56 protein-coding genes (1 of these 56 running past the window's edge) are annotated in these 57,671 nt (G+C 54.5%); 22 read left to right on the forward strand and 34 right to left on the reverse strand.

The features are described from left to right. Positions 1-578: 578 nt before the first annotated feature. From K0B01_03050 to K0B01_03075, 6 genes are all read left to right on the forward strand, one after another. Positions 579-977 carry a helix-turn-helix domain-containing protein gene (locus tag K0B01_03050; GenBank protein MBW6485115.1) on the forward strand — a complete coding sequence of 133 codons (399 nt, stop codon included), beginning with the start codon at positions 579-581 and terminating at the stop codon, positions 975-977. A 3-nt stretch (positions 978-980) separates the two neighbouring features. Next, entirely contained in the window at positions 981-2,282 is a 1,302-nt protein-coding gene (locus K0B01_03055; GenBank protein ID MBW6485116.1) for a type II toxin-antitoxin system HipA family toxin, read from the forward strand. 252 nt (positions 2,283-2,534) lie between these two features. After that, entirely contained in the window at positions 2,535-5,342 is a 2,808-nt protein-coding gene (ileS, locus tag K0B01_03060; GenBank protein ID MBW6485117.1) for an isoleucine--tRNA ligase, read from the forward strand. A 232-nt stretch (positions 5,343-5,574) separates the two neighbouring features. Beyond that, the gene (gene lspA, locus K0B01_03065) at positions 5,575-6,069 is read left to right on the forward strand and encodes a signal peptidase II (protein MBW6485118.1); all 495 of its coding nucleotides are present in this window, start codon (positions 5,575-5,577) and stop codon (positions 6,067-6,069) included. A 15-nt stretch (positions 6,070-6,084) separates the two neighbouring features. After that, the gene (locus K0B01_03070) at positions 6,085-7,458 is read left to right on the forward strand and encodes a TrkH family potassium uptake protein (protein MBW6485119.1); all 1,374 of its coding nucleotides are present in this window, start codon (positions 6,085-6,087) and stop codon (positions 7,456-7,458) included. Positions 7,459-7,485: 27 nt separating this feature from the next. Then, the gene (locus tag K0B01_03075) at positions 7,486-8,136 is read left to right on the forward strand and encodes a TrkA family potassium uptake protein (protein MBW6485120.1); all 651 of its coding nucleotides are present in this window, start codon (positions 7,486-7,488) and stop codon (positions 8,134-8,136) included. Positions 8,137-8,281: 145 nt separating this feature from the next. On the opposite strand, the gene K0B01_03080 is transcribed toward K0B01_03075, so the two are convergent. From K0B01_03080 to K0B01_03090, 3 genes are all read right to left on the reverse strand, one after another. Next, entirely contained in the window at positions 8,282-9,913 is a 1,632-nt protein-coding gene (locus K0B01_03080) for a D-aminoacylase (protein MBW6485121.1), read from the reverse strand. A 196-nt stretch (positions 9,914-10,109) separates the two neighbouring features. Further along, the gene (locus K0B01_03085; protein MBW6485122.1) at positions 10,110-11,117 is read right to left on the reverse strand and encodes a hypothetical protein; all 1,008 of its coding nucleotides are present in this window, start codon (positions 11,115-11,117) and stop codon (positions 10,110-10,112) included. A gap of 36 nt (positions 11,118-11,153) precedes the next feature. Then, positions 11,154-13,232, reverse strand: a complete 2,079-nt coding sequence (locus tag K0B01_03090; GenBank protein ID MBW6485123.1) for an acetate--CoA ligase family protein — start codon at positions 13,230-13,232, stop codon at positions 11,154-11,156. Positions 13,233-13,592: 360 nt separating this feature from the next. On the opposite strand from K0B01_03090, the gene K0B01_03095 reads away from it, so the two are divergent. Genes K0B01_03095 through K0B01_03110 form a run of 4 tightly spaced genes read left to right on the forward strand, consistent with a single transcriptional unit; the run spans position 13,593 to position 17,196 of the window. Then, positions 13,593-14,096 carry a hypothetical protein gene (locus K0B01_03095; protein ID MBW6485124.1) on the forward strand — a complete coding sequence of 168 codons (504 nt, stop codon included), beginning with the start codon at positions 13,593-13,595 and terminating at the stop codon, positions 14,094-14,096. 18 nt (positions 14,097-14,114) lie between these two features. Next, a complete protein-coding gene (locus K0B01_03100) occupies positions 14,115-14,471 on the forward strand; it encodes a hypothetical protein (GenBank protein ID MBW6485125.1) in 357 nt (118 codons plus the stop codon). A 14-nt stretch (positions 14,472-14,485) separates the two neighbouring features. Beyond that, positions 14,486-15,925, forward strand: a complete 1,440-nt coding sequence (locus K0B01_03105; GenBank protein MBW6485126.1) for an AAA family ATPase — start codon at positions 14,486-14,488, stop codon at positions 15,923-15,925. A 53-nt stretch (positions 15,926-15,978) separates the two neighbouring features. Further along, positions 15,979-17,196, forward strand: a complete 1,218-nt coding sequence (locus K0B01_03110) for an MFS transporter (protein MBW6485127.1) — start codon at positions 15,979-15,981, stop codon at positions 17,194-17,196. An 11-nt stretch (positions 17,197-17,207) separates the two neighbouring features. Here K0B01_03110 and K0B01_03115 read toward each other — a convergent pair whose 3' ends face one another. From K0B01_03115 to K0B01_03130, 4 genes are all read right to left on the reverse strand, one after another. Further along, entirely contained in the window at positions 17,208-18,512 is a 1,305-nt protein-coding gene (locus K0B01_03115) for a glycerate kinase (protein MBW6485128.1), read from the reverse strand. A 161-nt stretch (positions 18,513-18,673) separates the two neighbouring features. After that, complete coding sequence (locus tag K0B01_03120; protein MBW6485129.1) at positions 18,674-20,122, reverse strand: 4-hydroxyphenylacetate 3-hydroxylase family protein; 1,449 nt, start codon at positions 20,120-20,122, stop codon at positions 18,674-18,676. A gap of 33 nt (positions 20,123-20,155) precedes the next feature. Further along, on the reverse strand, positions 20,156-20,824 hold the full coding sequence (locus K0B01_03125) for a hypothetical protein (protein ID MBW6485130.1): 669 nt from the start codon (positions 20,822-20,824) through the stop codon (positions 20,156-20,158). A 94-nt stretch (positions 20,825-20,918) separates the two neighbouring features. After that, positions 20,919-21,257 carry a hypothetical protein gene (locus K0B01_03130; GenBank protein ID MBW6485131.1) on the reverse strand — a complete coding sequence of 113 codons (339 nt, stop codon included), beginning with the start codon at positions 21,255-21,257 and terminating at the stop codon, positions 20,919-20,921. 289 nt (positions 21,258-21,546) lie between these two features. Here K0B01_03130 and K0B01_03135 point away from each other — a divergent pair, with 289 nt between their 5' ends. Together K0B01_03135 and K0B01_03140 are read left to right on the forward strand one after the other, a co-directional pair. Beyond that, on the forward strand, positions 21,547-21,882 hold the full coding sequence (locus tag K0B01_03135; protein MBW6485132.1) for a type II toxin-antitoxin system RelB/DinJ family antitoxin: 336 nt from the start codon (positions 21,547-21,549) through the stop codon (positions 21,880-21,882). Further along, entirely contained in the window at positions 21,879-22,169 is a 291-nt protein-coding gene (locus K0B01_03140) for a type II toxin-antitoxin system RelE/ParE family toxin (GenBank protein ID MBW6485133.1), read from the forward strand. Before K0B01_03135 ends, K0B01_03140 begins: the two co-directional genes overlap by 4 nt. Before the next feature lie 357 nt (positions 22,170-22,526). Here K0B01_03140 and K0B01_03145 read toward each other — a convergent pair whose 3' ends face one another. The 22 genes from K0B01_03145 to K0B01_03250 form a co-directional block, all read right to left on the reverse strand. Then, complete coding sequence (locus K0B01_03145) at positions 22,527-23,513, reverse strand: inorganic phosphate transporter (protein MBW6485134.1); 987 nt, start codon at positions 23,511-23,513, stop codon at positions 22,527-22,529. Between the two features lie 2 nt (positions 23,514-23,515). Further along, positions 23,516-24,145 (reverse strand): DUF47 family protein, encoded by a 630-nt coding sequence (locus K0B01_03150; protein ID MBW6485135.1) that lies wholly within the window; start codon positions 24,143-24,145, stop codon positions 23,516-23,518. A gap of 123 nt (positions 24,146-24,268) precedes the next feature. Continuing rightward, complete coding sequence (ade, locus tag K0B01_03155; protein ID MBW6485136.1) at positions 24,269-26,008, reverse strand: adenine deaminase; 1,740 nt, start codon at positions 26,006-26,008, stop codon at positions 24,269-24,271. Between the two features lie 160 nt (positions 26,009-26,168). Further along, positions 26,169-27,863, reverse strand: coding sequence for a DEAD/DEAH box helicase (locus tag K0B01_03160; protein ID MBW6485137.1), 1,695 nt, complete (start codon positions 27,861-27,863; stop codon positions 26,169-26,171). A gap of 323 nt (positions 27,864-28,186) precedes the next feature. Then, a complete protein-coding gene (locus tag K0B01_03165; GenBank protein MBW6485138.1) occupies positions 28,187-28,891 on the reverse strand; it encodes a DEAD/DEAH box helicase in 705 nt (234 codons plus the stop codon). 279 nt (positions 28,892-29,170) lie between these two features. Further along, positions 29,171-30,079, reverse strand: coding sequence for a DUF1016 domain-containing protein (locus tag K0B01_03170; protein MBW6485139.1), 909 nt, complete (start codon positions 30,077-30,079; stop codon positions 29,171-29,173). Beyond that, complete coding sequence (locus K0B01_03175; protein MBW6485140.1) at positions 30,076-30,549, reverse strand: DUF1016 family protein; 474 nt, start codon at positions 30,547-30,549, stop codon at positions 30,076-30,078. Before K0B01_03175 ends, K0B01_03170 begins: the two co-directional genes overlap by 4 nt. Positions 30,550-30,627: 78 nt before the next feature. Further along, complete coding sequence (locus tag K0B01_03180; protein MBW6485141.1) at positions 30,628-31,425, reverse strand: iron-sulfur cluster assembly scaffold protein; 798 nt, start codon at positions 31,423-31,425, stop codon at positions 30,628-30,630. Next, complete coding sequence (locus K0B01_03185; protein ID MBW6485142.1) at positions 31,426-32,700, reverse strand: cysteine desulfurase; 1,275 nt, start codon at positions 32,698-32,700, stop codon at positions 31,426-31,428. Then, the gene (locus K0B01_03190) at positions 32,691-33,053 is read right to left on the reverse strand and encodes a DsrE family protein (GenBank protein MBW6485143.1); all 363 of its coding nucleotides are present in this window, start codon (positions 33,051-33,053) and stop codon (positions 32,691-32,693) included. The genes K0B01_03185 and K0B01_03190 overlap by 10 nt, the downstream gene beginning before the upstream one ends. A gap of 42 nt (positions 33,054-33,095) precedes the next feature. Next, entirely contained in the window at positions 33,096-33,338 is a 243-nt protein-coding gene (locus tag K0B01_03195; GenBank protein MBW6485144.1) for a sulfurtransferase TusA family protein, read from the reverse strand. Positions 33,339-33,430: 92 nt separating this feature from the next. Continuing rightward, positions 33,431-34,501 (reverse strand): lipid A deacylase LpxR family protein, encoded by a 1,071-nt coding sequence (locus K0B01_03200; GenBank protein MBW6485145.1) that lies wholly within the window; start codon positions 34,499-34,501, stop codon positions 33,431-33,433. Then, on the reverse strand, positions 34,498-35,742 hold the full coding sequence (dinB, locus tag K0B01_03205; protein ID MBW6485146.1) for a DNA polymerase IV: 1,245 nt from the start codon (positions 35,740-35,742) through the stop codon (positions 34,498-34,500). The genes K0B01_03200 and dinB overlap by 4 nt, the downstream gene beginning before the upstream one ends. Positions 35,743-35,790: 48 nt before the next feature. Next, positions 35,791-36,702, reverse strand: a complete 912-nt coding sequence (locus K0B01_03210) for a cysteine synthase family protein (protein MBW6485147.1) — start codon at positions 36,700-36,702, stop codon at positions 35,791-35,793. 489 nt (positions 36,703-37,191) lie between these two features. Then, entirely contained in the window at positions 37,192-38,835 is a 1,644-nt protein-coding gene (locus K0B01_03215; protein ID MBW6485148.1) for a hypothetical protein, read from the reverse strand. Between the two features lie 64 nt (positions 38,836-38,899). After that, positions 38,900-39,361 carry a MaoC family dehydratase N-terminal domain-containing protein gene (locus K0B01_03220; protein ID MBW6485149.1) on the reverse strand — a complete coding sequence of 154 codons (462 nt, stop codon included), beginning with the start codon at positions 39,359-39,361 and terminating at the stop codon, positions 38,900-38,902. A 105-nt stretch (positions 39,362-39,466) separates the two neighbouring features. After that, positions 39,467-41,083: an AMP-binding protein gene (locus K0B01_03225; protein ID MBW6485150.1), complete on the reverse strand. Its 1,617-nt coding sequence runs from the start codon at positions 41,081-41,083 to the stop codon at positions 39,467-39,469. A 25-nt stretch (positions 41,084-41,108) separates the two neighbouring features. Further along, a complete protein-coding gene (locus tag K0B01_03230; protein MBW6485151.1) occupies positions 41,109-41,885 on the reverse strand; it encodes an enoyl-CoA hydratase/isomerase family protein in 777 nt (258 codons plus the stop codon). A 24-nt stretch (positions 41,886-41,909) separates the two neighbouring features. After that, on the reverse strand, positions 41,910-43,211 hold the full coding sequence (locus tag K0B01_03235; GenBank protein ID MBW6485152.1) for a TRAP transporter large permease: 1,302 nt from the start codon (positions 43,209-43,211) through the stop codon (positions 41,910-41,912). Beyond that, complete coding sequence (locus K0B01_03240) at positions 43,208-43,744, reverse strand: TRAP transporter small permease subunit (protein MBW6485153.1); 537 nt, start codon at positions 43,742-43,744, stop codon at positions 43,208-43,210. Before K0B01_03240 ends, K0B01_03235 begins: the two co-directional genes overlap by 4 nt. A gap of 98 nt (positions 43,745-43,842) precedes the next feature. Beyond that, complete coding sequence (gene dctP, locus K0B01_03245) at positions 43,843-44,880, reverse strand: TRAP transporter substrate-binding protein DctP (protein ID MBW6485154.1); 1,038 nt, start codon at positions 44,878-44,880, stop codon at positions 43,843-43,845. A gap of 96 nt (positions 44,881-44,976) precedes the next feature. Continuing rightward, the gene (locus K0B01_03250) at positions 44,977-45,537 is read right to left on the reverse strand and encodes a TetR/AcrR family transcriptional regulator (GenBank protein MBW6485155.1); all 561 of its coding nucleotides are present in this window, start codon (positions 45,535-45,537) and stop codon (positions 44,977-44,979) included. A gap of 444 nt (positions 45,538-45,981) precedes the next feature. Between K0B01_03250 and K0B01_03255 the strand changes: the two genes are divergently transcribed. The 8 genes from K0B01_03255 to K0B01_03290 all read left to right on the forward strand — a co-directional run bounded on the left by K0B01_03255 (position 45,982) and on the right by K0B01_03290 (position 52,799). Continuing rightward, positions 45,982-46,482, forward strand: coding sequence for an Hsp20/alpha crystallin family protein (locus tag K0B01_03255; protein ID MBW6485156.1), 501 nt, complete (start codon positions 45,982-45,984; stop codon positions 46,480-46,482). An 86-nt stretch (positions 46,483-46,568) separates the two neighbouring features. After that, entirely contained in the window at positions 46,569-48,926 is a 2,358-nt protein-coding gene (gene lon, locus K0B01_03260; GenBank protein MBW6485157.1) for an endopeptidase La, read from the forward strand. Positions 48,927-48,994: 68 nt separating this feature from the next. After that, a complete protein-coding gene (locus tag K0B01_03265) occupies positions 48,995-49,294 on the forward strand; it encodes a Maf family protein (GenBank protein MBW6485158.1) in 300 nt (99 codons plus the stop codon). Then, positions 49,282-49,596: a Maf family protein gene (locus K0B01_03270; protein ID MBW6485159.1), complete on the forward strand. Its 315-nt coding sequence runs from the start codon at positions 49,282-49,284 to the stop codon at positions 49,594-49,596. The genes K0B01_03265 and K0B01_03270 overlap by 13 nt, the downstream gene beginning before the upstream one ends. 32 nt (positions 49,597-49,628) lie before the next feature. After that, positions 49,629-50,330: a YggS family pyridoxal phosphate-dependent enzyme gene (locus K0B01_03275; GenBank protein ID MBW6485160.1), complete on the forward strand. Its 702-nt coding sequence runs from the start codon at positions 49,629-49,631 to the stop codon at positions 50,328-50,330. 12 nt (positions 50,331-50,342) lie between these two features. Beyond that, positions 50,343-50,849, forward strand: a complete 507-nt coding sequence (locus tag K0B01_03280) for a flavin reductase family protein (GenBank protein ID MBW6485161.1) — start codon at positions 50,343-50,345, stop codon at positions 50,847-50,849. A gap of 244 nt (positions 50,850-51,093) precedes the next feature. Continuing rightward, a complete protein-coding gene (locus tag K0B01_03285; GenBank protein MBW6485162.1) occupies positions 51,094-51,954 on the forward strand; it encodes an MBL fold metallo-hydrolase in 861 nt (286 codons plus the stop codon). Positions 51,955-51,977: 23 nt separating this feature from the next. Next, positions 51,978-52,799: an amidohydrolase family protein gene (locus K0B01_03290; GenBank protein ID MBW6485163.1), complete on the forward strand. Its 822-nt coding sequence runs from the start codon at positions 51,978-51,980 to the stop codon at positions 52,797-52,799. Between the two features lie 50 nt (positions 52,800-52,849). Here the strand turns inward: K0B01_03290 and mutM are convergent, their stop codons facing one another. From mutM to K0B01_03305, 3 genes are all read right to left on the reverse strand, one after another. Beyond that, a complete protein-coding gene (gene mutM / locus K0B01_03295; GenBank protein ID MBW6485164.1) occupies positions 52,850-53,635 on the reverse strand; it encodes a bifunctional DNA-formamidopyrimidine glycosylase/DNA-(apurinic or apyrimidinic site) lyase in 786 nt (261 codons plus the stop codon). A gap of 126 nt (positions 53,636-53,761) precedes the next feature. Then, positions 53,762-54,568 carry a hydroxyethylthiazole kinase gene (thiM, locus tag K0B01_03300; GenBank protein ID MBW6485165.1) on the reverse strand — a complete coding sequence of 269 codons (807 nt, stop codon included), beginning with the start codon at positions 54,566-54,568 and terminating at the stop codon, positions 53,762-53,764. A gap of 26 nt (positions 54,569-54,594) precedes the next feature. Then, positions 54,595-54,846 carry a hypothetical protein gene (locus tag K0B01_03305; GenBank protein MBW6485166.1) on the reverse strand — a complete coding sequence of 84 codons (252 nt, stop codon included), beginning with the start codon at positions 54,844-54,846 and terminating at the stop codon, positions 54,595-54,597. 432 nt (positions 54,847-55,278) lie between these two features. On the opposite strand from K0B01_03305, the gene K0B01_03310 reads away from it, so the two are divergent. After that, the gene (locus tag K0B01_03310; GenBank protein ID MBW6485167.1) at positions 55,279-55,638 is read left to right on the forward strand and encodes a helix-turn-helix domain-containing protein; all 360 of its coding nucleotides are present in this window, start codon (positions 55,279-55,281) and stop codon (positions 55,636-55,638) included. A 151-nt stretch (positions 55,639-55,789) separates the two neighbouring features. After that, positions 55,790-56,053, forward strand: coding sequence for a hypothetical protein (locus K0B01_03315; GenBank protein MBW6485168.1), 264 nt, complete (start codon positions 55,790-55,792; stop codon positions 56,051-56,053). 205 nt (positions 56,054-56,258) lie between these two features. Here the strand turns inward: K0B01_03315 and K0B01_03320 are convergent, their stop codons facing one another. Both K0B01_03320 and K0B01_03325 read right to left on the reverse strand, forming a co-directional pair. Then, positions 56,259-57,107, reverse strand: a complete 849-nt coding sequence (locus tag K0B01_03320) for a nucleotidyl transferase AbiEii/AbiGii toxin family protein (protein MBW6485169.1) — start codon at positions 57,105-57,107, stop codon at positions 56,259-56,261. Further along, a protein-coding gene (locus tag K0B01_03325) for a hypothetical protein (GenBank protein ID MBW6485170.1) crosses the window boundary here: on the reverse strand, positions 57,079-57,671 show its 3' portion. 49 nt of this gene lie beyond the right edge of the window; the window shows 593 of its 642 coding nt (coding positions 50-642); its start codon lies beyond the right edge, outside the window; it ends in the stop codon at positions 57,079-57,081. Before K0B01_03325 ends, K0B01_03320 begins: the two co-directional genes overlap by 29 nt.

Below are 57,671 nucleotides of genomic sequence, written 5' to 3' on the forward strand. Positions count from 1 at the left end.
CCAGCAGGTCGGTCGCGCTTTCCAGCCCGTCGGCAAACACCGCCTCGGAATGGCCGAAATGGCCGGACAGCAGCTTTACGACCATCAGAACTACATTGATCCAGAGACCGATAGTGATGGCCCTGCCGGCTATGCTGAAAGCCATCTGTCTTTTTACATTTTCTGATTCCATATCCCGTTGCCTGAATTTTTTCCCCCTTTACCATGTTTCCCGGCAGGCGGCCACATTATTCCATGCTCGGCGCCTGTAAAACGTTGAGGATGCAGGCAATGAGGGGAATTTTTTACTCTGACCCCAAAATTTACATCATCGAGGAAATTGCAAAACTCTCACATTCTGTCATTCCCGCAATGATTTTAAGCGGGAAAACGAAGTTTAATGTTCATAATCTGGTTCTAACTGCTTGAAAAACCGTATTCCCGATAGAGACATTCGGGAATGACAAATGGTTTTGCAATTGGCTCTGTAGGAAAAAAGGGGAAAATAAATCTATGCCCTCTTTCACTTTTCCACTGCATTATTTATAGTGCTCAAAATATATTTATCGCTATTTGAGACTTATTTATAATGCGCTCTATTGACTTTTCCCAGATTTTGCGTTAGGTCGTTTCTCTATGAAGACAGGGCAATCCACAGTAGGGGGTTTACCATGCAGTTTGCAGCGATGCACGACAAGGCCATATTGGCCGAAATCGGCGAACGGGTCAGCCGGCAGAGGCTCAACCGCAACATTACACAGACGGACCTGGCGGCACAGGCAGGCGTGGCGCGAATCGTCGTCCAGCGCCTGGAGGGCGGTCGCGGCTGCACCCTCGAAAATCTGGTCCGCATCATGCGGGCGCTGGGCCAACTGGAGCAGTTGGATGCCTTTTTCCAAGCCCCGGAACTGAGTCCCCTGCAACTGGCCAAAATGCAGGGCCGCCGGCGCCAGCGCGCGGCAGTGAGGCGCGTGAAGCCTGTTGCAAAGGAGCCGTAGCCCATGGCCCAAGGGGTAAGAAAAGTCGATGTGGTCGAAGTTCGCCTCTGGGGGCAGTTGGTGGGCGCCTGTGCCTGGGACCATGACCGGGGCTATGGGACATTTGAATATCAACCGGCATTCGTGCGCCGCGGCCTGGAGATTGCGCCGCTGATGCTCCCCCTGCGCAGCGGGGTCTTTTCGTTTCCCGCGCTGAACAGAACGACCTTTTATGGTTTGCCGGGCTTGCTGGCCGACGCCCTGCCGGACAGATTCGGCAACCGCTTCATCGACCTCTGGCTGGCCCGCAAGGGACGGAGGGCCGACGACTTTACGCCGGTGGAGCGGCTCTGCTACATGGGCGCCCGGGGTATGGGCGCGCTGGAATTCAAACCGGCGCTGGGCGAGCGGGCGAGAAAGAGCGAACCGATCGAGGTCGCCGAGCTGACGCAGCTTGCCGCTGATATTCTCCGCCACCGCACGGACTGGGCCGTGCAACTGAAGGGGGAAAAGGCGCGCGCCCTGGGGACGATCGTCCGCGTCGGCACGTCCGCCGGAGGGCAGCGGGCCAAGGCGGTGATCGCCTGGCATCCCGCCACTCTGGAAGTCCGCTCCGGCCAGGTCCCGCCGCCCCCGGGTTTCGAGCCCTGGATCTTAAAGTTCGACGGCATGAACGATCAATCGCTGTGCGATCCCCAGGGTTTCTGCCGCGTTGAATATGCCTACCATCTGATGGCAACGGCCGCAGGCATCCGGATGATGCCCTGCCGTCTCCTGGAAGAGAACGGACGGGCGCATTTCATGACCCGGCGCTTTGACCGGACCCTTGATGGCGGGAAAATTCACATGCAGTCCCTTTGCGCCCTGGCCCATTACGACTTTAATGCCGCCGGCGAATACGGCTATGAACAGGCCCTGGCGGTCATACAAAGGTTGAACCTGGGTCACCCGGCTATGCAGGAGATGTTTCGGCGCATGGCCTTCAACGTGGCGGCACGCAATCAGGACGACCATACGCGCAATATCGCCTTTTTATTGGATCAAAACGGTGTTTGGTCGCTTGCGCCCGCCTTCGATATCGTCTGGGCCTACAATCCGGCCGGTGCATGGACAAACCGCCATCAGATGAGCGTCAACGGGAAAAGGGACCATTTTACGAAGGCGGATGTTATGAGCGTTGCCCAGCAGTTCGGCATCAGGGGGGCCGAAGCCATCGTTGCGCAGGTTGAAGAAGCAGTCGCCCGCTGGCCCGAATATGCAAGAGAAGCAGGCGTGCCGGACAAGCTTGCGCGGCAGATCACGCCGACACACCGGCTGCTGCACTAATATGCGGGAAAGCAAAGCTTGATGTTCACAAAACGTATCTAATGTTCATAATCCAGTTTTTAACTATTTGAAATCATGGATGCCCGACAAAAGTATTCGAGCATGACACGGAGTTATGCAATTGTCTCGCCTCATAACCAAACTGCAGCGTACTACCAAAGTCCGTTTTAAAACCACCTTGAAAGGATACGGGATATATGGTAGCCTGCCGCACTTTTAAGAAAGAATACTTGTGTTAAGGAGCGCTTTTAGATGGATTACAAGGATACACTGAATCTGCCGCACACCGATTTCCCGATGAAGGCCAATCTCGCCAAACGTGAGCCGGAAATGCTTGCCCGCTGGGACAAGATGCATATCTATGACCTGATCCGCCAGACATCCAAAGGTAGAAAGCCTTACATACTTCACGACGGGCCGCCCTACGCCAACGGCAGCATCCATCTCGGAACGGCGCTCAACAAGATCATCAAGGACGTGCTGGTGAAATCGAAAAATATGGCCGGATACGACAGCATTTATGTCCCCGGCTGGGATTGCCACGGCCTGCCCATTGAACACCAGGTTGACAAGGAATTGGGCGAAAAGAAAGGAACCCTCTCCCAGACGGAAAAGCGGCGTTTCTGCCGCCAGTACGCCGAACGTTACGTTGATATTCAGCGGGAACAGTTCAAGCGGCTGGGGGTTTTCGGGGAGTGGGACAATCCCTACCTGACGATGACCTACGATTACGAGGCGGCGACCGTAGCCGAGCTGGGGAAACTCTATCTGGGCGGCGGCGTTTATAAAGGCAAAAAGCCCGTTTACTGGTGCGCCTCCTGCAAGACGGCCCTGGCCGAGGCCGAGGTCGAGTATCAGGATCACAGCACTCCGTCGATCTACGTGAAATTCCCCGCTGTTTCCGATGTTTCCCTGCGCCGGCCGCAGCTCGCCGGCGAGCAGACGTCGGTCGTCATCTGGACGACGACCCCGTGGACAATCCCCGCCAACCTCGCGATTGCGCTCCATCCCGATTTTATCTACATTGCCCTCAAGATCAGGGGGGAGGTGCTGATTTTTGCCAGAGAACTCCTCGACAACTGTCTGAGCGCCTTCGGTCTTGGCGGTGAGCCGTATGAAATTCTCGATGAGTTTCCCGGTTCTGCTCTGGAGGGACTGAAGTTCCGCCATCCGATTATCGACAGGGAGAGCCTTCTGATCCTCGCCCCGTTTGTCACCCTCGATACCGGCACCGGTTGCGTACATATCGCCCCCGGCCACGGCCAGGAGGATTATGAGATCGGGATGAAATACGGTCTGGAGAACTACGCCCCCGTGGACGACGACGGAAAATTCACCAAGGATGTCAAGGATTTTGCCGGTCAGTTCGTCTTTTCCGCGAACGACGCGGTGATCGAAAAGCTCAAGGGCGCGGGCGCGCTCCTGGGCCGGGTGGAGATCAAGCATACCTATCCCCACTGCTGGCGCTGCAAGAACCCGATCATCTTCCGTTCCACGGAACAGTGGTTTGTCTCGATGGAGAAAAACGACCTGCGGAAAAAGACGCTGCAGGCGATCGACAACGTCAAATGGATTCCTGCGTGGGGACGGGACCGCATTTATGGAATGATCGAAAACCGTCCCGACTGGTGCATCTCCCGTCAGCGCCTCTGGGGCGTGCCGATTACAGTGTTTACCTGCAAGACGTGCGGGGAGCAGATGCTGAATCAGCCGATCGTTGACAACCTGGTGGCGCTTGTCCGCCAATACGGGGCGGATGTCTGGTTTGAACGCGAAGCTAAGGAGCTGCTGCCGGCGGGATGCGTCTGCCCCAAATGCGGCGGCGACGACTTCAAAAAGGAAACCGACATCCTCGATGTCTGGTTCGATTCCGGCGTCAGCCATGCCGCCGTCCTCGAAGGGCGGGACTATCTCAGCTCGCCTGCGGATATGTACCTTGAAGGCAACGATCAGCACCGGGGCTGGTTTCACTCCTCGCTTTTGGAGTCGGTGGCCTCCCGGGGACGCGCCCCGTACCGCAATGTCCTGACGCACGGTTTTGTCGTGGACGGCGACGGAAAGAAGATGTCGAAATCGGTGGGGAACGTGACCGACCCGCAAAAGATCATCGACAGCTACGGGGCCGAGATCCTCCGGCTCTGGGTTGCCTCGGCGGACTACACCGAAGACATCAGGGTTTCCGAGGAGATTCTGAAGCGTTTGGTCGAGGCCTACCGGCGCATCCGCAACACGGGCCGCTTCATCCTCGGCAATATCTCGGATTTCCAGCCGGAGACGGACGCCGTCCCTTATGAAGACCTGGAGGAGATGGACCGCTGGATTCTGCACCGGCTGCAGGAGGTGATAAGCCGGGTGCGCGAAGCGTACGAACTCTACCAGTACCATCAGGTCTATACGACTTTGTACAATTTCTGCACCGTTGATCTCTCCTCTTTGTATCTGGACGTGCTGAAGGACCGTCTTTATACGTCGAAGACGGCATCCCGTCCGCGCCGCTCCGGACAGACGGCGATGCAGGAAATTCTGGGGGCGATGGCCCGGCTTCTGGCGCCGATTCTGACCTTTACGGCGGAAGAAATCTGGTTGGCCCTGCCGGAGCAGGCTGGCAAGCCGGAGAGCATCCATCTGACCGTTTTTCCGGAAGTGGACAGCGTGAAATTTCAACCGGAACTGGGCGAAAAATGGAAGAAACTCATCGCCGTAAAAAGCGAGGTTGCCCGGGCCATTGAGACGGCGCGTCAGAACAAGGTTGTCGGCCACTCTTTGGACGTCGCGGTCCTGATTGCCGCGCCGGATGACATTCGCCCGCTGCTTCAGGAAAATACCGAGAATTTGCGTGCATTTTTGATTGTCTCGGCGGTTGCCGTCGTTGAAGCCGCGGCAATTGAAAATGGCTATCAGAGTCCGGAAATTCCCGGGCTGGTCGTAGGCGTGAGTCGGGCGAAAGGAGTCAAGTGCGAACGCTGCTGGAACTACAGCGAGACGGTGGGCGAAAGCGCCGACCATCCGACGCTCTGTGTGCGGTGCGTAGGTAACGTCGGGCCTGGTGACGATAAATAAGCGTTATCCGGTTAAGGAATTGCAAGGCCCGTGCCCTCACCCCGACCCTCTCCCGGTGGGAGAGGGAGGATTTTTATGCCCTCCCCCACCGGGAGTATTTTATATCCCTCTTTCGGAGGGAGGATTTTTATGCCCTCCCCCGGAGGGAGAGGTTGGTCGAAGGCCGGGCGGGGGTTTAAGAGGGAAAAGCTGGCAAGGTCTTTTTCCCTAACTCGGGCAGGAGGGGTTATCTTTGAACAAAAAAAATGGAATTTTTCTGACGATAGCGCTTCTGGTGGTTCTCCTCGATCAGGCGACAAAGGCATGGATTGTGTCGGCGATGCGCCTCCATGACTCTTATGCCGTAATAAACGGTTTCTTTAACATCACATCAGTAAGAAATCCCGGGGCCGCGTTTGGGTTTCTGGCCGGCGCCCCGCCGTTTTTCCGCACGGTGTTTTTTATTGCCATCACCATCGGGGCGATTCTGCTGATTCTCTACTATCTGCGGGTCAGCCTGATTGACGATTATCCCCTGATCATTTCTCTGGCGCTGATTTTTGCCGGGGCTGCCGGCAATCTGATCGACCGGGTTCGCTTTGGGGAGGTGGTTGATTTTCTTGATTTTTACCTGGGAAACTACCACTGGCCGGCATTCAATGTCGCCGATTCGGCGATTACCGTCGGCGCGTTTGCCATGATTATCGCCATGCTCCGGAGACGAAAAGGGCGAAATGATGCGCAATGAACGAACGGGGCAGGCATGAAGGTTTTTTTGCAGATCAAAAGAGCCGTTTCCCGGCGGATGACGCCTCCCCGGATCTTTCTGCTCGGATTTGCCGCCGTGATTCTGATCGGGGCGGTTCTTCTCTGGCTGCCCTTTGCGGCGGGAAAAGAACGTCTGAGTTTTTTGGACGCGCTCTTTTCTTCGGCCTCCGCAGTCTGCGTAACCGGTCTTGCCGTTATCGATATCGGCAGCGATCTTTCCTTTGCCGGTCAGCTCGTGACACTGTTTCTTTTTCAAATCGGCGGCTTGGGAATAATAACCTTTTCCGTGGTCATCTTCGGGCTGTTGGGACGGGGCGTTTCTTTCCGGGAAAGGGAACTGATTCAGAGCGCCTTTCTCTATGCCCCCCGGCGTGATTTTGTCCCTGTAATCAAAAAAGTCCTGAAATTTACCTTTATTGCCGAGGCTGCCGGGGCGGTTATTTTGTTTATCCGCTTCCTTTTTGATTTCCCCCCCGCGACCGCCTTGTACCATGCCATCTACAATGCCGTTTCCGCCTTCAACAATTGCGGTTATTCGCTTTTTTCCGACAGCCTCGCCCGGTATCAGGGAGACTGGATTGTCAATTTCACGGTCATGGGGCTCATCATTCTCGGCGGCATAGGGTTCATGGTGCAGCAGGAGATCATCTTATACTACCGGGGCAAACTCAAAAGGCTTTCGCTGCATACCAAGCTTGTTCTCTTGACAACGACGATGCTTATTTTTGCGGGCGCCTTCTTTTTTTATCTGTTTGAGGCACACAACGCCCTCAATGGCGTTTCCGGGCCGGCTGCTTTTCTTATTTCCCTTTTCCAATCCGTAACCTCGCGTACCGCGGGGTTCAGCACTGTGGCGATCGACCGTTTGACTAACGAAACGGTTCTGTTAATGATAATTTTGATGTTCATTGGCGCCTCTCCCGGTTCGACCGGCGGCGGCATCAAGACAACCAGTTTCACGCTGATGGTGCTGATGATCTGGAACCGCATGCGGGGGCGTTTCAATGTCAGCGTTTTCAACCGGCAGATTCCCCGGGAGATTCTGGGGCGCGCCATTTCGATCGTTTTTGCCGCATTTTTGCTGATCGGGATTGTTGTCTCGATCATGCTGTTCTTCGGGGGAGAAAATGCCCTGCCGCCCGAGGCGACCCGCCACCTTTTTATCGAGTACATATTTGAGACAGTTTCCGCATTCGGCACAGCCGGCCTTTCCATGGGAATAACGCCGGAAATGAGCAATATTCAGAAGGCAGCCATTATTGTAATAATGTTTGCAGGCCGGGTGGGGCCGCTGACGCTGGCCTTTTCCTGGTATTCCGAGGGAAAAAACGAAATCGAGTATGCTGAAGAGTCCGTTATGGTCGGTTAGACCGGTGAAAGAGGGGAGGGATTAGCGATGCAGCAGCGGGTGGTTGTGATCGGTCTTGGTATCTTCGGTTTCAATATCGTGAAGGAGTTGTATGAAGGCGGTTTAGAGGTCATCGCCATCGACAAGGACAAGCAGGCCGTGCAGGCGGCAAGGGACTGCTCCACAAAGGCGATGGTCGCCGACGGCACAAACCGGGAGGTGATGGAGCAGATCGGCATCCAGGAGGACGACGTCGTCATCGTTTCGTTCGGCGAGGATCTCGCGGCCTCGACGCTGACCACCCTGCACCTCCGGCAGATGAAAATCCGGACGATCATCGTCAAGGCCCCGAACGAGGAACACAAGCTGATTCTGGAAAAGGTCGGGGCGACGGAGGTGATGATTCCGGAGCGGGAGGTTGCCCACAAGGTCGCCAGAAGTATCATCTCGCCAAATGTCCTTGAATATTTGCCCCTTTCCGACGATTATGTAATCTCCGAGGTGGCCCCTCCCAATGAATTCTTTGGGAAAAGCATTGCCCAACTGCAATTGCGCTCACGTTACCATGTCGAGGTTATCGCTATCAAGGATGTGCTTTCCGACAAACTGACCATGATCCCGAAGGCGGACTTCATCTTCAAGGACGGCGATGTGCTGGTTGTCGTCGGCAAGGAGGAAGAGATCAGGAAGATAAAGTAACTGATCAGTTTTTGCTTTCCCGGATTCAATATCCAAACTCGGTCAACCGCCGCGCCCGCCGTTTTCCGCAAACGGAGAGGCATCCTCCTTGCAAAGTGCAAGGATGCTGCGGAGTGATTAAAAATCCTTGAATTCGTCATGATTATCAAGCGGGATCGTCTGCTCGGGGGTGACGATCCGGCCTTGGGACCCCCTGCTTTTTCAATATCAGGCCTGCCAAAACGCCGGTTAATCTGCCGTCGCGCACGGCAATCTGTCCGTTTACCGTTACCATCCGGATGCCTGTCGGGTACTGATGAGGATTGGCGAAGGTTGACCGGGCGGCGATTTTCGCCGGATCAAACAGCGCCAGATCGGCGATATATCCGGAGCGGATGACGCCCCGGTCGGTCAGGCCAAGACGGCGCGCGGGCAGGCCGGTCATCTTGTAAACGGCCTTTTCCAGTGAAAGCAGTCCTCTTTCCCGAACGTAGTTTTCCAGAACCAGGGGGAAGGTTCCATACGAGCGGGGGTGGGTCATTCCCTCGGCCTTGGCGGCGGCAAGCGCCAGGCCGTCCGAACCGACGGCAACGAAGTCGCTTTGCATGATGGACTCGACGTCGGTGGGAGAAAGCGAGAAAAAAGCGGCGTGGATGGAGCTGTCCTCCTGGAGGATGCGCAGCGCCGTCGCCTCGGGCGCCAGATTCCAAAAAGCGGCCGCATCGGCAAGGGTTTTCCCCGACAAAAAACGGAGTTTCTCGGAAGCGATTCCGGTAAACATGATTGTTGCGGCGTCGCCGCGCTCGGCGATCAGCTTTTTTATTGCCTCTGTAAGCTTCGGAATCAGCTTCGCGTCAGCAAGGCGTTTGCCGGTTTCCTGAGCGCCGCCGGCGAGTGCCCAGCCGGGAAGCAGTACGGAGAGGGTGGTCTCTGTGGCCTCATAGGGGTACTGATCGGCGCCGATGTCAATGCCTTGCCGTCTGGCCTCCGCTATCCTGTTCAGGGCTTCCTGGGCCCGGCCCCAATTTGCCTTTCCCAGCGCTTTCAGGTGGGAAACCTCGATGGCTGCGCCTGATTTTCTGCCGATTTCGATAGCCTCATCAATTGCGGCAAACAGGGTTGTTCCTTCGCCCCGGATGTGGCTCGCGTAAAGCGCGTATTTCCGGGCGAGAACCAAGGCCAGTTCGATCAACTCCTCTGTGCCGGCGAAGCTGCCGGGCGGGTAGATCAGGCCTGAGGACATTCCCCACGCCCCTTGAGCGAGCATTTCTTCCAAAAGACGCTTCATCTCTCCCGTTTCCTGCCGGTCCGGCGGGCGATTTTCCATTCCCATAACCGCAATCCGCAACGCACCGTGCCCGACCAGCGGCGCCAGGTTCACGCCGATGCCGCCTTTTTCGAGCTTATCGGCAAAACCCGCCAGATCGCTCCACTTGTTTCCGCCCTGGGGAAAAACGAACTCATGCATGGCGAGATACTCTTCGAGCATTCCCCTGCGATTTTCGGCGACAGGGAAAAAACCCAGGCCGCAATTGCCGGTCACGTCGAGGGTTACGCCCTGCAGCAGCTTGCTTTCGGCAAAAGGATTCTCGAAGATATTGGCGTCGGTGTGGCTGTGAATATCGATAAAGCCCGGCGCCAGAACAAGGCCGACGTCTGCGACGACGACCGGGGCAGCGCCGCACAATGCGGGGGCTATGTCCGCAATGCGGTCCCCGGCGACAGCGACGTCCGCTTCATACGGCGCCCCGCCGGTTCCGTCCACAACCGTAACTTTTTTGAACAGGAGATCGTACATGGCCTCTGACCCTCAAGCCCAGTGGCTTTCTGCCGGAAGCGGCGCGTAAGTCGAATCCCGGAAACTACTACAATTACCCGATCATTTCACCGGAAAATATACATCAACTTATTGAAAGCATTGCATTAAAATTCCCTCCCCTTGAAGAGGAGGGAAAGGGTGGGGATGGGTTTGCCGCTCTTTCCCGAACCCATGGTCACTGCCGGGCAAGCCAGGAAGAAATCACGCCGGCATCGAGCATGGTGCGCAGGCCGGCCGACGCCTGGACAATCCTTTTGACGGCATTTACGGCCATTGCGCAGGTTGCCGTGTCTCCGGGGAGTCCGCCCTTGACCGTCACATCCAGGGGCGGTTCTCCAGCGATGAAGGTGCGGTCTTTCGGGTCGGGGTGCCCGAAATAGGCCTGAAGGTGGAGCGTGATGACGGCGTTTCCGGCGTGATATCCCTGACAGAGCTGATCGACGCCGCAGACCCGGCCTGGGGCAATCTCAATGAACTGGCTGCGGAGCGTCTTCGTCGCCATCACGGGATAGACGCGCTCCTCGATCCTGTCGAGCGCAATCCCCAGCGCGGCGGCGATCAGTTGCACGGATTCGGAGAACCCGACATGACGAATGGTCAGCTCCGCAACCTTCTTTTCGAACTCGGCGAGGTCGAGTCCCGCGCCGATTTTCTGCTGGAAGGGGAGCCTGCGGAGCGAGGCGTCCTGAAAACGCTCGATCAGTACCGAGTTAACCAGACTGCAGGCGCCGCTTATGAAAACAGGCAGGATATCCATCGCAAAGCCCGGATTGACGCCGGTGCCCAGAACGGCCAGCCCTTTTTCTTTCGCCTTTTCGTCAATCAGGCGCGACTCTTCGGGGCAGTTTTGAAAAGGGTAGGAGAGCTGTTCGCAGGTCGAAACGACGTGCCAGCCCGCCTCGAGGCAGGTGATAATCTGCGGCGTGATCCTTTTCAGCCAGGAACCGGTGCAGACGATTGCCACCCCCGGGACGGCTGCCGAATGCAGCGCCTCTGGAATGGTGGGCCTTACCATTACGCCCAGCGGGGGCAGGTCCAGAATCTCTCCCAAATCCCGGTTATTGTACCCGGGGGCGATGTCGGCGGCCGCCGCGAGCCGCAAATTGGGCCGCCGGGATGCTATTTTCGCAATGAGCTGGCCTACGGGGCCAAGGCCGATAATGGCAACGGGGATCTGGTTCATTGATTTTCCTCCATTTTTTGTTTAAGCTTCTAAAAATTACCGCAGCACGACAGTTGCATCGACCGCAACGGCGCCATCCGGGCCATAGAGCAGCGGGTTGATGTCAATTTCGCTGATTTGAGGGAAGGCCAGGCCGATCTCGCCCATGCGGACGATAATGCGGGCGAGCTCTTCCCGATCTACCGGCGCTGAACCCCGAAAGCCGTCCAGCAGTTTCTGTCCGCGGATGCCGGCGATCATCTCCCGCGCCTCTCGCAGCGTCAGCGGGGCGACGGCAAAAACGGCATCCTCGTATAATTCCGCAGCGATGCCCCCGATGCCGCACATGACGCATGCCCCGAGCTGGGGATCGCGCAGGAGCCCCAGAATGAGTTCCACCTTGCCGGGGATCTGCTTCTGAAGCAGGACCTTGCCCCGATTTTCCATCTTTCGGTCAAGTTCGGCGAATTTTTCCCGGGCGGATTTTCCATCGGCGATGCCGAGGCGCACCAGGTCGAGTTCGGTCTTGTGGATGGCGCCGGGCAAGAGACCCTTCATGACAACCGGAAAACCAAATTCCGCCGCCCTCCCTTCGGCCTGCGCTGCCGAATTAACGACCGCCTCCAGGACGGTCGGGATTCCGCAGGCCGCCAGCAGTTGTTTCGAGAGATGCTCGTCAAGCGCCCCGGTTTCTGCGGTCATGATTTTTTCTATTTTGGGGAGAATATTTACCGGTGAGACCTCCGGCGCTCCTTCGGGCAGGCGACGTTTGCGTATGGCCGCCCTCAGGCATTCGGCAGCCCGGCCGATCTCGGTAAAAACTGGAATTCCCGCAAAAAGCGCTTCCTTTTGGGTTTTTAAAACCAAATCCTGTTTTCCGACCAGCCAGGCGACAAGCGGTTTGCCGTGTTTTTTGATCAGGGCGGCAAAGGATGACAGATTGGACAGCATCCGGATATTCCCGGCGGACAGATGCAGAAAGACCGCGTCCACCCCCGGGTCGGCAAGGACAGCGGACAGGGCGAGGCCCTGAACGTCAACGCCCGAGCCGAGATGACTTTCAATAGCCGGCCACAAATCGACCGGGTTGGAAACGGGCATCCAGGACGGAAACAGTTTTTCCAGCTCCCGTTTTGTTTCCGGGGAAAAGTCGGCAAGGGCAAGTCCCTGTTCTTCAACAAAGTCAGTGGAGACGATCCCCGCCCCGCCGCTGAAGGTGAGAATGGCCGTTCTTTTCCCCCCCGCGGCCGGTTCCGTCAAGGCCAGGGAGCGACAGATATCGGCCATTTGCCGGAAGTCCGTTGCCTCTATAACCCCCGCCTGCCTCATCAGGCCGGAGACGATCCGGCGGTTTCCGGCAAGCGAGGCGGTGTGGCTCATCGCCGCTTCGGCCCCCTTTTCGCTTTTCCCCCCTTTGAGTACGACAATAGGTTTTGTACAGCAGCGCGCCAACTCCAGGAAACGTCTGCCGTCGGCAAAGGATTCAAGATACATCCCGATTACGTCCGTCTGGGGGTCGTCCATGAAATATTCAAGGATATCGCACTCATTTATGTCAACCTTATTTCCCAGCGAACATACTTTGGCAATACCGGTCAGGGCATGGGTCATGATATCCACCAGAAAAACCGCGGAGAGCATGCCGCTCTGAACAACAAGGGAGACGCGGCCGGGAATCAGCAGGCCTTGCTGCTGCCATTCCGGCACCATGAAGGAAAAGATGTTGCTGCCTGCAACATCCACGAGACCCATGCAGTTCGGCCCCCAGATGCGAATCCCCGTGCGGGCCGCAATCTCCAGCAGCTCTGTCTGAAATTTCGCCCCCGCGGGACCCGTTTCGGCGAACCCCCCCGATTCAATCATTACGCCGGGTATCCCTTTGGCGGCGCACTTTTCCACCACCTCCGACACCTGGGAGGCCGGCACGAAGACTATCGCGAGATCGGCTTTGCCGGGAACATCCGTAACCGACGGATAGCAGGCCAGGCCTTCAATCTCCGCGTAACGCGGATTGACCGGGTAGATTGGGCCTTTGTACCCCATCTGCAGATTCTTCACGATGGCGTTTCCGCCCTTTATCGGGTTGGAAGTTGCGCCGACGACGATTACCCCGTCCGGGGTAAAAAAGTTTTTCATTATTTCTCCTGCACAATTATCTTTTCGGCATCTTCAATCACAAGCTTGCCGCGCCCGCCTTCTACAGCAAACCCCTCAACGATGCAATGCTTTTCTGTTTTGGCTGGACCGGGAAAAACAAGAAACACCATGGGCAAGTCGGAAAAGGCCCAAGACTAAAGTGCGCGGACTGAATCTCTTAATAATTAATCGCTATAAGATGATTATTGTGATATAAAAATACATGGAATCAGCAAGATGGAGAGCAAGCCGCTGTCAAAAACATTATAAAGAAACTTTATTCCGGAGACGAGCCGGGGCACAGGCAGATTCATTAAAAAGCAGTCACGGAAAAACAAATCTTTACCTTAGGAGGATTTCATGGATGATCTTAGGCCTTACCGCTCTTTCGTCAGTTACATAGATCGCAGCCGGGAGTACTACGCCGCCCAGGGCTACACCAGGCCTTACGCCTGGGCCCATCACGAAGAAGTCCCTTTTGCCCCGCTGCAAGAACCGCTCTCCGAATGCCGGGTGGGATTGGTGACAACAGCAGGCAGAACGTCGGCGGAGGGGCTGATCGGGGCTGGAGGGCGAATGCGTGGCCCCTACGCGGAGCCGGTGAACCCGCCGCCGAAAAATCTATACACCAACGATCTGTTTTGGGACAAGAATGCGACCCATACTGAGGATGTTGACAGTTTTCTGCCAATAAACCGCCTTGCCGAGCAAGCCGAAGCAGGCAGAATCGGGTCGGCTTCGCCCCGCTTCTACGGAGTCCCCACCGATTACAGCCAGAAGCGAACAGCACAGGATGTCGCCCCCCGGATACTCGAGTGGTGCCGGGAGGATGGCCTCGCCGCCGTGATTCTGATGGCGCTTTGACCGGTTTGCCACCAGACCGTGAGTCTGGTAGCAAGGCACTTGGAGGCGAATGGCCTCCCCACGGTGGTCATGGGCTGCGCGCGGGACGTCGTTGAAGAGTGCGGCGTTGCCCGCTTCATGTTCACCGATTTTCCGCTGGGGAATCCCTGTGGAAAACCCTGGGACAAAGAGATGCAGCGCTCGATCGTCGGAAGTGCGCTCGAGCTGCTGGAGCGTGCCTGGATGCCGCGCACCACTGTCCAGACGCCGTTTCACTGGGAAAACGAAACATGGCGCGCTGCCTTCATGCGGGTGGACGACAGCAACCGCGAGACGCTTGCCCGGGCAGGCGAGGAGCGGCGCCGCCTTCAGGCCGAAATCAAAAAAGTACGGTGACTGAGGGAAAACCCATGATTGAATCCCCGACCCTGCCGCCGCTGATTGCCGCCCTGCTGAAAAGGGCGCGCCAGGAACACGGCGCCGGGAAGGTGGAGCTGCTGGAAACCCATATATCATGGGTGCTTCTGGCTGGCGACTATGCCTACAAAATCAAGAAGCCGGTAAAACTCCCTTTTGTGGACTACAGCAGCCTCAAGGCGCGCCGCGCCTTCTGCGAGGCGGAACTGATGCTAAATAGTCGTTATGCGCCCGATATCTACCTGGGGCTGGAGGCGATCGCAGGTACGCCTGCGGCGCCGCGCTTCGGCGAAACGCCAGCCATCGAGTGGGCAGTAAAGATGCGCCGCTTCGACGAGAAATGGCGCATGGACCACGTCTGCGCCCGGGGCGAGCTGACACCGGCCATAGTTTCCGACTTGGTGCAGACCGTGGCGGCCTTTCATGCAGCCGCACAAAAAGCGCCGCCGGGAAGCCGTTTTGGCGAGGCAGATCAGGTGCTGGCGCTGGCTTTGGAAAACTTCGAGGAACTGCGCTCTCTGCTCCCGACAGCAGAAGCGTTGTTAGCGAAGCTGGAAGGATGGACAAGAATTGAATTTGCAAGGCGCCAGACCAGCTTCGCCGCCCGCAAGAGAGCCGGGCACATCCGTGAGTGCCACGGCGACCTGCATTTGGGCAACATTGTCCTCCTTGACGGCAGAGCCGTCCCCTTCGACTGCATAGAATTCAACGAAGATTTGCGCTGGGTCGATCAGGCAAGCGAGCTGGCCTTCACCTACGAGGATCTGCTCGACCACGGCCAACCCGGTCTTGCCAACTGGCTTATCAGCGAATGGCTGGCGGCAACCGGCGACTTCGAAGCCTTGGGGGTGCTGCCCTTTTACGCAGTTTACCGCGCCCTGGTGCGGGCCAAAGTGGCGGCGCTCGGCAGCAATGTTGCCGAGGCGTGTGAATATCTGGCGATGGCGACTCGCCTTTCTGCCCGCCCACAGCCAACCCTGGCCATCACCCACGGTCTTTCCGGTTCCGGCAAAACCACACTCTCATCCGCACTCCTGCTGGGCGATAAGACAGCCAATACGGTGCGCATCCGTTCCGATGTCGAAAGAAAGCGCCTGTTCGGTCTGGCGCCCGAGAACGTCGGCGGCAACATCTACACGGAAGAAGCGACGAACAGAACCTACCGCCGTCTGGAAAAACTGGCCGAAGACGCGCTGAGCGCCGGTTGGTCGGTAATCGTTGATGCGGCTTTCCTGCGGCGAATTCAAAGGGAACAATTTCGCAATTTGGCCGGTCGTCTGTACCTGTCTTTTAAAATCCTCGCCTGCGAGGCGCCCCCGGACGAGCTTTGCCGTCGCCTGCGGGCGCGCCAAAATGACGCTTCCGACGCAACGGTGGCCGTGCTGGAGCAGCAGCTAAAATTTGCCGAGGCGCTGACGGAAGAAGAAAGATAGAAACACTTCCCGATTTGCTGTTGCTTTTAGCCGGATATTCTGTAAAAGGAGCCATGAAAACTCTACGACAGACAGGCACAGGCGAAGGGAGCGAGGGAAAAGACGGCGGGAATGCTGCTGTTTATGCCATTGTCCTGTCGCAGTTCTGTTTTGCCTTCGGCATGAACATCGTAATCTCCTTCATGCCCTTTTACATATTGGACATCAGCCAATACAGCCCTACCCGGACGATGATCTGGATCGGACTGATCATGGGGCTAAACTCCTTTGTTATGGCCGCCGTCGCCCCTTTCTGGGGAAGCCTGACCGCCAAATACAGTCCCAAACTAATGTACGAAAGGGTTTTCTTTGTAAGCGGCGTCATTACTCTGTTGATGGGCTTTACGCGAAGCCTGCCGTTGATTTTGGCGCTCCGGATCTTCCAGGGCGTCTTGGGCGGCGCCTCCACTATCGGCATTTTTATGGTATCACGGCTTTCCCTCCGGGAAAAACTGGCCGGCAACCTTAGCTTGTTTCAGAATTCGATCACCGCCGGCCAACTGCTGGCTCCTCCGGTGGGCGCCTACGTTGTCGTGCACATGGGCTACACGGCGCCGTTTATCCTCTCGGCGGCTTTAATTTCCGTGAGCCTGCTGCTCTGCCATTTATACGTTTCCGGGATTGCCCCGAAACAAGAAGAAATTGAAGGTAAAACTTCATATAAGAAGCAAGTTATCTTCGGATGGGTGTTGAGCTTCATCGCCACTGTCAACCTGACGTTTCTGCCAGCCATTCTTCCCAACGTCCTGGCAGGATTTTCGCTGAAGGGCAATGACGCCCTCAAGGCTGCCGGGTTTGTAATGATGGGATATACTGCAACTGCGATTTTGGGGAATTACCTGATCAGCAACCTGACGCCGCTGGCGAAGATCAAAAAAACAATAGTCGCGGCCTGCCTTTTCTCGGCTTTTTTACAAATAATCATGTACTTCGCCCCCGGGGTCTTCTCCTTTGCCGCGGTGCGGATGCTCCAGACAGGGGCGATCGCCGCCGTTATCTCGCTGGTTATGGCTGAATTTGCCGGGGGAGGAGGCGGGGCAAAAATCGGCTTCCTTAATTCCGCCCGTTTTGCCGGAAACGGCGCCGGTCCGCTTTTGGCCACCTCTGTGCTGGCCCGGGCAAACCTTTTGACCCTCTATATTGTCATCTCCCTGTCAACGGTTGGTTCGGTGCTGGCGTTCCTGTTCGCGGAGCGGCAGGTCGGCCGCACAACGGCAGCTAAAAATTCCTGATTAGTTTTCCCTCAGCCGTTTATAAGAAGCGCCGAAATATCCATCACATTTGTGCCGGTGGGACCGGTTTTGACAAGGTCGCCGGTCTGTTCAAAAAAATGATAGGAGTCGTTCATAGACAGATACTGTTCAATGTTGAGATTGAGATTCTGCGCCTTTTCCCAGCTCTCCCGAGAGACTATCGCCCCGGCGGCGTCCGAATTGCCGTCGATCCCGTCCGTCCCCAGGCTGAAGAACGCAAAACGGGAAGCCCCGCGCAGCTCGTTGAGCACGGCAAGCGCCATCTCCTGATTGCGCCCTCCCTGTCCGTCGCCTTGAAGAGTCACCGTCGTCTCCCCACCGAAAAGCAACAGTACTGGCGGGGGAAAGGGCTGTCCCGTTGCCGCAATCTCCTCGCCGATGGCAACTATCGCCCGGGCCGCCTCCCTCGCCTCTCCGCGCAGGCGGGAAGTCATGATCCGGGCAGTTAAGCCCAGCCTTTCGGCATTCTCCTTGGCCTTCAGGAGGGCTTTAATGTTGCTGTCGATAATGAAGTGCTCTATCGGCGGGTTTTCGCTTTGCGGCGTATCCTCCAACTGTCCGGACAATCCCCGCTCAACAACCGTTCTGATGGCAGCCGGCGCCCCTTCCCAGAGGCGGTATTTTTTCAGGATCGCCTGCGCGTCGGCAAAGGTGGAACGATCAAAATACAAAGGTCCCGAGCCGATCGCCTCGAGATCGTCGCCGATCACATCCGAAACCACCAGGACAACTCCGCGCGCCCTGGTCAAGCGGCCCAGCCGTCCACCCTTGACCAGCGAGAGGTGCTTGCGAACGATGTTGATCTCTTCGATCGGAACGCCGCCCGCCAGGAGTCCCTTCGTCAGCGACTGCATATCCGCAAGCGAAATCGGGGGGACCGGTTTTTCGATAAGGGCGGAACTGCCCCCGGACAACACATAGATAAAAAAATCTTCCACCGCAAGCGCCGCCATTTTTTCCATCAGCATTTCCGCCGCGCGGACGCTCTTTTGGGTCAGCACCGGATGCGAGCTCTCAAACACCTCAACGCCGTCGAGGAAGGCGGGATAGTTCGAGACAACAAAACCCTCCGCAAGCTTTTCCCCCAGCAACTCTTTTACCGCCCGCGCCGTCTCCACGGCGGCTTTCCCGCTGCCGAACAGATGCACCCCGCGTTCTTCGGGGATAACAAAATTTTTCCCTTCAATGCTCAGAACCCCCTGGGCAAATTTCAATTTCTCGCGCACCATATTGGCCGGCAGTGTTGCTGCAATAGTCTCTCTTACAATTGCCGTCATTATTTCTCTGCCGCTCATACTTCGCCTCCCCTTTCGGTTTTCGGTCGCTACTTTTTGCGAACCTTGCCATGAAAATAACGCCGCTTAGCGGTCATCGCTTGTTATCTTTAGCTGTTCAACAGCAAAGTCGGCGCCCTGGGGACTCGTTAGATACAGTTTCGGCAAGACCGACTTCTCCCTTATTTTTCTCGCTCGATCCCGCACAGGCACTTCGCTTTCTTCTGCTTCTGCTTCAGATTGATCAGCCGGGAAATCATGATCCGCTGGGCCTGGGGGGAGCCGGCGCCATGCATGGATTCCGTCAGGTACCCGACAGCCGCCGTTCCCAGGGTGATGTTTTCAATAAGCCGCAGTATTCTCAGACGGTGCTCGGTGGGAACATCCTGTTTTGTTTTCAGATATTTGTCCACCCATTTGCCCACCACCGGCGAGTGGAGATCCTGAGCGGAGGGACAGGTTGCCATCAGGCCGCCCGCGATGTCCTGGGAAAGTCTCGCTATTTCGTAAGGGAAGCGCGTGACATTCTGCTTGTGGACGTTGGCCAGCAGAACATCGACGAGATATGTGCCAGACGGCTCTTTGTGCCCCTCCGCTGCGCAGGCAATGCAGCCGCAGAAAAGGGTTTCGTTCAAGTGATTCATTTCGACGATCTTGTCCTTCACATGGGAGGCCTTTTCCACGCCGTTGTACTCGGCAATGGTCTGGGTCGCCCCGATCAGCACATCGCCGACCCCCACCTTGCACGCGTAGCTCTGGCGATGGTAAGCGGCAAAATTTTCCACGAGCTGGGTGGTAAATTCATGCTCCTTGTACAGGAAAACCCGCTCCCAGGGGACAAAAACCCTGTCGAAGACGATTAGCGCCTCGTGGCCGCCGTAATACATGTTGCCCCGATCGAAGGTCATACCCTCGAGCTTGCGGGTATCGCAGGATTGCCGCCCGATGATGTAGGTTATACCTGCGGTATCGCTGGGAAGCGCGAAGGATACGGCATAATCCCTGTCTTCCTCCCGCATGGAGAGGGTTGGCATCACGATGAGCTCGTGGGAGTTTACCGCGCCGGTCTGGTGGAGCTTGGCGCCGCTTACCACGATCCCGTCTTTCCTCTCTTCCACGACATGCAGGAACATATCCGGATCGGGCTGCTGCGAGGGGGCGAGCGCGCGGTCGCCCTTGGGGTCGGTCATCGCGCCGGTGCAGACCAGGTCGTTTTCCTGAACGTACTCCAGATACGCCAGGAAGCGTTTGTTATAGACAGTCCCATACTTCGCATCGAGCTCATAGGTCGTGATCGACAGGGCGTTTAGAGCATCCATGCCGACGCAACGCTGAAAACAGCAGGCGGTGAGCGACCCCAAAAGACGCCCCATCTTGCTTTTTTTCACCAGGTCTTCGACGCTCTGGTGGATGTGGGTGAACCGGTTGATCCGGTTGCCGGTGAGGTGGGAAGTGGCCGTCATGATGTCTTCGTATTCGGGTTTGCGGGCGTTTTCGTAGGTGGCGGCGACGGCGTTCATGGACGGTCGAATGATGGGATCATCAACGGGGTTTTCGACCTTCTTGCCAAACATGTAAACGTTCAACTTCAGTTTCCTGAGACTCTCCTCGTATTGACTTGCATTCATCATTTTGCCCATATTGTTGCTGGTTCGACAGTGCTTTTAGTTCATCGGGATGATGTCGGCATAGGCAAACCCTTCCCGTTCGACGATTTCGCCAACCGTGATCGGAATGGCCTTTCGGAACATCGGGCCGCCGACAACGACCGTGTGAATTTCTCCATTTTCTCCGCACAGGTCTGTTCCCTCCGGAAACTCCTTAAGCAACTCCCTCGTCCATTTCAGGCCTGCGTAACGAGCGGGTAATTTCTTGAGGTCTACACTGCTCAAGTACGCTTCCATGCCTCCGGCAAGCATCTGTTCGGCGAGTTCGTCCGTGGGAATCTTCCACAACGGAAAGACTGGTTCAATCCCAGTCCCCGTCAATTGTTTCTCACGATACCTGCGGATGTCCTCAAGAAACAAGTCTCCGAACGCAATCTGTTCAATCCCATTCGCCGTGCATTGGGTGACAAATTCACGCATGACGGCATCGGACTGATCGTTTGTACAGGGATCAGGGAAGTTGATGAGTTGGATTGGCAGGCAGACCGCCTCGGCCTGCCGATGCAATAATCTCGGTCGAGTTGCGTGCATGCAAACGCGGTCGTGTTTCTGGTTCATAACAGTGAACAGCCCCTGAAGGTCTGTCGCAGGGTCTTGCCGCAGCAGATGGAGCGCCCATGCGCTGTCCTTCCCGCTACTCCAACTCAGTAGTGTTTTCTTTTTCATTTCTTAGTGTCGAACGCCATGGATCACTGGTTTTCAAAGAGCGCAGCGAGTTGAAAATCCAGTGCATCCATTTGTGTACGCCCTTATAGGTTACTCAGCATCGTGCCGACAAGCCAAACCGCCACTGCAGCAATGAGTGGCGGAATTCTATATCTGAATCCAAGAGCCCGAAAACTGCCCGCCAGTACCCCAGCACCCAATGTAGATATCCAAGGTTTGCAAAACCGTAGCCGAGCGTGGGCAAGAGTGGTGCACCTTGATTGGCGATTGTCACCTGCGCGCCAATCGGGTAGAGCATCGCAAGAGTGCTGAGCCATGGAAAGCTGGATCGTTCTTTTCTGCTGCCATAAATCTGTATGAACTCTTTCTGCCATCCGTGTGCAAATTCAGAAGGACCCGGATCGCAACCTTGCAGTTGCATTTCCGCGCTCATGAAACGCCAACCCTCCTATCCCATTACAAACCCGGGTGAGATATCTCTAAATCTCTTGACAAACAAAATGCAAGCATTTATTTTACCGCTTCCGGATATCATGTCAAAATTAAGGTTATACGGATGATGGAGATCTCCACATGGTGTCAATTCCCCCTGCATTAATGCTGAAATTTGATGAGCAGCCTATAATATAATCAGGGCAATCACAACCACATAATCAGAATTGTATTGATATTGGGTCTGAATAGGGCTATATTGTAGTTACAAAGATTGAAGGAGGGGCAATATGTCAGACACCATGATCCGCTCGAGGATAGACGCATCGTTAAAGATTGAGGCGCAGTCGCTTTTGGATGGGATGGGCCTTTCCATGAGCGAAGCCATCCGGCTTTTTCTTCACCAGGTAGTGGCGGAGAAGGGATTGCCTTTTCCCGTCAAGCTGTCGAAGGAGGCCGCCGAAGAACACGATCGCTGGTTCCGGCAACAGATCGAACCAGCCGTAGAAGAAGCGGACAAGCCTGGCACTGCTTTCATCCCGCATGAACAGGTGCGCGGCAGATGGGATGCCAAACGTAAAGAACTGGCGCAACGCGTTGTTCCCATGCAGAGGAAACAGAATTGATTCTGGAATGGCTTCCGACGGCGCAACGGGATTTTGACGATCTTGTCGATTATATTGCCGCCGATCAGCCCCTTGCGGCTATCGAACAGGGTGATAAAATCGAAACACAGGTGTCGCTACTCATAGACAAGCCACGGATGGGCAGACCAGGACGCGTAAAGGGAACACGAGAGCTCGTTGTCGTCAGGTCTCCTTTCATTGTTGTTTACCGCATTAAAGGAAAAACCATTCAAATCCTGCGCGTTCTTCATGGCGCCCAACAGTGGCCGAGGCGGTTTTCCCGATAATATTCAATTCAATTAACTCTGGTGAATACCTCCCGACAACTAAGCAACTTAATTGCCGGGAGGGGATGTTGGCGGCGGAATTTGCAAGCCCGCCCACCGATTCGGTCAAAGGGTGCTCTCAAGGCTCAGATAGCTTGGTTGACACAGCAAAAAAGCGAGTTCATTGTACTTTATAAACTTGTGAGCCAATTGCAAAACTATTTGTCATTCCCGAAAGCGGAGCTTAATGTACACAATGCTTCTATCGGGAATACGGTTTTTCAAGCAGTTAGAACCAGATTATGAACATTAAACTTCGTTTTCCCGCTTAAAATGATTGCGGGAGTGACGAGAATGGGGAGTGTTGCAAATGCCTCTTCAGAAACCGGAGCTGATTGCGTATGTTGCAGCCGAGATCAGGGCGGCGCAGGGGATCGTTAAAAGCCATGCCCAGAGGATTTGGCCTGCCACCCCCCAGCGCACGGCGGTTAAGCGGCGCAGGGAGCCCACCCCCATAATCGAGCCGGTGATCGTATGCGTGGTGCTTACCGGAATGCCGAGGCTCGAAGCGAGAAAAAGACTGACCGCCGCGCCGGATTCGGCGCAAAAACCGTCAACTGGTTTCAGCTTGGCGACCTTCTGCCCCATGGTCTTGACTATCCGCCAGCCGCCGGACATAGTGCCGAGGGCGATGGCGCCGTGACAGGAAAGGACGACCCAGAGGGGGATATAAAACTTGTCTCCCAGCAGACCGGCGCTGAAGAGCAGACCGGCGATAATTCCCATGGTTTTCTGGGCGTCGTTGCCGCCGTGCCCCAAACTGTACAACGCCGCCGACAGAAGCTGCCCTTTACGGAAGATATGATCAACCTGGGAGGGCGCCTTTTTCCGGAAGATCCAGTGCACGGCGCTGCCAAAAACAAGGCCCAGAATAAGGCCAAGGATGGGCGAAATGAAGATAAAGGCAACGGTTGTAAGAATTCCCTTCCACAAAAGAGCGCTTGTGCCCGTTTTTACCAGAGCCGCACCGATCATACCCCCCATGAGGGCGTGGGAAGAGCTCGTCGGCAGACCCACGCGCCAGGTAATCAGATCCCAGGCGCAGGCGCCGATGAGGGTGGCGAAGATAATATGGGAATCCATAATGGCGATATCGACAATTCCCTTGCCGATCGTCCCGGCGACATGCAAACCGAAGAAAAGGAAGGCGACGAAATTAAAAAAGGCGGCCCAGACGACAGCCTGACGCGGGGTCAGGACGCGCGTCGAAACAATTGTGGCGATTGAGTTTGCGGAATCATGAAACCCGTTTAAAAAATCAAATCCCAGCGCCAGGGCGATCAGAAGCAGAAGACTCCAATCCATTATCACCCCTGTTTAATCAGAATGGAGGCGGCAATATTCGCCACATCCTCGCACTTGTCGAGCACAGTTTCCGCTTCCATGTAAATGTCTTTCCATTTGAGGACATGCATGGGATCGCTGGCATTCTCGAAAAGTTTGCTGAGAACCTCATCCCGTAACTGGTCGCCGAGATTCTCCAGCCGGTTTACCTCGATGCAGCAGGTGGAAATCTTGGTTGACTGCTTCAAATCCCGCAGGCCTCGCACCGCTTTGGCAAGGTTGTCAACCGACCTCTCGATCAGCTCGGCAAATCTCATAAGATCTTCATTTTTTACGTCGTTGAGCTTGTAAAGAAGCATCCGGTTGGTTATTGCCTGAATCAGATCTATCACGCTGTCAAATTCATGGGCCAGCGAGTAGATGTCCTCACGGTCAAAAGGGGTGACAAAAGTCCGGTTCAGGCGGTCGATGATTTCATGCGTTACCGTATCGCAGTTCTCTTCGATGCAGTGCATCTTCTCGATTGCCTGATGGTCAAAGGTTCCGGCAGTCGCAAAATCACTGAAACAACGGGCAGCATCTATGGCATGGACGGCCATCTGATCGAACAGATCGAAAAACAGGTATTCTTTGGGAAGCAGGCTGAATTTCATCTATTTTCACCTAATTTTAATAAATGCTGAAGTAAAGGGGCAAAGACTCTTTCCTCGTTCCGCGGCCTTGTATAGATGATTTTTCTTCGTGAGGCAAGAACAAAATCATCTTGTTTTTTCCCATCAGACGTCGGCAAAAATCGCAACGTGACGAAAGAGATTCACGTCAACAAGCCCCCGGTCGGTCAAGCGGAGTTCCGGGATAACCGGCAGGGCAAGGAAGGACAGGGCCATAAACGGTTCGGGAAGCCCCGACCCCAGTTCGTGGGCCGCGCGGCGCAGCTCCTGCCAGCTTGCGGCAACCTCGGCAAGCGGGGCATTTGCCATAAGCCCGGCGATCGGCAGCGCCAGACTGGCCAGAACCTTACCCTGGCAGACGGCAGTCATGCCGCCATTCATTTTTTCTATCGCCTTGACGGCTGCAAACATCTCTTCGTCGTCGCAGCCGACAACGATTATGTTGTGGGAATCATGGGCAACCGAGGAGGCAAGCGCCCCTTTTTTCAGGCCAAAGCCGCTGACAAAGCCGAGCCCGATATTGCCCGTGCGCTGATGCCTTTCCAAGACGGCCAGCTTGAGGATATCCCGGCCGACATCGGAAACGACTTTCCTGCCTGCAATTTTCGGAGCGACGAGCATCTGTCTGGTCAATATCTGCTCCGGAATCAGACCGATCACCCTGATTTTGCCCGCCGCCTCCGGAACGGCAAGGGCGCCCGGTGCAAACGGCCGGATATTTATCTGCCCCATCTTTCCCGTTTGAGCCTTGGCGGCCGGCGCTGTTGTTTCGACCGGCAATTCCCCCCGGGGAAACACAATCCGCCCTGCCTTGACGACACTGCGGATGCAAAGGGGCGCAAGCGACGAAAGGATCAGCAGATCGGCTTTGTATCCCGGGGCAACGGCGCCGAGGTCGCGCCTGCCGAAGTAACGGGCCGTGTTGCAGGTAACCATCCGAATCGCAGAAACAGGCTCCAGCCCTTCTTCCACCGCCAGGTTGACAAGGTGGTCGAGGTGGCCCTGCGCGAGCAGGTCATGGGGATGTAAATCATCGGTAGCAAGGGAAAAATGGCAAATGTTATCTTTATTTACGAGGGGCAGCAGGGTCTTGAGATTCTTCGCCAGCGTCCCCTGACGGATCATGATGTGCATTCCCAAGCGCAGTTTCTCGCGCGCCTCGGCAAGATCGCTGCATTCGTGATCGGAGTGGATGCCGGCGGCTATGTAGGCGTTCAGGTCCCGGCCGGAAAGACGCGGTGCGTGGCCGTCGCAGACGGCGCCGCCAAAGGCAAGCAATTTTTCCAGCGCCTCCTTGTCCCCATTTATGACTCCCGGATAATTCATCATCTCGGCCAGGCCAAGTACCCGCTTATGCCGACGCAACGTTTGCAGAGCGGCGGCAGAAAGAACGGCCCCGGATGTCTCCAGGCCGGTCGCCGGAACGCAGGACGGAAGCATAAAATAGATATCGACGGGAAGCCGCCGCGCGGCAGCCATCATGAACCGTATCCCTTCAATTCCCATCACGTTGGCTATTTCATGCGGATCGGCGATAATCGCCGTTGTCCCATGTTTTATAACGGCTTTCGCCAGCTCCTGCGGGGAAAGCATCGTGCTTTCCAGATGCATGTGGGCGTCGATGAATCCCGGCGTGATATAACAGCCGGTCGCGTCAATCATCCGGGCGCCTTCGTAGCTGCCAACACCGGCGATCATGCCGTCGTACACCGCGACATCGGCAGTTATGATCTCGCCGGAAAATACATTGACAACCCGGCCCCCCTTCAGAACGAGGTCCGGTTCCTTAAGTCCACGGGCCACGCCGATCAGATTTCTCAGCCGTTCGAGCTTTTTCATCGCCATCCTCTTCGTTTACGAAGATAGACCCTCTGCGCAAACAACGCTCCGGAGAAAGGGCTTCCCAAGGATTTGTCTAACCGATGGGGCAGTTAAGCACGATTTTGTCTGTCTGCCAATGCCAAATATTCACGCATCTCTTTCCGCGCGTAAAATTAAGACCGGCCTAAGCCCTGGCCATCGTAAACGGCTGTTTGCGAATCGAGTAGCGGCCCGCGTTTGCCAGTACCTTGCCGACAAACTGCTCGGGCACATCCACCAGCGTATGATCGTACTGGATGTAAATCTTGCCGAGCTGCGAGCCGGGGATATCGGCCTGATAGGAAAGCGCGCCCACCACATCCGCCGGGCGAATGCCGTGCGTTTTGCCGATGTTCATCGAAAGGCTTACCATCCCCGCTTCCCGGGAAGCCTTTTTGTCTTCCCGCGACAGCGTTGTCCGCGACCCGCTCCGGGAATCAGCGCGCTCGGCCGGGCGCTCTCGCCGCAACGGAGTTCTCCGGCCAGGCCGTTCGGCGCCGGAGCGCTCCCGGGAAATCTCAATAACGTCCGCAACCGGGGCAACCGGGCGCATCTTTTCATCGGCCCGGGCAATCTTGATGGCAACGGCGGCCAGATCAAGCGGGTCGGCACCTTCCGCCACGAGCTTTTCGACAATCACGCGCTCCTGCTTGCAGCGGCCGCGCTTCAGCCAGAACAACAATTTTTCCACAAGCTCACCCTGGCGGCGGGCCATAATTTCTTCGACGCCGGGCAATGTTGATTTTGTCAGCGTCTGGTGGATAAAGGCTTCCACATTGTGCAGGCGGCGCTTCTCCGAGGGTGTTACCAGCGTAATGGCTATGCCCGTGTGGCCGGCGCGCCCCGTGCGACCGACTCGATGGATATAAATCTCGGGATCTTCAGACAAATCGTAGTTAAAAACGTGGGAAATGCCTTCAATATCGAGGCCGCGCGCGGCAACGTCAGTCGCTACCAGCACCTTGATCTGGCCGGCGCGGAAGCGGTTCAGCGTACTCTCGCGGGATTCCTGACTCAAGTCGCCGTTCAGGGCCTCGGAGGCAAACCCGCGATTGGTCAGTTCCGCCGCCAGATCCCGAGTTCCCAGTTTCGTACGGGCAAAAATCAGGGCGGAGGTTATCTCTTCCACCTCAAAGAGGCGGGTGAGCGCGGCTGTCTTGTCGGAGTGATTCACGAGATAATAGCGCTGCTCGATGGCGGCAACCGTCATCTGTTCGCGCCCGATCGTGACTGATTGCGGGTCGTGCATGTACTTTTTGGCAAGCTTGCGGATAGGGGCTGGCAGGGTAGCCGAGAATAAAGAAGTCTGGTGCTCAGTCGGAATGGCGGAAAGCAGGGCCTCGATATCTTCAATAAATCCCATCGAAAGCATTTCATCGGCTTCATCGAGAACGACGGTACCGACCTCGCTCAGGTTAAGGGCGCCGCGATTGAGCAGATCCAAAAGCCGTCCGGGCGTCCCGACAACAACGTCAACACCCCGTTTTAATTGGCTTAGCTGTTTTTCATAAGAGGCGCCCCCATAAATCGCGACAACCCGTACCTTGCAGAATTGTCCGAGACCGATCATCGCCTCCGCCACCTGCAGAGCCAGTTCGCGGGTCGGGGCCACAACAAGGGCCTGCGGGAGGCGACTGCCCATTTGCAAATTGTTAAGGATGGGAATGGCAAAGGCGGCGGTTTTGCCGGTGCCGGTCTGCGCCTGGCCGATAGCATCAATGCCGGCCAGCATGAGGGGAATAATTCCCTCCTGAATGGGGGTGGGCTCGGTATAGCCAAGCGCGGAAACCGCCTGCGTAAGTTCGGGGCGCAGGTTTAGATCAATAAATTGTGAAGTCATTTTCTTCCTTTCGTCTTGTTGTCCAGAATCACCGGGTTCGACATCCCGGATAATACTGGATGGTTACGAGACTCTTGTTTCAATGACTCCGCAATGCTCTTGCCAACACCAGGCCTTCCTCGCGGAAGAAACCCGCCCAACAAAAATGCCCGACCGTCGGTGCGCCGGGCTAATACCTCGGAATTTTCAAAACAACGTCCCAATGCAATGGATCTTCTACTATGCCGGGTCTTCAAAAAACAACTCCGACGAGCGGGTGTATATGGGGAATGCCCCTGTTTGTCAAGGGAATTGTTAAAGACGGCGTCAGGGCGGACAGCTTGTCAATCGGAAACTTCCCTTTCCTTGCTCGCCGCCAAGGCGCCCTGCGCCCCCTTTGAAGCTTTTAGATTTGCCGGAGGGACCAACCCAAACAAACCGAAAAGTTCCTTGCTGGAAAGTTTTGATTTCAGGTCCAGCGAAACATTGTTTACCAACTCGTCGAAGAGCAACTGTTTTTCCGCCAATATTTTTTCGATTCTTTCCTCGATTGTATCTTCTATCGTGTATTTGTAAATGTGAACGGGAAAGGCTTGGCCCAGACGGTGCGCTCTGCCCTCGGCCTGAAGCTCGACGGCAGGATTCCACCAGCGATCAAAATGAAAAACATACGAAGCATCCTGGAGGTTAAGCCCTTGTCCCCCGGCCCGGAGCTCCCGGCCCGGGTTGAACCTTGGCGATTTTTCACCATCTTTCAAGGATGTTACAAATTCCAGAATTGAGGCAAGATCATCTTCCCGATTTTCGAGGGGCGTGCCTGTAAGCGCCCAGGCCCTCGCTCGCTGCAATAGTTTACGTTTACGGCTTATTTCTACATCCCGATTTTTTATTTTTTGAGCTTCATCGAGGATGACAACGTCCCACACGCGGCGACGGGGTGGGGATTGAGAATTGCTCGTACAATCAGAGCGAAAGGTTTCATATGCCAGTACTCGCGGGAAAGCTGACGAAAAGACCATTTTTCGTTGCGGTTTCACCGCTCTGATCAAGGAGATAAATATCCCGTGCGAATTCCTGACGTGAATAATCCTTGGATTGCCCAGGCAATAAGGTTAGCAATAAAGTCGCTCATCCTGTTCGAACATTTTTACGCCCGACGCCTTTGCCATCTCCAAAATCTCTTCGATGAATGTTCGACTGGCAACATAGTTTTCGCAGTCGAAATTCCATCCCTACCGGGTATTGCTAAATTGTTGTTTGAGGGCGGCGATTGCCTGTTCGGCAGATTCAATCGTTTTCTTCAAGTCGCGAAGGTTGCCTGCCTGCATTCATGCCCACCTCTTTTCGTCACCATTGAACACGGCGCAAGGGCGGCCCTGCTCTGTAAGGGCATCCGGCAAGACATGAGGAAATTTGATGTGCCTCAGGTGGCAGCGATATTTGCGACCGCCGCACCATTGGACGGCGGCCTCTTTCTTGGCCAGGACGATGGGATATTCCATCTGGTTGCGGGCCTTCGGCTCAAGCATGAAGATTGCCGCTGCCGTTTCGGCCACAAAGGCCGGCTGATATTCGAGATGGTCGGCGCCGATCCGGTAAAGGATATGGAACTGGCCTTTGGCGGGCTTGATCCATTTATCGGCATCGCGATCGAGGAGCACGGCCAGCTTGCGTTCCGCTTCCGAATCGAATTTTTGCACTGGATAAAGGCAGCGAGTGAACCCGTTGAAGAGGTATTCGGCCATGTTGCTTTTGTCTGAGGGCGACGCCCGATAATCGAGCGGCGGCTCCGCGACGTTATAGGTATAGGCGCTTTCCTTGAGCTCCGTATAACCCTTGCTGACGACCGACTCATATCCGGCAGCATCCTCCCAGGAATGGGCCTGCATCTGCGAGTGGATGAACCGGGCAATGTCCCGCTGATAGCAGCGCAGCACCTTGCGGGTGACCACGGCCGGTTCCTTGACGAAGCCGTCGGTATCGTTTTTATCTGTGCAAAGGATCAGACCCGGGGACGGATTATCATCGGCTACCCGCCGTTCCCGATCGAAATAATTCACGTAGAGCTGAATTTGACCGATATCCTGATGCGTGAGCTTGCCGACTTTGAGATCGATCAAAACGAAGCATTTGAGAACCGTATGGTAAAAAACCAGATCGATGAGGCAATTGCAAAACTCCCCATTCTTGTCATTCCCGCAACGATTCTGAGCGGGAAAACGAAGTTTAATGTTCATAATCTGGTTCTAACTGCTTGAAAAAACCATATTCCCGATAGAGACATTGTGTACATTAAGCTCCGCTTTCGGGAATGACAAATGGTTTTGCAATTGGCTCCGATGTAAAAATGATCTCCGTCCAATGTGATCCGTTGCTGTCGGGCTATAAAGGCGAAGCCCCTTCCCAGCTCCAGCAGGAAGGCCTGCAAGTTGTTGATCAGCGCCTGCTCAAGCTCTGACTCGACCAGTTTCGGCGACGCGGGAAGACCTAGAAACTCTATGACCACCGGATCTTTGAACACATCGGGAGATTCATCACGCACTGCGTGATGAATTCGGGAGGTGCCCTGCGACAAACCCTGCAAAGATTTGCCACGCAGTGCGTGATGAATCTCCACTGGCAGGAGAGCAGGATATTCGACATAAAACTGCCGAAACCAGCGCAGGTTTGTCCCCGAATAACCGGATCCGAAATCCGCAGTCAGCAACGAAGCGAGTTCTTCAAGGAGCGTCTCGCCATACCCGGCCTTGACTTGATTGTCTCGCGCGGTTGCCGGGATGCGCTGTCACTCGAGCGCCACGACTGCGTCCACCGTCAGCTCGTACTCCTCGTTCTCGTTGAGGTCGTGCACCCGAACCTTCTCGACCTCAAACTCGCCGAGGACGGCAAGCAACTGGGACTCGTAGAGAACCTTGACATCCGATCGCTTGAGCGGCGCCCGGAAGTCGTCTTTGGCCTCAGGCTGCTTGTAGGGACTCATGAATACTACGCGCCCCGTGTGCTCCGTTAGCGCGAGCGCGAGCTTGACTGACCGCTCGCCGCGGTCGAGGATGAGCACGCGGCGGTCTTTGAGCTCGTCAGGGTTGGGTTCCTGCCGATAGACGCCCTTGCCCACAAGGGCGTCGAACCCTTCCACGATTGTCGGCGGCAGCTCGCACGACTGCCTGACCGTGCCGGGCGCGGGCGCCTCCGGCGTCTCGCCGCGCCGGCCCTCTCGCCAGGACTTGATGGCCTCGTGAAGCGCATCGGCAGCCAGGTTGGAGCAGTGCATTTTGATGGGGGGGAGTCCGTCGAGCGCGTCCGCCACGTTGCCGCGCGAAACCTGCATCGCCTCATCGAGGGTCATTCCCCGGACGAGCTCCGTGGTCATGCTGGATGTGGCAACGGCCGAACCGCAACCAAACGTCTGGAATTTGATGTCCGCAATGCGGTCATCCTTAACTTGAATGTACATGTACATGAGATCGCCGCAGACGGGATTGCCTACCTTTCCCACCGCGACGTCGGGCCCCTCCAAAGTGCCGACGTTCCGGGGGTTGCGGAAATGATCGAGAGTTTTTTCCGAATATTGAGTTGATTTCATTTAGCTTTCTCCCTTGAGTTTCTTGTCCATATCGTAGAGCGGCGAAAGCGAGCGCAGCCTCGCAACAATGCCCGGCAGCGTCTCCAGCACACGCTCGACATCCTCGGACTTGCTCCAGCGCCCGAAGGTGAACTCGAGCGATCCGTGCGCCTCCTCGTGCAGCAGCCCGCAGGAGAGCAGCGTATGCGATGGTTCAAGCGTCTTGGACGAACAGGCCGACCCGGTCGAGACGGACACGCCCCTGTCCTTGAGGGACAAAAGCAACGACTCGCCCTCGACGGCCTCGAACCGAAAGTGGGCGTTATTGGGCAGCCTCTCTGTCGGATGCCCGTTTAAGTGCGAGTCCGGAATGGCCGCAAGCACCTCCCTGATCAGCCGGTCGCGCAGCGGCAGCATCCGCGCCACGTCGTCGGCCATCTCACGCGCCATGATATCCGCGGCCTCGGCCATGCCCACGATGGCGGGCATGTTCTCGCCGCCGGAACGGAGACCGCGCTCCTGTCCGCCGCCGATGATGACGGGGGCAACATTCACGCCTTTGCGGACGTAAAGAGCGCCCAGACCCTTGGGGCCGTAGATGTCGTTGGAGGAAAGCGTCAGCAGATCTACGCCGACTTCGCGCATATCGATGGGGACAAGGCCCTCGGCCGCGACAGCATCTACATGCAGCGCGATGCCGGAGCCCTTGAGCAGGGCGGCGATTTCCCCGATGGGTTGAACGGTGCCGATCTCGCTGCTGGCCCACCCCACGGAAACGAGCAGCGTCTCATCCTTGAGGCGCGCCCGGAGCTTCGCGGGGTTCACCCGTCCGAACTGGTCAACGGGAACCCGGGTAACCTTGAAACCCTGTTTCTCAAGCGCCTTGGCGAGGTTGTGCACGGAGATGTGCTCTACCTCGGCGATAACTACGTGGTCGCCCTTGCGGCGGTTGCGGGCGGCATAGCCCAAGAGCGCGAGGTTATTTGATTCGGTCGCGCCCCCCGTGAAGATAATCTCGTCCTTCTCGGCGCCAATGAACCGGGCAACGCGCTCGCGCGAGCGCTCGAGCGCCTCCGTCGCCTCGTCTCCATCCTCGTGCAGCGAATTCGGATTCCCGAACCGCTCGGTGAACCACGGCAGCATGGCCTGGACGACCCGGGGGTCAACAGGCTTCGAGGACTGGTAGTCCAGATAAACGTTTGCCGGCATTAAACTTTTCTCCCTATCACTCCGAAGCGGCTTACAACCAAAAAGACCCCCGTGGGGGCGGTTCGAGACCGCCCTGCTTAGAACCACATGGCGGCATCGGCATCCAGCGCCAGATCGTTCAGCGTCCCCGCTCCCACAACCTTCGCGCCCGGGATGAGTTCAACCTTGTCCCAGCCGAGCATTTGCTTGGAGGCCTCGCATACAAGGACTTCGACGCCCATCTGCATCGTCTTGTCGAGCATCACCTTCACTGTGGGAAACGATCCCATCTTGATGGCCTCGGCAGCGCCCGGCCTCATTATCTTTATCCCCATGCCAAGATAGTAAACCTTGGCCTTCAATCCCATCGCCACGGCGGTCTGGGCCAGCACCAGGGGCGAGTACTGCCGCTCGGGCGCATCCGTCGTCTGCACATACAGAATAAATTTTTCGTCAGCCATTTCTTTTCGCTCCTTATATTCAATCTGAAAAACGCTCAAAGGTCACTTCAAGCGTTTTATGAGAAAGCGCATATGGTCGTCATACTTTTCGAAACTTACGACCTCGTGGCCCGTGCGCTTGGCAAACCGCTTGAGATCCTCTTCGGCCGCAGGATCGTCGGTGACGACCTCCAGCACCTGTCCCACATCGATCTGGTCGATGTTGGTCCGTGTCTGCAGGAGCGGCTCCGGACAATAGAGCCCTATGCAATCCAATGTCTGATCGGGTTTGATATCGTTAGCCACTCCCCAGCCCTCCCCAAATGCTGATTTAATAACGCCTTGCTTTCACTCGGTTTGGAATATAGGGACGCTGTTTTTGCTTGTCAAGGTATATTTTAAAACGTGAAAGATGCGGAGATCGCTCCGAAATTCTGCACTTTCTTCTGGGTTTTAAATTCTTTCGTGCGCTGAACCAGCGAATAGGTGATTTTGAAGCGGTGGATGATCATGCCTATACCGCCGACCAGATCGGCAACAAACGGCTGTCTGGCGACGCTGTGACTGTCTTGAAAAGTATTCCCGTCGAGCAGGATGTTCCGGGCAACGGCGCTCCCATCGACCGCGAAGAAAAGGTGGATGCCGAAACGCTGGAAAGGGCTGAAAAACCGGGGGTTTGCATCATCGACCGGGGCATTGCCGTCGGCTCCCGTCCGGATCAGATACGTCCCGAAATCGTTCGGAAGGTTCCAGCCGAAACGCAACTGGCCGCCCAGATTGATTCCTGTGTAGGCGTTTCCGATGGTAACCCCCATGTGGGGAATGCAGTCGAACCCGAGTCTTGTGGAGCTTCCGGTGCTGAATACTTTCCATTTGCGTTCGAAATAAATGTTCAAGATGGGTTCGTCGCGAAGCTGATGAGACCAACCCTGGGGATCTACAGAATCTATCCAGTGGTGGATTTCCTTCTGGCAGTCTTCTGCGTAGGAATGGCGTCCGACAATCCCCAGAGCGAATTCTATCGTGTCCATCTGCCGCGAGTTCTTGCTGTGCAGTCCCAGCCCCAGGTAGGTGATCCCGGCATAGGGCCGGTCGTCCGGGAGCAGTTCGCTTTGCTCCTTGTCCGCCGGCGTGTAGATGTTCTGTCCCAGGGAGACGGAAACCGAGCGCTGCTCCCCCTCATCGTTCACGAAAGGCACGCCTTCAATGAAGCGGCGCATCCACAAGGGCAGACCGGCCACCTCCCGGTAATTAGCAAGGTCCCGGGAAATCCAGGAGAGCTTCGTCCCATGCGTGTAATAGCGGTCGTTGTTGTCGAAACTAAAAAGGTCGTTTTCCAGATAGAGAGTCAGGGTGTCCGACCGCCCGGCCGCTCCTTCTCCTGCAAGCGCCGGCTTTGGCGGAAAACAGATGAGGAAAAGGACAGCCGCCAGAATAAGACTTTGTTTTATTTCACAAAAATCTTTCATGGCAAATCAGATGAATCCTCGGTGTTTTTTCGGGGTAAAGCAAGAATGGCAAGAGCGTTATTTTTCCCCCCCGAGCGGTCTTCTTCCTTTTTAACCAGCGAGGCAAAGGTTATCATTGTAGAACCATGCCTGCTTCGTATCTTATCCATGGCCCTGTCTATCAGATCGTTTTTATAGCTCTTGGGCTTTTCTTCAACTTGATCAAAAAGCGACAACTGCACCGCAGGGCATTCTTCATCAAATCCCGAAAGACTGATTCCGATTAACCTTACCGGGCGGCGACTGCTCCAGTTTTGCTCAAGCAGGAGGCGCCCTGCCTGGTATATTTCCCTGGTGGCGTAAGTTGCAGAAACGGCTGTCTGCCTGCTCACGACATTAAAATCGGAATACTTCAACGTAATCTGGATGGTCCGACCCTTTTTGCCATGCCTCCGTGCATCCCGGCCCACAGCGTCAGCAAGGTTCATCAGAACGATTTTTGCCTGTTCAATGTCCGAAATATCCTCCGGCAAGGTTGTTGAGCGGCCGATTGACTTCATCTCATCGGCCTGACGAGGGAGAACCGGCGAATTGTCAATCCCCCGGGCGTGCAGATATATATCCTTGCCAGCTTTTCCCAAAGCCTTGACGAGGAGGTTCATATCAGCTCCCGCAACCGCGCCGATCGTTCGCATTCCCAACCTGTTCAACTTCTCGGCGGTTTTACTGCCCACGCCGTACATCTCTTTTACCGGAAGCGGCCAGAGCTTTGTGGGGATATCGTTCTCCCATATTTCCGTTATTCCCAGGGGCTTTTTCATTTCGGCCGCCATTTTTGCAAGAAACTTGTTTTCAGCGATGCCGATTGAGCACCACAGGCCGAGTCGGTCCTTGATTTCCGCCATTATCCGGCGAGCCGCCGCCAACGGTTCGCCAAAAAGTCCCTCGCACCCGGTCATATCGAGCCATCCCTCATCGATGCTGTTCTGCTCCATAACCGGCGTATAATTCAACAGCAGGCTCATGACCTCGTTTGATTTTTCCTCATAGAAATGGTGATCGGGAGGCGTCAGCATGATTTTCGGACAAAGCTTCAGGGCCTCGTGCAGCACCATGGCCGTCTTGACGCCATATGCCCTTGCTTCATAGTTTGCCGCCAGAATGATCCCCCTGCGTTTTTCCGGATCACCGGCCACAGCCGCGGGGTTGCCGATGAGCGAAGGATTCCTCGTCATTTCGCAACTTATGAAAAATGCATTCATATCGACAAGAAATATAACTCTGCGCGTGATACACCCCTTGCAGCAAAATTATTCAAAAAGCTTGGTGCTTAAGTATTTTTCGCCCCTGTCGGGAAAGAGGGTGACAATATTTATTTTTTTGCCGGGCGTGCGCTTAACTTTTTTAGCCACCTCCAACGTAGCCACCATTGCCGCGCCGCTGGACATGCCTACAAAGATGCCTTCCTGCTTGATTATTTCCCGCGCCATCGCAAAAGCCGCCTCGGTTTCAACCTGGATTATCTGATCGAGTTTTGCTTTGTCGTAGATTGCCGGGACAATCGCCTCCTCCATATTTTTCAAGCCCTGGATATAATGGCCGAGCGTAGGCTCGGCGCTGACAATCTTCACGTCCGGACTGCAGAACTTTCGCAATCCCGCGCCAACGCCCATCAACGTCCCGGATGTGCCGATTGACGCCACAAAATAATCAACCTGCCCGCCTAACTGATCATGAATCTCCTGGGCGGTGGTTTCGTAGTGGGCGGCCTTGTTGTACTCATTGGAAAACTGATCCGGCATGAAATATTTTTCGGGATATTGTTTAACCAATTCCCGTGCTTTTAAAATGGCACCGTCGGTGCCCTTCTTCCCCGGCGTCAATGTTATTTTTGCCCCGAAGGCCGCAATCATCTTGCGCCGCTCCACCGAAACCGCATCGCTCATCACAATTTCCACCTGGTAGCCCTTGATGGCGCCGATCATGGCAATGGCAATTCCCGTGTTGCCGCTGGTTGGCTCAATAATGATTTTCTCCTTTGTCAGCTCGCCGCTTTTTCCCGCCTGTTCAATCATCCGCAAGGCGATCCGGTCTTTAACGCTGCCGCCGGGGTTTACTCCCTCTATCTTGGCATAAATATTTACACTTTTGGGATTGGGATTTAATCTGTTGATGGCAACAAGCGGCGTTTTGCCAATGGTTTCCAGAATATTTTTATGCATAATTTACCTAACCCTCTGTAATTTTCGGGAACAGCCCATAAACCTCCGGCAAATTACCCGCCCCTGACGATAATATGCATTTTTACGCCCGGCGCGCAGCTGCTGAACAATATAAAATTAAAGAATGACAGTCAATCTTAATTTTCCTTCACTTCCCTTTTCCCCAATTGAGAGTCCTCTTGCTTGGGCAGCGCAGCAGACATGAGCAGCGCGTTCTTCAGCGAGAGGCGAGCGAAGTAAATCAAATATCTGAATCATTAACTCGGGGGGCGGCGCGTCAAGAACACGAGAAGAAAATCCGTGGCAAGCGAATCGGCAAGTACGAAGTTTCCGGCAGCTTCAGGCTGCGGCGCACCGTGGGCGGTTTCAGCGGCAGATCACGGGCCGTTTCCGTCTGATTTATGATTTGCCCGAAACGAAAACAGCATGCCCTCATTAATCTACGAAAGTCAGGCGGGGAGCTATTCAGAAATTGCTCCTCAGCCTTCTTTAAAATTTGAAATTTCCAAATTTTGATTCATCTATCGGTTTAAGCAGAGAAACTTCGAAAGCCGTCGCCAAGGCATTTCGACATTCCTTCAAAGGAAGCGTGCCATCCTGAAAAAGTCTGGCTTCGAGAAAAAAAGGGTGGGCCTCATTGGAGTATTTATCGACCATCATCTGTTCGAATTTACCTGCATCTTCTTCATCCATCTCCCGACCGTCTTTCCTTGCATTGACGCGTTCGAGACTTGTCAGGATGGAACCGGCGGTACGACCGGACATAACTGACGTTCTTGCTCTCATGGTGTGAAAAATAAACCGGGGATCATACGCCCTGCCACACATGCCGTAATTGGCGGCGCCATGATCGGGACCGATCACCCATTGAATCTTGGGAACGTTGGCACAGGCGCATGCCCGCACCATATCAGAGCCATACTTTCCGATCCCCGCATATTCCTGCTGGCTACCCACCATGTAACCCGGGGATGCCTGTATATAGAGAATCGGTATCTTTTGGGTGGAACAGCGAACGACCCATTCGGCAGCCTTGCGGGCGGATTCCGCAAAGATAACGCCATTGGCGTTGCTGGCGACGATCCCAACGGGCAGTCCTTTGAGATATATACGTCCACAGATAATGTTATCGCCACGCCCGGGAGCGTACTCCTTCTTGTACTCGCTGAAATAGCTGTCATCTGCGATAGAAACGATAACCTCCCGCGCATTGATTCCCCGGTACGTATCTTTGGGCAGGATTTCATAGAGCCTCTCGATGGGAACCTTAGGTTCATTTATTTCCCTTCTCTCGATCCATAATTTCTGTTTCGGTTCTTGAGAAAGCAACTCCCTGAGTTTCTCGATTCCCTCGTCCTGGGTGCGCACAAAATGATCGGCCCCTCCGGAGATGCCGGTATGAACCTTTGCGCCCCCGAGATCTTCCATAGACACGATTTCGCCTATAGCTGATTTGACCATCGGCGGCCCCCCCAGAAAAGCATGGGACATCTGGTCAATCATAATGGATTCGCAGGCAAGATAAACGATATATGCGCCGCCGGCAGTATTGCCGCCCGTGCTGAGAGTGTACTGTTTCAGCCCTTTGGCGGACATCCTGCTCATATTGAAGAAAATCCTGCCAAATTGCCCTTTCCCCGGGAAAACTCTTGCCTGCATCGGCAGAAAGCCCCCCGCAGAATCTGCAATGTAAACACAGGGTATTCCGGCTTCATCGGCTATATCCTGGGCCCGCAGATGCTTTTTGGCAGTGATAGGATAATAGGCGCCGGCCTTTACCCTGCTGTCATTGGCAATGACCATCACCCAGTTGCCGTGAACCTTGCCCAGACCTGTTACCACCCCGGCAGCAGGAACATCCCTTGCCGTCTCATAATTAATGCCGAAGCCTGCGCCTCTGCTCAGTTCCATGAATTGAGTCCCCGGATCGATCAGTTGCTCTATGAGCTGCCTCACTGGCTTCTTTCCCTGTTTCACAAGACGGTCGATCTGTTCCTGCCCCCCCGGGTTACGCGCAATCTCCCACATGGCATAGAGTTTCTCTTCTTCCGCCAGCCAGTGATCCCGATTCTCCAGAAAAGCCATCTCCTTCTTTTGCGCGCGCATTGTCTGCCTGTCATTATTGTCAGCCAAATCCCAGCATCCTTTCTTCAATCAAGAAATAAACAAGATGTTTTCCCGTTTCGAGCATTGCAGATTAGGGTTTTTTCCCGCACAATACCTTAATAATGCAGGTAACGAGAAGTTCCCCTTTCTGATTTCTTATCGCATGTTTCGTGTTCAGGACGCCCCGCGTCTTGTCTTTCTCCGTTATATCAATGACCTCCACTTCACAGTATATAGTATCGCCGATCCTCGTTGGCGCGGTAAAACGCACCTTGTCCATCCCGTAGAACGCTATAAACGACTCCGGCAGATAACCCGAATATGGTCCCAGACGAAACGGCAGCGCCATGCCAATGCTCAGGGTAAGCATTCCATGGGCAACCCTCTCCCGGAACGGCCCTCTTCCCGCATAAGTCATATCGGTATGGAGCGGATGCCAATCGCCGGTTATTCCGGCGAAATTGACAATATCGGTTTCGGTTACAGTGCGACCGGGCGAAACCATCTTTTCGCCAACGGAATAGTCCTCAAGATACCGGTACTCTTTGCCCATTCAGCCCCTCCCTTTTTTATAACCCTTACATTCCGTTTCTCCGCCATTTGCCACAGACACTTCCTAAATGGAAACAAAAAAACAAAATGGGCGGCTACCGTCGGATTACAGTTCCTTGAGCTTGTTTTTCATGATCTTCCCGGTTTTGGTCATGGGCATCTCTTCAAGAAACTGTATGGCCCGCGGATAAGCATGGGCTTCGAGTTTTCCCTTCACATGTTCGCGAATGCTTTCCTCCAGTGCCAAGTCCGCCTTGAAACCCGGGTGGGGAACAATAAAGGCCTTGACTATCTGTCCCCTCACCGGATCCGGAACCCCCAGGACGCAAACCATGGCCACTGCCTTATGTGTCATCAGGCATTCCTCAATCTCTCCCGGTCCGATTCTATATCCGCCGCTTTCGATAAGATCGTCGGCCCGGCCGGCAAACCAAAAATAGCCGTCTTGGTCTTTCCGCCCCAGATCGCCGGTTTTCAGCCATTTCCCGGCGAATTTTTCCCTCGTTGCTTCAGGATTGTTCCAATATTCGAGGAACATAACGGGGTCGGGACATCTGACGGCAATTTCTCCCACTTCCCCGACGGCTGCCCTCCTTCCCGCTGCATCGAGAATTTCCACATGATGACCGGGCACAGCCTTTCCGATCGATCCTTTGACAATCGGCATCACTCCGGAGCAGAAACCAACGACCAGATCGCATTCGGTCTGTCCATAATGCTCGTTGAGCTCCACGCCCAGGTTTTCCGCACTCCACCGGTACAACTCCTCGCCCATTGTTTCGCCGCCGGCAGTAACCGATCGCAGGCGTATGTTGTACCTTTCGCGCACATTTTTTACCTTGTTCATCATCATCCGGAGAACCGTGGGGACAACCATCAGATTTCGCACCGAATATTTTTCCATGATGGAAAAAACCCTTTCCGGGTCGAACTTGGCGGGGCGGAAAGCCAGCACAGGCACGCCGTGATGCAGGGAGGGAAATAGCGCGTCAAACGATCCGCCGATGTATGCCCAGTCCAGTGGCGTATACAGAAGATCGCCGTTCTGTGGAAAGAGATTGTGGTAAAATTCGAATCCGGGCAGGATCCCGAGAAGCAGACGGTGAGCATGCAGAGTTCCCTTGGGTTGCCCCGTGGTCCCTGATGTATAAATGATAAGGGCCGGATCATCGGGACGAGTTATTTCCGGGGTAAAATCATCGGTTTCTGCCTTTAAGCTTCCCCAGAAATTCAGTACGCCTTCGCCGCCGCCTTCTTCACCCACAACAATGACCAGCTTCAATTCCTTCAAACCGTCTCTGATTTCCCGGATCTTTGCCAAATTTTCGCTGTTCGTTATCAATACCCTGGTTGCGCTGTCCCGGAGTCGGTACTCGATGGCCATCTGGCCAAAAAGCGTCAACAACGGCAAGGCAATGCCCCCAAGTTTGTAAACAGCGACATGGGAAATCAGTGTTTCCGGACACTGGGGAAGCAAAATCCCCACCCGGTCGCCTTTTTCCAGACCTTTTGCCTTTAAAACATTGGCCAATCTATTAGACAGTGATTTAATATCCTGGAATGAATATCGCCGCTCTTTCTCTTCGGGATCAACATATATGAGGGCAAGCCGCTCGGGACCATCCGCCCATTTATCGCAGACATCCACGCCGATATTATATGTTTCGGGAATATTCCATCTGAAATTTCGGCACAGATCGTCGTATGTCCTGCCTTCAAGCATTGGCGCCACCTCATTGAAAACTGGGTTAATGTTTTTTTGCCTTCATGTTTTCCAATTTCTTTGCGACAAAAATCTTTTGTTCATTGGCATTGATGCAACTGTGTAAATGAGCGGCTTCCAGCTCCAGAATCTGTTCAAAGCTCGAATGCATACCCTGGTCGATGGCGATGCGGGACAATTTCATTGACAGAGCGGAGCGGCAGTTGATCAGCCGGCAAATATCGAATGCATGCCTCAAAAGCCCCTCGCGTTTTACGACGCTGTTGACAAGTCCAATGGCAAGAGCCTCCGCCGCATCCACAAGTCTGCCGGTAAAAATCAGTTCCTTGGCTTTTCCCAGGCCAACAATCTGGGTAATCAACTTGGTGCCGGCAGTGGTAACCGTGAGCCCCACCCCCGTTTCAGGAAATCCGAAAAAGGCATCGTCCGAGGCGACACGAATATCGCAACTCAGGGCAAATTCAAGACCGCCGCCGACTGCATAGCCATTGATTGCGCCAATCAATGGTTTCCCCATCCCGAGAACCACCCTCTGAACATCCTGCAATGCATCGATCTCCTCAGCCCATTGTTCAAAGCTTTTTCCTGAAGATGTCTCTTTCAGATCTTCGCCTGCGCAAAATGATTTCCCGGCGCCGGTCAGTATTACGGAGCGAACATCCTTGTCCTGCTGAGCGCTCTGCAAATGCCGTATTAGTCCCTTCAGGAGCGCTTCGTTGATTGCATTGAGGCGGCGCGGTCTATTGAATGTAATGATTCCCACGTTTTCTTTTTTTTCATAAAGAACAGCTTGATTTTCCATTAAATGGTTCCTTTCCTGTCGGGCTTATTTTATAAAAATGTTTACCAGAACCAATGCAAATTCGGGAACGTAGGTAACTGCCAGGATTATCGGCAGCGCTCCAAAAATCATGAAACAGGCAGCTGGTTTTATATATTCATGCAACGGCACATTGCCGCCGATCAACCCCGCCAGATAGAGCATGGGGGCACAGGGAGGGGTTATGTTCCCCAGGGATAAATTGGTGACGGAAATTGCCGCAAAATGGATTGGATCTATTCCCGCTGATTTGGCAATCGGAAGCAGGATGGCCGCGGCAAGAATATTGCCGGAAATGTCGTCCACCAGCATGCCCATCAGCAGCAAAATGACATTCAACATCAGAAGTATCATCCATTTGTCTGTTGTAACACTGAAAATCAACTCGGTGAGCTGCTGTGGAATCTGGTAGGTAACCATGATTCTGCTGACCATAAGAATAAAGAATAACAGAACCATGACCACGCCCGATGTCACCATTGAACTCTTGATATTGGCCGCCACGCCTTTCAGGGTCATGGTCCGGTAGAAGAAAAAACCTACCAGTACTGCATAGACTGCCGACATGCCGGCTGCTTCGGTGGGTGTAAAGACCCCGCCGTAGATGCCGCCGAGCACCAGGACGGGCATGAACAGCGACAGGCTCGCATGCCGGGTGGATCGCCCGATCTCTATTGCCGTCTGCCTCATGCCCATCTTTTCAGCCACCTTCAGCGTCTTCATACGCCGGCTCAATACGAGGTTGACCACACAGTAGGCAATCATCATTAAAATTCCCGGTATCAATGTGCTTAAGAACGCGGCAAGGATGGATATCTGGGCCGTCATTGCAAAGACGATCATCGGAATGCTGGGGGGAATCAGCAAGGAAAGCATGGAAGAGGCCGCCACCAGTCCGGTTGAATAGCCTCTTGAGTAACCGTTATTGACCATTTCCGGTATCATGACTGAGCCGATGGCGGCAATAGCCGCGGATGCCGACCCCGAAATGGCGCCGAAAATGGCGCATGACACCACGCACACCATCCCCATCCCCCCTTTGATCCGCCCCAGAAAAGACATGGCAAAGGAGATAAGACGCCGGGAAATATCAGCGTCCCTCATCAGCCCGCCCGCCATGATAAAAAGGGGAAGTGCCAGCAGCGTATAGGATTCAAGGTTGCGAAAAGCCGAGGGTATGGCAAACCGCGGATCGAGGCCAGCAATGGCCATTATGGCAAATCCACCCAGACCGAATGCAAAACCCACAGGCACCCCGAGCAACATGATCAGAACAGCTAAAACCATTATGGCGATAACTACAGTCATAGCACACCTCCGGGCGTGGCTTCAAAGCCGTGGATTGCGGTGCCTGAATGTTTGATTACATTGGCAAAACTGTATATGGTCATGAAGAAGGCGCCGAAAAGCATGCTGCCGACGCTGTATATCCGCGGCCACCACAGACCGGGGGTCTTTTCTCCGCTGCCATATATCCAAAGACAATATTTAGCGGAATGGTAGAGAAACAGAAGGCAAACCAAGAGGCTCAGTCCCCAGGTGATTGATTTTATTACCGCACGGGAGCGATCCGAGTGAAACAGCAGACCCGCCATATCGCCTTGTACATGAACATCCCCTTTTGTTCCAAGGATTGCACCGAGAAAATAGACCCACACGGCAATTAATCTGGAAAGTTCCTCCAGACCGAAAAGCGGCGCCTTGAAAATGTATCGCAGAACAACCTGCAGCACAACTGTCAAAGTGACCATCACCCCCCCCGTGACAATGAGCCAGGTCGTGCCTTTATCAATAAAATTGTCTGCGGCCATGAACATTCGATTGATTTTCCTGATTGCCATGATTCACTCCAATCTATGTTTGAAAATAAGGGTCGGTTTGACCCGACCCTTTTGGTTGGGTACTGGCAGCCCATTTTCACTATTCGGTCGGTGAATAGCTAATCGGCAATTTTTGTTGCATGCGCCTTGATCTTATCCATCAAAACGGACCCCAGCAGTTCTTCCTGAATAATCGGCCAGGCTTTGGCGCGAACCAATTTTGCAGCAGTTTTCCATTCCTGATCATTTACCTCGTACACTTTAACGCCGGCATCAGTCAGTTTTTTCTTGAATTCCATTTCATCTTTCTCTGCCGCAAGCGCCTGATCCGCCATTACCTTATCTGCCGCGCTGCTTAGTATCGCCTTGTCTTCCTTCGACAGGGAGTCCCAGAGCTTTTTGTTCATGGTCAAAAACCAATATTCAAAACAGTCGCGAGTCGCCACCCAGTAAGACAGCGCGTCGCGCATCACATACGCCTCGACAGCCGGGCATGCGGAACGGGCATCAACAACGCCGGTCTGAAGTGCCGTAAAGGTTTCCGAGTAAGCGATCGGGGTGGAAATAAATCCCAATTTCGGCACATAAACCTCGAAAATGCGAATTGGCGGCACACGCATTTTGATGCCCGAATAGTCCTGAGGAACCTTGGCAACCTTGGTGATGCGCTTGCTGTAGGCCATACCGTCCCAGGCGTTTAAGTAAATCCCCAATACCTTCAAGCCGATCTGGGAATAGAGGTCATCAAAGATCGGGGTAAGCCAACCATTTGACCCGATGGCCGCACGCGCCTCATCCCACGTGGAAAAAAGATACGGCATGAACATCAGGTTGGTTCTGGGATCATAAGAGGTGGAGCCGGCGTTGAGACCGATCTCCAGCGTCCCCATGCGGTTGGCTTCAATTTGCTCCATCCAGTCGCCTAATGACCCCGATGGGAAATAGGTGATGTTAATCCTGCCGCCGGATTTATCGGACACAATCTTTGCAAACTGCTTGCTCCTGGCGGCTGCGGGATGATCTTCGGCAATTCCCTGGCTTATCTTCCATTTGTATGATTTACACTGGGCGCTGCTATCTAAAAAGAGCACCAGCGCCAGACATCCCAAGACTGATAAAACCGCGACGACCTTTTTTTGTCCAAAAAGCTTATTCATTTTCCCCTCCTTAATTTGGTGTGAAATTTTTATTTACTTTCTGTCTCCTTTCGGATCATCACCCCCTCCCTGACGTTCCTCCCGTCAATTTGCCGCTTATGACCTTGCCAAACCCTTTAGAATAAAATCTGAATAGAAATCCGCAACTGCCTCCTTGGAAAGACGCCCCGAACGATTGAACCAGGAGCAAATGGCGGTGCACATGGACAAGATGCCGTAAGAAATCACTTTTAAATCTGAAACGGAAAAAACGCCTTCGGCTATCCCTTCTTCAAGAACCCCCTGAATTTGTTTTTCATATTCATCTCGCATCTGCATAATTTCCTGGTAATTCCTGGCAGTCAGCCCCCGAAGCTCACTATCCGCAATAATCGCCTCTTTCTGCCGTTCGATATGAAAGATAATATGGCAATATATGGCTGCCTGCATTTTTTCGCGGGCGCCTTTCGCTGAAGCCAGTCGTTCCTTCAGCAAGTCCTGGAGTTCGATCATGGTCGTTCTGAAAATATCCAATAAAATTTCTTCCTTTGTCGAATAATGATGATAGATGCTTGACTTTCGGATACCTGCTGCATTTGCGATGGCACTCATGCTGGTTGCATAGTAGCCTTTTTTATAGAAAAGCCTTACCGCCACCTTTTTTATTTTGTCTTTCATAATTTCACCCCGCCGCTGTTTATTTTATATTGCTGCCCCGGCTCCGCCACAAAGCCCCATCCCGCTGACTGAGAGGAACCCCGCCATTCCTCCACACATTCGAAAAAGGCGCCGACATTTTGATATTTCATATAAATTATTTGTATAAAGCGTATTAATGTTGGTTAATTATGTGTCTTTTATCTACCGACCGGTCGGTCAGTTGATTGGAAAATATATTAATTATTTATGGCTGTCAAGAAAATTTTTAAGGCCTCGGCCTCTGGTTTCTGCAATCGGCCTTCTAATCGTCTCTTGCCAATATTTTGCTGTCAATATTTTGCTTGACGGCATATTCATCGGTGCATATTATCTGAAAGGGCTGGGGAAAACTTTTTGGATATATCGTCTCCAAATGTTTTATCGGGAAGGGTAAGGGGGATTTAAAAAAAACGGGAGTCCGAGATGGATTACATCAAGATCAGATTTGTCGATAACCAGGAGGGCGCCGAGTATAACCTCTTCAGAACAGTCGAAGAGATGCTCAACCATGCCCAGCCGAGATTCGCATTTTCCAAGCAAAGGTGGCGGCCCCACGTGGACATCTATGAGACCGGCAACGAGATCTTTATAATTGCCGAAATCGCCGGTATTCAGAGCGAGGGTATCGATTTGGAGATATCCCCTCGCTCTCTCAAGATAGCGGGAAAGCGAAGCTTAATGTTCACACAGCGAAGCTTGATGTTCATGGACTGCGAGGAGTCGCCGGAAAAGGAAAGCGGCTGTTATTGCCTTGCGGAAATACCCTCCGGCCATTTTGAGCGTACCATTGTCCTGCCGGTTACGATCGACGCGGCAACAGCTAAAACAGTTTACAAAGACGGCCTTCTGAAAATCAGCCTGACCAAAAAATCACAAGCGGAAATCAGCAGGATAACTGTCAAAGTTCAAGGTAATCATCTGTAACATATCAGGATTTAATAGGAAAACATCACAGGCCAAGGGCTGGCAGTCTAAGGCCAAAACAAACTGAACAGTAAAGAGAGGCGCCAATGTCGCAAAAACAACCGGAGGAGTTAAAGATCGCCGGCATCCCGGAGATACTTCCCATATTGCCCATGTCCGGTGTCTTTGTGTTTCCGAAAATGCTCATCCCGCTGGAGATCACCGGGGATTCGGCAACCAGTCTGATCGATGAGGCGATGACCGGCAGCCGGATGCTCGGCATGATCATGGTTAAAAAAACGGACGAGAATCTCGAACTTCCCAACAAAAAAGAATATTTTTACGATACGGGAACGAGCGTCTCCATACTCAAAATGGCCAGGACCGCCGACAGCAAGACCCAGCTCCTGCTGCAGGGAGTAGGCCGGTTCCGTCTGACAGAAATGCTGGAGGGCAAACCATATCTGCACGGACGCATCGAGGTTCTCGAAGATTCGGGAACCAAAGACCTCGAGGTCGAGGCCCTGATGGTTAATCTCGTCAGCCTCTTTGACCGGATCGTTAAACTGTCGCCCCTGCTGCCCCAGGAGTTCGGAACAATGGCGAAAGCGATTGCCGAGCCGGGCGTTCTTGCCGACGTAATCGCCTCCGTCATCAATGTTTCCATCGAGGAAAAACAAAAGATCCTCGACATCCTGGATGTAAAGGGGAGACTGCGCGAGGTAACGCGGTTAGTCAACCACCAGGTGGAGATCCTTGAGCTGGGCAACAAGATCCAGAACGAGGTAAAGGGCGACATGGACAAAAGCCAGCGGGAGTATTTCCTCCGCCAGCAGTTGGGCGCCATCCGCAAGGAACTCGGAGAGACCGACGACGAGAAGGTCGAGGTTGAAGAATATCGGGCCAAAATAGAAAAAAAACACCTCCCGGAAGAGGCGAAAAAGGAGGCGGAGCGCGAACTCGCCCGCTTGACCCGGATGCACCCCTCCTCGGCGGAATACACGGTATCGGCGACCTATCTGGACTGGCTCACCGAACTTCCCTGGAATGAGCATACCGAAGACAACAGCGACATCAAGGCCTCCCGACGGATTCTCGACGAGGACCATTACGGGCTGGAAAAGGCGAAAAAGAGGATAATCGAGTACCTTGCCGTTCGCAAGCTGAAGCCGGATACGAAAGGGCCGATTCTTTGCTTCGCCGGTCCTCCCGGAACGGGCAAGACGTCTCTTGGGCATTCCATCGGCCGCGCTCTGGGTCGCAAATTCATTCGCATCTCGCTCGGCGGCCTGCATGACGAGGCGGAGATACGCGGCCACCGGCGCACCTATGTGGGGGCGCTTCCCGGCCGGGTCATTCAGGGAATCAGGCAGGCGCAGTCCAATAACCCCGTCTTCATGCTCGACGAGATCGACAAGGTCGGAAATGACTTCCGGGGCGATCCCTCCTCCGCGCTGCTGGAGGTTCTTGACCCGGAGCAGAACTTTTCCTTCACCGATCACTACCTGAACGTCCCTTTCGATTTGTCGCACGTGATGTTCATCGCAACGGCCAACATGCTGGAGACGATTCCGCCGGCCCTGCGCGACCGCTTGGAGGTTATCGAACTGCCCGGCTATACGATAGACGAAAAAATAAGAATCGCCGAGCGCTACCTGATCCCGCGACAGAGGGAGGCCAACGGTTTGCAACCGGAACAGATCCGAATCACGAGAGGCGCGGTAACCAACATTATAACCGGCTATACGCGGGAGGCGGGCCTCCGGAACGTGGAGAGGGAACTTGCCGCGATCTGCCGGGGCGTGGCCAGCCGGATTGCCGAGGGCAAAACGGAAAAGACAACTGTTACGGCGGGCGATCTGCACAAATTCCTCGGCCCGGTGCGAATAAACGGCGAGGCCGCCCTGCGGACAGCCAAACCGGGGGTCGTCATGGGGCTTGCCTGGACACCCTCCGGCGGGGATGTGCTCTTCGTGGAGGCAACGGCAATGAAGGGCAAGGGCGGACTGACCCTGACCGGTCAATTGGGCGACGTGATGAAGGAATCGGCAACCGCGGCGCTGAGTTTTATCCGCTCCAACGCAGAGGCAATCGGGGTCCCGGATAATTACTTTTCCGAGAGGGATATCCATATCCATGTCCCCTCCGGGGCTACACCAAAAGACGGGCCCTCGGCCGGGGTTACCATGATGACGGCCCTGACCTCGCTGGCAACGAATCGCCCCGTCAAAAAAAATCTCGCGATGACCGGGGAAATCACGCTCCGGGGAACTGTTCTGCCGATTGGCGGGATCAAGGAAAAGGTTCTTGCCGCCCACCGGGCCGGGGTAAAGATCATCATCATGCCCAAATGGAACAGGAAGGATCTGGAGGATATCCCCGCCAAGGTGCGCCGGGAGATAACCTTTCATTTCGTGGACGACATGCTGGAGGTTCTGCGCATTGCCCTGGAAAAGACGCCTTAAAAATCCGGCAGGTAGGGGCAATTCATGAATCGCCCCTATTTGATGTCAACAACATGGAAGGAAAGCGAATGGGGATTGTAATCCCGCATCACATCATCCTGGCCTCGGCCTCGCCTCGCCGCATAGAGTTGCTGAAGCTTGCGGGACTCTCTTTTGACGTCATCCCCGCCGATATTGAAGAGGCCCCCCGCCCGGGCGAGGCGCCGGATAAGCATGTTTTCGGCTCGCCGCCGAAAAGGCCCTGTTTGTCGCTGCCAAAAAGCCCGATTGTCTCGTTATCGGCGCCGATACGATCGTCTTTCTCGACGGGGAAATTCTCGGGAAACCTGCCAACCGGGAAGAGGCGCAAAAAACCATGGCCAAATTGAGCGGCCAAACTCACGAGGTGTTCACCGGCTTTTGCGTGGCGCAGATTGATCGGGGAATAAGGATTTGCGAGGCAGTGCGTTCAGCGGTAACCTTCCGGGAAATAACCCCGGACGAGATCTACTGGTACGCAGGCACGCCGGAGCCGTATGACAAGGCCGGCGCCTACGCCGCCCAGGGAATAAGCGCCTCGTTTATCAGGAAAATAAACGGTTCCTATACAAATGTTATCGGTTTACCCCTGTGCGAGGTTGTCGAAAAGCTGAAAACGGTCGGGGCGATTGATTTTTCACGGGACAGTTGAACGGAGCGTAAGGTTTGCATGGAAAAACAGCGATGAGCGTCAAGGAAAATATCAGGCAGATCAGGGAGGTAATTGCGGATGCGGCGGCGAGAAGCGGCCGTTCCTCCTCCGCGGTACGCCTGATGGCGGTAACGAAAACGGTCGATGACGAGAGGATTATCGAAGCAATCGAGGCCGGCGTTGATATAATCGGCGAAAACTACCTGCAGGAGGCAAAACGCAAAATCGCCTCCCTTGGCAAGTCTCTGGAATGGCACATGATCGGGCATCTGCAGACGAACAAGGCCCGTTTCGCGACAGGCCTCTTCGAGATGATCCATTCGGTTGACCGGATAGAGCTGGCCCGTGAGCTCGACCGACGCGCCGCAGTGGCCGGTTTGACCATAAAGATACTGATTGAGGTGAACGTCGCCGGAGAGGCGACAAAAAGTGGGGCGCCCTTCGCCGAGGCGAGCGCCCTCGTTCACGCCGTCGCTGTCCTGCCCAATCTGTCGCTCCAGGGACTTATGGCAATGCCCCCCTATTGCGACGATCCGGAGGAGGCAAGACCATTTTTCCGCAAACTTCGCGGATTGCGGGAGGAGATAGAAGCAGAGAAAATACCCCGGGTGGAAATGAAGGAGCTTTCCATGGGAATGAGCGGTGATTACGCCGTCGCGATCGAGGAAGGAGCAACGATCGTGCGGCTCGGCCAGGCTATCTTTGGGGAACGTCCCCCACGACAACCAAAATAAGGAGAATGAAAAATGAATAAAAAAGCTTTCTACACAATCAGTTATGGCATTTACATAGTCGCTTCCGGGAAGGACGGGAAATTCAACGGCCAGATCGCCAATACCGTTTTTCAGGTCACCTCGGAGCCCGCCACCGTTGCGGTAAGCATCAATAAACAGAATTACACCCACGAGCTAATCACTGCCAGCGGCAAATTCACCGTTTCGGCGCTGGACGAGGAAGCGCCAATGACAATGATCGGTCGTTTCGGCTTCAAGTCCGGCAAAGAGATAGATAAATTTGAGGGCATCGGGATAAAAACCGGCGCAACCGGCATCCCTGTCGTCACCGAACACGCCGTTGCCTTTATTGAGGCCGAGGTAATAGGCTCAATGGACTGCGGCACCCACACTATTTTTCTCGGTAATGTGAGCGAGTCCGATGTACTTAGTAGCGCGGCGCCGATGACCTACGCCTATTACCAGAAAATCAAGGGCGGCAAGGCCCCCAAAACCGCGCCCACCTATCAGGCGCCCTGACCGTGCAGCCGGCAATTGCTAAAAGAGATGACTTTCTGGAATTGACTTTCGGGACAATAGCCGGCGGGAAGATTAATTTCTTGACATGAACGGATTAGACAGATATTTTGCGGGCATGGGTGATCACCCTAACACCTGTAATTAGTTGACCACGCTATCGCTCCTTTGGCCTTCCCCGATTGCGTGGAGTAAAGGGGGTGTAGCGGTTGGTCTTCATTTTAATGGTCAACAAGGGGAAAATTGCATGTTGATTCGCTGCTGGGGCGCCAGAGGTTCGGTCCCTGTTTCGGGAAGTGATTATGTCCGGTATGGAGGAGACACCGCCTGCATTGAGGTGAGGACGAAGCAGGGCAGCATCGTCATCATCGACGCCGGAACGGGCATCAGGAGGCTGGGGAATCTCCTGCTGTCCGAAAAGAAGCATGCTTACACGATGATTTTTACCCACGTCCACTGGGATCACATCATCGGTTTTCCTTTTTTCAAACCAATTTTCGAAAGGAAAGTAAAGATTTCCATCATGGGTTGTCCTTTTCAAATCCCCGCCTTCCGGGAGACTCTTGCCACAATCATGAATGAGCCATATTTCCCGGTAAATATCGAAAATATAAAGGCAAAAGTAGATTTCACCAATTTTTGTCGAGGAAAAATCCAGATAGATGGGATGACTATAGCCGTCATCCCGCTGAGCCATCCCAATGGCGGTTTGGGATTCCGTTTCGAGGAAGATGGCCGTTCTTTTGTCTATCTCACGGACAATGAACTCGGCTATCGTCATCCGGGAGGGATGAAATACGCCGATTACGCAGCCTTTTCCAAAGATGCGGACATCCTCGTCCACGATGCCGAATACCTCCCCGCGGAATACGCGACAACAAGGAAGTGGGGACATTCCACTTATAAGGACGCAGTGAGACTCGCTCTTGACGCCAAGGCGGCCAGTCTGGGATTGTTTCACCACAACCAGGACAGAAAAGACGACGATCTGGACATGATTGTCGAAGATTGCCAAAAAATGGTTGATGGAAAGAATATTCGCTGCTTCGCGGTGAACCAGTATATGGAGATTAGTCTGGCAAAAGAAGATAAAAGGATCAGCCCTTGAGGGCGGATGGAGACTTTGGAATTTTGCCGGATCCGATAGTCGATTTCCATACCCATCTTTTCCCGGACCGCCTCTCCGACGCCATTCGCCGCCAGTTTGTCGTGGATTATGGTTGGAGCGTTCTGCATGATTTGTACTGGCGCGAAACCGTTGAGTATCTCCGGGAGCATGGCGTCGGCCCAATCATTTATTCCAACTACGCCCACAAAAAGGGTGTTGCCCGCGGTCTGAACGACTGGAATGTAAATATCCTCGAAAAATTGGATAATGTTTACTGCTTTGCCGCCTGCCACCCGGAAGATGACGACGGATTGGCAAGGGCCGCTGAGCTGCTGTCCCATCCGCGGATAATCGGATTCAAGCTCCAACTGCTCGTGCAGCGCTTCTACCCCGATGACGAGCGGCTCTTCCCGCTGTACGAACTGGTCATGGAAAGGAAAAAACGTCTGCTTTTCCACGTCGGAACCGGCCCGGTCGGAAACGAGTTTGTCGGCATTGCCCCTTTCCGGAGGCTTTTGGCCCGTTATCCGGAGCTGCCGGCGAATATCGCCCACATGGGGGGTCTCGAATACGCTCAATTCGGGGCGCTTTTGGACGACCATCCGGCGCTTTATCTGGACACAGCCTTCTCTTTTCTGGCCGGGGCCGGGTTAATGTTTGATCTCGGCAATGATTTTCTCGAAACCCATAAGGAGCGGATTCTCTACGGCTCGGATTTTCCGAATGTGATCCTGCCGCGGGAGGAAGAGATCAACACGCTTTTGGGCCTGGGCCTTTCCCCGGAATTCTACAACGCTGTTTTCCGGGACAACGGCCTCGCCCTTCTCCAACAAACAGGTTCATGATACTGGGATTCTGGCGGATTTAACGGTTGAGGCAATCCTGATATTCTCTTTTATTTCTGACAGTTCGGGCAAAACCACGTTCCCCGCCCGCCCAGCTTTATCCGCTCGATTTTGCCGCCGCAACGGTTGCAGGCAGCGCCTTCACGCGAATAAACTTCGAGATTTTCCTGGTTTTTGCCGCTTTTCCCGAAAAGGTCGCGCCAGTCGGAAACGGTTGTCCCCCGGCACTCGACGGCCCGGCTGAGAATCGCCTTTGCCTCCCTTTTGACCTTCCCCCATTCCCGAAGCGTGACCCTGCTTGCCGGCCGGCGTGGGTCAATCCCCGCTGCGAACAGAATCTCGCAGGCGTAGATGTTGCCGATTCCCGCGATTGCGCGTTGATCCATCAAAAATGATTTTACCGGCATCTGCCGTTTTCTGGATATTTCCCACAAGGTGCGTGCCGGGATTCCCTTGAGGGGGTCATTGGCAAGCGCTGGCGCCTTTTCCTCCGGCCGCACGCAAAAGGTCCCAAAACGGCGTGGATCAATCAAAAGCAACGTCCCTTTGGTAAAATAAATGGCCAGGCGGGAGTACGCGGGGAAGGGGGGAGAAACCTGTTCCGGCAGGTAGAGGAGCCGGCCGGTCATCCGCAGGTGCAGTGTCGCCGTCAGGCCGCCCTCCAGGTTCAGGTCAATAAACTTTCCCCGTCTTTTAACTGAAAGAAACTTCCGCCCCGACAGCTCAGGCTCTTTTCCCAGCAGTGAATCAAGAATCTCGATCCGGAGGATTTTCTCCCCTGTTGCAACCTGGTCAAGCTGGCGGCAGAGGGTCTCCACCTCGGGCAGTTCCGGCATTTTCAATCCTCATAAAAGCGGGGCGGTTCCGGACGCGACAAGGCGCGCCCCTACAATAAGGGCGGTTTGCGAGCCGCCCCAACTTCGTTTTCATCCTTCTTTTTGACGACTGAACGCCATAAGGGTTTAATAATTATCACTGCTAATTGAAAATACGGACGCAATTTGCTCGGCAGAAAGTACATACAGGGCGTCAAGGAAATTGAGCTGGAGGCTGCCCGGCCCCTGCGAACGAGAGGCCGCAAGCTCGCCGGCAATTCCCATAACCGCCATTGCCTCCGCGGCGGCGAGAAAGGGGTCGGCGGTTACCGCGGCAAAGGCCCCGCAGAGGGCGCTTGCCGTACAGCCGAGACCGGTCACCCGCGTCATCAGCGGATGGCCATTTTTAGTCATGATCACGCCGGCCGGGCCGATGGTGTAGTCTGTAGCCCCGCTGATGCAAACAACGGAACCGGATTGCTTTTGCAGCTCGCGGCCGATTGCCACCGCCTCTTCGGAGGAGGCGGTGCTGTCCACTCCCTTGGTTTTGCTGCCGGCATCCAAAAGAGCCATGATTTCCGACGCGTTTCCACGAATGATCTCGGGGGGAATGGCCCGGATCAGTTCGCGCGCCGTCGCGGTGCGATAGGCGGTCGCGCCGGCGCCGACCGGGTCAAGAACGATCGGAATCCCTTTTTTGCGCGCTGCCTCTGCCGCCTTAAACATCGAGAGCACCCAATTTTCGCTCAGGGTGCCGATGTTGATGACCAGGGCGGAGGCAATCCCGACAATCTCTTCCACCTCCCGCACGGAATGCGCCATGACCGGCGAGGCGCCGATGGCAAGCAGGGCGTTGGCCGTATTGTTCATCACTACATAGTTCGTTATGTTGTGGACAACCGGCCCTTTTGACCGGATTGCCTGTACCGCCGTCCAGATTGAAGAAGGCGTCATAAGTTCAAGTTACTCCTTTTTTCTCTTTATCGGAATGATCTTCCCGCTGCTCGTGAATAACGATATCGGTTATCATTGTCAAGGGCAAATTCGGCCGTTGCGATTCGCCGTTGCGATGCTTTTGACATTGCCCGCCATTTGCGATAGACTCGCGCACCAGATTTGACCGAGGAAAAACCAATAGCCAGACTGCAATCAAAAAGTTTTCCCACAGATGGTGCAAAAAACGGGGTCAGAGACTTCTCAAATATCAATTGACAAGCCAAAATGGTTGCCATACTTTCCCACCACGATAATTTTGTTCTGTCCGCAACAGGCGGAAAGTGGCGGGTTTTCCATTTTCATTCTTCATTTGAGATCATGTCCTTGCATGGAGAACAAAATTTTTCTCCCACTTCAAGCGGGGAACTTGATTGATGGTAAGCGGGGATAACCGTTCTTCCGGCTTGTACAGGATACGATGTGGCATGGGATGTAAAAGCAAAGCGGAAGGTGCAAAAAACAGGTCGATAAACTTCCCAGGAATGTCAGGGATGCGCTGAACGTCCTGTTGGCCGCCATACGGCAGGAGGGACCCACGAGGCATGAATGGCCGAATTATGGAAGCTTGGCCGAAAACATCCACCATTGTCATTTGAAGAAAGGGCACCCGACTTATGTTGCGGTTTGGGAAGTCATAGATAAGAAAATTAAATTGATTGAGGTGCTATATGCCGGGACTCACGAAAAATCACCCTACCAAAAGCATTGAAATCCGTTTCATCGGGCCCTTTGAAAAGAGAGATCAGGCTGTTCAACGTCTGAAACCCTTAGGCTTTGTCGATGCTTCCGAAGCAGAATATGTATCTTGGCGGGAACTGTTTTCCGAGTATTCCGATGAGGAAATGCCGGGCTCCTGCTTGCGTGGCGCTCGTTTCAAGGAGTCGCTCACGCAGCAGCAGTTGGCCGATAGGATCGGAATCCCGCAGCGGCATATCTCTATGATGGAGACCGGGAAACGTCCCATCGGCAAGGAGATGGCCAAGCGCTTGGGGAAGGCCCTGAACATCAACTACAAGGTGTTTTTGTAGGAAGAATATCGGGGATAGGGAGGCCACCTGACAAGTCGGATATCCTGGCCGGTTTCCCCGTTTAACCAACCAGGACGCCACAGGAGGCGCAGCGTGAAATACATTTCGGCAGATGAGTTAAAGCAGCATTGGGAAATCCTGGATTTCGAGCTTGAAATATATTCGCGAGGGGCTTCCCGCTTATGATCAATTGGGCCTGAGGACAATTACTGATTACGAGGTAGCGTACGAGAAAGAAGAAACTATTGATGAATTTCGCAAACGGCTTTTTCTTAGAGAAAGTAAGCATCAATCCCGGAGAGCAGAAAAGAATAATTCCGCCGAGTACGCGATAAACGCACGTCGCCTGATTAATGCAGGTCTGCTGGATAGCAAATTACCGCCACCAGAATTATATGACGTCGAAAAAGTATGACAGCGAGTAGAAAAAAGGGCCATAGCTGAGTATGATCAGCAACCATCATTCCCGGTGGTTCCTCCTGGTGTGATAACCGAATTTTTACCACCCTGAGCGCTCCTTACCCTCCTCCCTAAATGGTCGGTAAATACCCAACCCCTTTAGCAGGAGATCAACGGCTCCGGGTGGTCAATTTTCGGTTATCACTACCCCCTTCTTCTGGTCAATTTTCGGTTATCACAACCATTACCCAGCGCACCTTGAAAAAAATCTGCCGGTGCCGGGCTACACGGTTGAACAACTCCGGATCGGTTGTGGCCTGAGCCGCAACACCTTTCCTGATCAGGCACCATAGGTCGTAGTAATGTCGGGACAGCCTGACCCGGCGCGGCTTATCGGCGGGGCGAAAGCCCTCCTCATGTAGAAGCATCGCTTTCTCCCAGAATGTCCGCTCGGCCGCCACCGTTTTCAAGGCAAAGGCGCTGTAACCCAGCAGATCAGGAAACGCCTCCGCCAGGTAGGGTTGAATAATCGGGTTTTCGACCGGCTCCGTTTCTGAGCGGGCTCCCAGTTCAATTTTGACGACCGGCCTCACATAACCAACGCTGCCGGTAAAAACGGACGGATAGTGGAAAAGAAGCGTCTGCTGATCCGGGTCTTCCTCCTGGTCCGCAGGCGTCAGCCGCCAGTCCATGCCATCGGGGAGCATTTCGCTAAAGCGACTCTCCAAAGCCGGCCCAAGTTCCGCCTCAATACGACGGCTGCATTCCTTGACCAGCCTCTTCTGCTGTTTCCCGCTGAGGGTATCGCCACCGAAACCGAGGTGCCCCCGGTCGATGACCACGTCGATATCCTCGGAAAACCGGGAGATCAGCCGCCAGCCTTTGGATAGGGATGTCCCGCCCTTGAAGGTCAGGTATTTCCCCCATTGCTGTAAACCGAACAGCTCTCTCAGTGTCCAGCAGACCCAGAAATCCTTCTCGATGATCGCCGGGATCAGGCCGAGTCGCTGTTGTCCCTCTTCACAGAGAAGCCGTCGACGTTCAGCGGGAAGTCGCAGGAATGCATTCATGATGACAATCCCCCTCCGGCCCGGCAACGCGCCGCAGGATGGAGGCTATCCAGGCCGGGGCGTAGCGGATGTCTTGAAGGAGTTGTTTCCTGTCATCATCGGAAAGCCGCTTTTGCAGGCGGGCTACAATCGCATCATCCACGTACCGCTGACTGATATGGCGCAGGGCCTGAATGACCAGGCCGCTTAACCGCCCGGCGGTTGCCATGGCGCGAGGGGTCGTGTGTTTGAGAATGATGACCTGCTTGCCAATTTGCACCCGTCGCGCCGGTCCATCCGTGAGGAAAACGATCTTCATCGGCACCTGATCGGAAAGCCCCAGCAGGTTGGCGGCATAGCCCCCGGAAGGCTGAAGAAGGATATTATCTCGTCCCTTCAGGGCTTTCACTATGGCATCGGTCGTGGGAGAAAGGAGGCCGAGATCCGGATCAGTGCGCGGGTAATCGTACAACCCGCGGGCCAGGCGGCGTAGGGTTCCTTTTTTCGATAGACGGTGCAGCACCAAGTCTACGGCCTGCCGGCTCCCAAGGTCGAGAAAAGCACCTGGGGTGACGACGGAACCCT

The sequence above is a fragment of the Syntrophobacterales bacterium genome (assembly GCA_019429105.1).
Lineage (GTDB): Bacteria > Desulfobacterota > Syntrophia > Syntrophales > UBA5619 > DYTH01.

Bases quoted from the DNA above. Each gene is read 5' to 3' on its own strand.
- K0B01_03055 (MBW6485116.1), top strand. From the start codon at position 981: ATGGCCCAAGGGGTAAGAAAAGTCGATGTGGTCGAAGTTCGCCTCTGG.
- ileS (MBW6485117.1), top strand. From the start codon at position 2,535: ATGGATTACAAGGATACACTGAATCTGCCGCACACCGATTTCCCGATG.
- K0B01_03070 (MBW6485119.1), top strand. From the start codon at position 6,085: ATGAAGGTTTTTTTGCAGATCAAAAGAGCCGTTTCCCGGCGGATGACG.
- K0B01_03075 (MBW6485120.1), top strand. From the start codon at position 7,486: ATGCAGCAGCGGGTGGTTGTGATCGGTCTTGGTATCTTCGGTTTCAAT.
- K0B01_03080 (MBW6485121.1), bottom strand. From the start codon at position 9,913: ATGTACGATCTCCTGTTCAAAAAAGTTACGGTTGTGGACGGAACCGGC.
- K0B01_03085 (MBW6485122.1), bottom strand. From the start codon at position 11,117: ATGAACCAGATCCCCGTTGCCATTATCGGCCTTGGCCCCGTAGGCCAG.
- K0B01_03090 (MBW6485123.1), bottom strand. From the start codon at position 13,232: ATGAAAAACTTTTTTACCCCGGACGGGGTAATCGTCGTCGGCGCAACT.
- K0B01_03095 (MBW6485124.1), top strand. From the start codon at position 13,593: ATGGATGATCTTAGGCCTTACCGCTCTTTCGTCAGTTACATAGATCGC.
- K0B01_03105 (MBW6485126.1), top strand. From the start codon at position 14,486: ATGATTGAATCCCCGACCCTGCCGCCGCTGATTGCCGCCCTGCTGAAA.
- K0B01_03110 (MBW6485127.1), top strand. From the start codon at position 15,979: ATGAAAACTCTACGACAGACAGGCACAGGCGAAGGGAGCGAGGGAAAA.
- K0B01_03115 (MBW6485128.1), bottom strand. From the start codon at position 18,512: ATGAGCGGCAGAGAAATAATGACGGCAATTGTAAGAGAGACTATTGCA.
- K0B01_03120 (MBW6485129.1), bottom strand. From the start codon at position 20,122: ATGATGAATGCAAGTCAATACGAGGAGAGTCTCAGGAAACTGAAGTTG.
- K0B01_03125 (MBW6485130.1), bottom strand. From the start codon at position 20,824: ATGAAAAAGAAAACACTACTGAGTTGGAGTAGCGGGAAGGACAGCGCA.
- K0B01_03130 (MBW6485131.1), bottom strand. From the start codon at position 21,257: ATGAGCGCGGAAATGCAACTGCAAGGTTGCGATCCGGGTCCTTCTGAA.
- K0B01_03135 (MBW6485132.1), top strand. From the start codon at position 21,547: ATGTCAGACACCATGATCCGCTCGAGGATAGACGCATCGTTAAAGATT.
- K0B01_03145 (MBW6485134.1), bottom strand. From the start codon at position 23,513: ATGGATTGGAGTCTTCTGCTTCTGATCGCCCTGGCGCTGGGATTTGAT.
- K0B01_03150 (MBW6485135.1), bottom strand. From the start codon at position 24,145: ATGAAATTCAGCCTGCTTCCCAAAGAATACCTGTTTTTCGATCTGTTC.
- ade (MBW6485136.1), bottom strand. From the start codon at position 26,008: ATGGCGATGAAAAAGCTCGAACGGCTGAGAAATCTGATCGGCGTGGCC.
- K0B01_03160 (MBW6485137.1), bottom strand. From the start codon at position 27,863: ATGACTTCACAATTTATTGATCTAAACCTGCGCCCCGAACTTACGCAG.
- K0B01_03170 (MBW6485139.1), bottom strand. From the start codon at position 30,079: ATGAACATTAAACTTCGTTTTCCCGCTCAGAATCGTTGCGGGAATGAC.
- K0B01_03180 (MBW6485141.1), bottom strand. From the start codon at position 31,425: ATGAAATCAACTCAATATTCGGAAAAAACTCTCGATCATTTCCGCAAC.
- K0B01_03190 (MBW6485143.1), bottom strand. From the start codon at position 33,053: ATGGCTGACGAAAAATTTATTCTGTATGTGCAGACGACGGATGCGCCC.
- K0B01_03200 (MBW6485145.1), bottom strand. From the start codon at position 34,501: ATGAAAGATTTTTGTGAAATAAAACAAAGTCTTATTCTGGCGGCTGTC.
- dinB (MBW6485146.1), bottom strand. From the start codon at position 35,742: ATGAATGCATTTTTCATAAGTTGCGAAATGACGAGGAATCCTTCGCTC.
- K0B01_03210 (MBW6485147.1), bottom strand. From the start codon at position 36,702: ATGCATAAAAATATTCTGGAAACCATTGGCAAAACGCCGCTTGTTGCC.
- K0B01_03220 (MBW6485149.1), bottom strand. From the start codon at position 39,361: ATGGGCAAAGAGTACCGGTATCTTGAGGACTATTCCGTTGGCGAAAAG.
- K0B01_03225 (MBW6485150.1), bottom strand. From the start codon at position 41,083: ATGCTTGAAGGCAGGACATACGACGATCTGTGCCGAAATTTCAGATGG.
- K0B01_03230 (MBW6485151.1), bottom strand. From the start codon at position 41,885: ATGGAAAATCAAGCTGTTCTTTATGAAAAAAAAGAAAACGTGGGAATC.
- K0B01_03235 (MBW6485152.1), bottom strand. From the start codon at position 43,211: ATGACTGTAGTTATCGCCATAATGGTTTTAGCTGTTCTGATCATGTTG.
- K0B01_03240 (MBW6485153.1), bottom strand. From the start codon at position 43,744: ATGGCAATCAGGAAAATCAATCGAATGTTCATGGCCGCAGACAATTTT.
- dctP (MBW6485154.1), bottom strand. From the start codon at position 44,880: ATGAATAAGCTTTTTGGACAAAAAAAGGTCGTCGCGGTTTTATCAGTC.
- K0B01_03250 (MBW6485155.1), bottom strand. From the start codon at position 45,537: ATGAAAGACAAAATAAAAAAGGTGGCGGTAAGGCTTTTCTATAAAAAA.
- K0B01_03255 (MBW6485156.1), top strand. From the start codon at position 45,982: ATGGATTACATCAAGATCAGATTTGTCGATAACCAGGAGGGCGCCGAG.
- lon (MBW6485157.1), top strand. From the start codon at position 46,569: ATGTCGCAAAAACAACCGGAGGAGTTAAAGATCGCCGGCATCCCGGAG.
- K0B01_03265 (MBW6485158.1), top strand. From the start codon at position 48,995: ATGGGGATTGTAATCCCGCATCACATCATCCTGGCCTCGGCCTCGCCT.
- K0B01_03270 (MBW6485159.1), top strand. From the start codon at position 49,282: ATGGCCAAATTGAGCGGCCAAACTCACGAGGTGTTCACCGGCTTTTGC.
- K0B01_03275 (MBW6485160.1), top strand. From the start codon at position 49,629: ATGAGCGTCAAGGAAAATATCAGGCAGATCAGGGAGGTAATTGCGGAT.
- K0B01_03280 (MBW6485161.1), top strand. From the start codon at position 50,343: ATGAATAAAAAAGCTTTCTACACAATCAGTTATGGCATTTACATAGTC.
- K0B01_03285 (MBW6485162.1), top strand. From the start codon at position 51,094: ATGTTGATTCGCTGCTGGGGCGCCAGAGGTTCGGTCCCTGTTTCGGGA.
- mutM (MBW6485164.1), bottom strand. From the start codon at position 53,635: ATGCCGGAACTGCCCGAGGTGGAGACCCTCTGCCGCCAGCTTGACCAG.
- thiM (MBW6485165.1), bottom strand. From the start codon at position 54,568: ATGACGCCTTCTTCAATCTGGACGGCGGTACAGGCAATCCGGTCAAAA.
- K0B01_03305 (MBW6485166.1), bottom strand. From the start codon at position 54,846: ATGGCAACCATTTTGGCTTGTCAATTGATATTTGAGAAGTCTCTGACC.
- K0B01_03310 (MBW6485167.1), top strand. From the start codon at position 55,279: ATGCCGGGACTCACGAAAAATCACCCTACCAAAAGCATTGAAATCCGT.
- K0B01_03320 (MBW6485169.1), bottom strand. From the start codon at position 57,107: ATGAATGCATTCCTGCGACTTCCCGCTGAACGTCGACGGCTTCTCTGT.